At 34.4% G+C, this 57,671-nt stretch carries 50 protein-coding genes and 1 tRNA gene (2 of these 51 only partly in view); 27 read left to right on the top strand and 24 right to left on the bottom strand.

Features of this window, described 5'->3' with window-relative positions:
• Both trxB and G7A72_RS12780 read right to left on the bottom strand, forming a co-directional pair.
• Positions 1-921: the 5' portion of a thioredoxin-disulfide reductase gene (gene trxB / locus G7A72_RS12785; RefSeq protein ID WP_113666394.1), read on the bottom strand. It extends 27 nt beyond the left edge of the window; 921 of the gene's 948 nt are visible here — the first part of the coding sequence; its start codon is at positions 919-921; its stop codon lies off the left edge, out of view.
• Between the two features lie 130 nt (positions 922-1,051).
• Positions 1,052-1,126, bottom strand: a tRNA-Pro gene (locus tag G7A72_RS12780).
• 394 nt (positions 1,127-1,520) lie between these two features.
• On the opposite strand from G7A72_RS12780, the gene G7A72_RS12775 reads away from it, so the two are divergent.
• The 6 genes from G7A72_RS12775 (at position 1,521) to G7A72_RS12750 (ending at position 7,063) form a co-directional block, all read left to right on the top strand.
• A complete protein-coding gene (locus G7A72_RS12775; RefSeq protein WP_165152739.1) occupies positions 1,521-2,285 on the top strand; it encodes a ParA family protein in 765 nt (254 codons plus the stop codon).
• A 7-nt stretch (positions 2,286-2,292) separates the two neighbouring features.
• Positions 2,293-3,192 carry a ParB/RepB/Spo0J family partition protein gene (locus tag G7A72_RS12770; protein WP_113666396.1) on the top strand — a complete coding sequence of 300 codons (900 nt, stop codon included), beginning with the start codon at positions 2,293-2,295 and terminating at the stop codon, positions 3,190-3,192.
• The gene (locus tag G7A72_RS12765) at positions 3,192-3,752 is read left to right on the top strand and encodes a DUF5683 domain-containing protein (protein ID WP_165152738.1); all 561 of its coding nucleotides are present in this window, start codon (positions 3,192-3,194) and stop codon (positions 3,750-3,752) included. Before G7A72_RS12770 ends, G7A72_RS12765 begins: the two co-directional genes overlap by 1 nt.
• A gap of 255 nt (positions 3,753-4,007) precedes the next feature.
• A complete protein-coding gene (gene dapB, locus G7A72_RS12760) occupies positions 4,008-4,736 on the top strand; it encodes a 4-hydroxy-tetrahydrodipicolinate reductase (RefSeq protein ID WP_165152737.1) in 729 nt (242 codons plus the stop codon).
• A 68-nt stretch (positions 4,737-4,804) separates the two neighbouring features.
• A complete protein-coding gene (gene lepB, locus G7A72_RS12755) occupies positions 4,805-6,358 on the top strand; it encodes a signal peptidase I (protein WP_165152736.1) in 1,554 nt (517 codons plus the stop codon).
• Positions 6,359-6,436: 78 nt separating this feature from the next.
• Positions 6,437-7,063, top strand: a complete 627-nt coding sequence (locus G7A72_RS12750) for a WbqC family protein (RefSeq protein ID WP_165152735.1) — start codon at positions 6,437-6,439, stop codon at positions 7,061-7,063.
• 16 nt (positions 7,064-7,079) lie between these two features.
• On the opposite strand, the gene G7A72_RS12745 is transcribed toward G7A72_RS12750, so the two are convergent.
• From G7A72_RS12745 to G7A72_RS12720, 6 genes are all read right to left on the bottom strand, one after another.
• The gene (locus G7A72_RS12745) at positions 7,080-8,126 is read right to left on the bottom strand and encodes an endonuclease/exonuclease/phosphatase family protein (protein ID WP_113666402.1); all 1,047 of its coding nucleotides are present in this window, start codon (positions 8,124-8,126) and stop codon (positions 7,080-7,082) included.
• Between the two features lie 46 nt (positions 8,127-8,172).
• On the bottom strand, positions 8,173-9,042 hold the full coding sequence (locus G7A72_RS12740) for a rhomboid family intramembrane serine protease (protein ID WP_165152734.1): 870 nt from the start codon (positions 9,040-9,042) through the stop codon (positions 8,173-8,175).
• Between the two features lie 60 nt (positions 9,043-9,102).
• Positions 9,103-9,849 carry a rhomboid family intramembrane serine protease gene (locus G7A72_RS12735; RefSeq protein WP_113666404.1) on the bottom strand — a complete coding sequence of 249 codons (747 nt, stop codon included), beginning with the start codon at positions 9,847-9,849 and terminating at the stop codon, positions 9,103-9,105.
• The gene (mutL, locus tag G7A72_RS12730; protein ID WP_165152733.1) at positions 9,846-11,687 is read right to left on the bottom strand and encodes a DNA mismatch repair endonuclease MutL; all 1,842 of its coding nucleotides are present in this window, start codon (positions 11,685-11,687) and stop codon (positions 9,846-9,848) included. Before mutL ends, G7A72_RS12735 begins: the two co-directional genes overlap by 4 nt.
• Positions 11,688-11,874: 187 nt before the next feature.
• Entirely contained in the window at positions 11,875-12,450 is a 576-nt protein-coding gene (gene ribH, locus G7A72_RS12725; RefSeq protein ID WP_113635146.1) for a 6,7-dimethyl-8-ribityllumazine synthase, read from the bottom strand.
• A gap of 106 nt (positions 12,451-12,556) precedes the next feature.
• Positions 12,557-13,333: a tetratricopeptide repeat protein gene (locus G7A72_RS12720; protein ID WP_113666407.1), complete on the bottom strand. Its 777-nt coding sequence runs from the start codon at positions 13,331-13,333 to the stop codon at positions 12,557-12,559.
• 232 nt (positions 13,334-13,565) lie between these two features.
• Here G7A72_RS12720 and G7A72_RS12715 point away from each other — a divergent pair, with 232 nt between their 5' ends.
• The 8 genes from G7A72_RS12715 (at position 13,566) to G7A72_RS12680 (ending at position 20,740) form a co-directional block, all read left to right on the top strand.
• A complete protein-coding gene (locus G7A72_RS12715) occupies positions 13,566-14,645 on the top strand; it encodes a DNA replication/repair protein RecF (protein WP_113666409.1) in 1,080 nt (359 codons plus the stop codon).
• A 78-nt stretch (positions 14,646-14,723) separates the two neighbouring features.
• Positions 14,724-15,422 (top strand): thioredoxin domain-containing protein, encoded by a 699-nt coding sequence (locus G7A72_RS12710; protein WP_165152732.1) that lies wholly within the window; start codon positions 14,724-14,726, stop codon positions 15,420-15,422.
• A gap of 6 nt (positions 15,423-15,428) precedes the next feature.
• The gene (locus G7A72_RS12705; protein WP_113666411.1) at positions 15,429-16,100 is read left to right on the top strand and encodes a DUF2461 domain-containing protein; all 672 of its coding nucleotides are present in this window, start codon (positions 15,429-15,431) and stop codon (positions 16,098-16,100) included.
• Positions 16,101-16,105: 5 nt separating this feature from the next.
• Positions 16,106-17,173: a glycosyltransferase gene (locus G7A72_RS12700; protein ID WP_165152731.1), complete on the top strand. Its 1,068-nt coding sequence runs from the start codon at positions 16,106-16,108 to the stop codon at positions 17,171-17,173.
• Positions 17,174-17,282: 109 nt separating this feature from the next.
• Positions 17,283-18,296 (top strand): UDP-N-acetylmuramate dehydrogenase, encoded by a 1,014-nt coding sequence (gene murB / locus G7A72_RS12695; protein ID WP_165152730.1) that lies wholly within the window; start codon positions 17,283-17,285, stop codon positions 18,294-18,296.
• Between the two features lie 94 nt (positions 18,297-18,390).
• On the top strand, positions 18,391-19,005 hold the full coding sequence (locus G7A72_RS12690) for an FMN-binding negative transcriptional regulator (RefSeq protein ID WP_165152729.1): 615 nt from the start codon (positions 18,391-18,393) through the stop codon (positions 19,003-19,005).
• Positions 19,006-19,091: 86 nt separating this feature from the next.
• A complete protein-coding gene (locus G7A72_RS12685; RefSeq protein ID WP_165152728.1) occupies positions 19,092-20,198 on the top strand; it encodes a glycosyltransferase in 1,107 nt (368 codons plus the stop codon).
• Positions 20,189-20,740 (top strand): RNA polymerase sigma factor, encoded by a 552-nt coding sequence (locus G7A72_RS12680; protein WP_165152727.1) that lies wholly within the window; start codon positions 20,189-20,191, stop codon positions 20,738-20,740. The genes G7A72_RS12685 and G7A72_RS12680 overlap by 10 nt, the downstream gene beginning before the upstream one ends.
• Positions 20,741-20,849: 109 nt before the next feature.
• Here the strand turns inward: G7A72_RS12680 and G7A72_RS12675 are convergent, their stop codons facing one another.
• A complete protein-coding gene (locus tag G7A72_RS12675) occupies positions 20,850-21,602 on the bottom strand; it encodes a glycerophosphodiester phosphodiesterase family protein (protein WP_165152726.1) in 753 nt (250 codons plus the stop codon).
• A gap of 265 nt (positions 21,603-21,867) precedes the next feature.
• On the opposite strand from G7A72_RS12675, the gene G7A72_RS12670 reads away from it, so the two are divergent.
• Both G7A72_RS12670 and G7A72_RS12665 read left to right on the top strand, forming a co-directional pair.
• Positions 21,868-25,044: a TonB-dependent receptor gene (locus G7A72_RS12670; protein WP_165152725.1), complete on the top strand. Its 3,177-nt coding sequence runs from the start codon at positions 21,868-21,870 to the stop codon at positions 25,042-25,044.
• A gap of 256 nt (positions 25,045-25,300) precedes the next feature.
• On the top strand, positions 25,301-26,131 hold the full coding sequence (locus tag G7A72_RS12665; protein WP_113666418.1) for an energy transducer TonB: 831 nt from the start codon (positions 25,301-25,303) through the stop codon (positions 26,129-26,131).
• Positions 26,132-26,227: 96 nt separating this feature from the next.
• Here the strand turns inward: G7A72_RS12665 and G7A72_RS12660 are convergent, their stop codons facing one another.
• The gene (locus G7A72_RS12660) at positions 26,228-27,436 is read right to left on the bottom strand and encodes a DUF937 domain-containing protein (RefSeq protein WP_165152724.1); all 1,209 of its coding nucleotides are present in this window, start codon (positions 27,434-27,436) and stop codon (positions 26,228-26,230) included.
• Positions 27,437-27,717: 281 nt separating this feature from the next.
• On the opposite strand from G7A72_RS12660, the gene lipA reads away from it, so the two are divergent.
• From lipA to G7A72_RS12645, 3 genes are all read left to right on the top strand, one after another.
• A complete protein-coding gene (gene lipA, locus G7A72_RS12655) occupies positions 27,718-28,587 on the top strand; it encodes a lipoyl synthase (RefSeq protein ID WP_165152723.1) in 870 nt (289 codons plus the stop codon).
• Positions 28,588-28,654: 67 nt separating this feature from the next.
• Positions 28,655-29,662 carry a type I glyceraldehyde-3-phosphate dehydrogenase gene (gene gap, locus G7A72_RS12650; RefSeq protein ID WP_113666419.1) on the top strand — a complete coding sequence of 336 codons (1,008 nt, stop codon included), beginning with the start codon at positions 28,655-28,657 and terminating at the stop codon, positions 29,660-29,662.
• A 14-nt stretch (positions 29,663-29,676) separates the two neighbouring features.
• The gene (locus G7A72_RS12645) at positions 29,677-31,842 is read left to right on the top strand and encodes an ATP-binding protein (RefSeq protein WP_165152722.1); all 2,166 of its coding nucleotides are present in this window, start codon (positions 29,677-29,679) and stop codon (positions 31,840-31,842) included.
• 2 nt (positions 31,843-31,844) lie between these two features.
• Here the strand turns inward: G7A72_RS12645 and G7A72_RS12640 are convergent, their stop codons facing one another.
• Together G7A72_RS12640 and lpxK are read right to left on the bottom strand one after the other, a co-directional pair.
• Entirely contained in the window at positions 31,845-32,657 is an 813-nt protein-coding gene (locus G7A72_RS12640; protein ID WP_165152721.1) for a purine-nucleoside phosphorylase, read from the bottom strand.
• Positions 32,629-33,678, bottom strand: a complete 1,050-nt coding sequence (gene lpxK / locus G7A72_RS12635) for a tetraacyldisaccharide 4'-kinase (protein ID WP_165152720.1) — start codon at positions 33,676-33,678, stop codon at positions 32,629-32,631. The genes G7A72_RS12640 and lpxK overlap by 29 nt, the downstream gene beginning before the upstream one ends.
• A 111-nt stretch (positions 33,679-33,789) precedes the next feature.
• Between lpxK and G7A72_RS12630 the strand changes: the two genes are divergently transcribed.
• From G7A72_RS12630 to rluF, 4 genes are all read left to right on the top strand, one after another.
• Entirely contained in the window at positions 33,790-34,884 is a 1,095-nt protein-coding gene (locus G7A72_RS12630) for a Nif3-like dinuclear metal center hexameric protein (protein ID WP_165152719.1), read from the top strand.
• A 3-nt stretch (positions 34,885-34,887) separates the two neighbouring features.
• On the top strand, positions 34,888-35,667 hold the full coding sequence (locus tag G7A72_RS12625; protein WP_091171710.1) for a zinc ribbon domain-containing protein: 780 nt from the start codon (positions 34,888-34,890) through the stop codon (positions 35,665-35,667).
• A 38-nt stretch (positions 35,668-35,705) separates the two neighbouring features.
• Positions 35,706-36,554: an alpha/beta fold hydrolase gene (locus G7A72_RS12620; RefSeq protein ID WP_165152718.1), complete on the top strand. Its 849-nt coding sequence runs from the start codon at positions 35,706-35,708 to the stop codon at positions 36,552-36,554.
• A 131-nt stretch (positions 36,555-36,685) separates the two neighbouring features.
• Positions 36,686-37,498 (top strand): 23S rRNA pseudouridine(2604) synthase RluF, encoded by an 813-nt coding sequence (gene rluF, locus G7A72_RS12615; protein WP_091171715.1) that lies wholly within the window; start codon positions 36,686-36,688, stop codon positions 37,496-37,498.
• Positions 37,499-37,539: 41 nt separating this feature from the next.
• Here the strand turns inward: rluF and G7A72_RS12610 are convergent, their stop codons facing one another.
• The 8 genes from G7A72_RS12610 to argS form a co-directional block, all read right to left on the bottom strand.
• Positions 37,540-38,925 carry a DUF4153 domain-containing protein gene (locus G7A72_RS12610; RefSeq protein WP_165152717.1) on the bottom strand — a complete coding sequence of 462 codons (1,386 nt, stop codon included), beginning with the start codon at positions 38,923-38,925 and terminating at the stop codon, positions 37,540-37,542.
• Positions 38,926-38,979: 54 nt separating this feature from the next.
• A complete protein-coding gene (locus G7A72_RS12605; protein WP_113666426.1) occupies positions 38,980-39,273 on the bottom strand; it encodes a transcriptional regulator in 294 nt (97 codons plus the stop codon).
• Positions 39,274-39,275: 2 nt separating this feature from the next.
• Entirely contained in the window at positions 39,276-39,890 is a 615-nt protein-coding gene (locus tag G7A72_RS12600) for a hypothetical protein (protein WP_121366135.1), read from the bottom strand.
• A 100-nt stretch (positions 39,891-39,990) separates the two neighbouring features.
• On the bottom strand, positions 39,991-40,917 hold the full coding sequence (locus G7A72_RS12595; protein ID WP_113666428.1) for a magnesium transporter CorA family protein: 927 nt from the start codon (positions 40,915-40,917) through the stop codon (positions 39,991-39,993).
• Between the two features lie 225 nt (positions 40,918-41,142).
• The gene (locus G7A72_RS12590) at positions 41,143-42,024 is read right to left on the bottom strand and encodes a bifunctional 5,10-methylenetetrahydrofolate dehydrogenase/5,10-methenyltetrahydrofolate cyclohydrolase (protein ID WP_165152716.1); all 882 of its coding nucleotides are present in this window, start codon (positions 42,022-42,024) and stop codon (positions 41,143-41,145) included.
• 77 nt (positions 42,025-42,101) lie between these two features.
• A complete protein-coding gene (gene ffh / locus G7A72_RS12585; RefSeq protein ID WP_113666430.1) occupies positions 42,102-43,451 on the bottom strand; it encodes a signal recognition particle protein in 1,350 nt (449 codons plus the stop codon).
• Positions 43,452-43,577: 126 nt separating this feature from the next.
• Positions 43,578-44,048 (bottom strand): hypothetical protein, encoded by a 471-nt coding sequence (locus tag G7A72_RS12580; protein WP_165152715.1) that lies wholly within the window; start codon positions 44,046-44,048, stop codon positions 43,578-43,580.
• Between the two features lie 67 nt (positions 44,049-44,115).
• The gene (argS, locus tag G7A72_RS12575) at positions 44,116-45,894 is read right to left on the bottom strand and encodes an arginine--tRNA ligase (RefSeq protein ID WP_165153761.1); all 1,779 of its coding nucleotides are present in this window, start codon (positions 45,892-45,894) and stop codon (positions 44,116-44,118) included.
• A gap of 292 nt (positions 45,895-46,186) precedes the next feature.
• On the opposite strand from argS, the gene G7A72_RS12570 reads away from it, so the two are divergent.
• Entirely contained in the window at positions 46,187-48,598 is a 2,412-nt protein-coding gene (locus G7A72_RS12570) for a TonB-dependent receptor domain-containing protein (protein ID WP_165152714.1), read from the top strand.
• A gap of 121 nt (positions 48,599-48,719) precedes the next feature.
• Here G7A72_RS12570 and G7A72_RS12565 read toward each other — a convergent pair whose 3' ends face one another.
• Positions 48,720-49,727, bottom strand: a complete 1,008-nt coding sequence (locus tag G7A72_RS12565; protein WP_165152713.1) for a 3-oxoacyl-ACP synthase III family protein — start codon at positions 49,725-49,727, stop codon at positions 48,720-48,722.
• Between the two features lie 294 nt (positions 49,728-50,021).
• Here G7A72_RS12565 and G7A72_RS12560 point away from each other — a divergent pair, with 294 nt between their 5' ends.
• Positions 50,022-52,433 (top strand): prolyl oligopeptidase family serine peptidase, encoded by a 2,412-nt coding sequence (locus G7A72_RS12560; RefSeq protein WP_165152712.1) that lies wholly within the window; start codon positions 50,022-50,024, stop codon positions 52,431-52,433.
• Positions 52,434-52,492: 59 nt separating this feature from the next.
• On the opposite strand, the gene G7A72_RS12555 is transcribed toward G7A72_RS12560, so the two are convergent.
• The 3 genes from G7A72_RS12555 to G7A72_RS12545 all read right to left on the bottom strand — a co-directional run bounded on the left by G7A72_RS12555 (position 52,493) and on the right by G7A72_RS12545 (position 54,735).
• Positions 52,493-53,440 (bottom strand): ABC transporter ATP-binding protein, encoded by a 948-nt coding sequence (locus G7A72_RS12555; RefSeq protein WP_165153760.1) that lies wholly within the window; start codon positions 53,438-53,440, stop codon positions 52,493-52,495.
• A 104-nt stretch (positions 53,441-53,544) separates the two neighbouring features.
• On the bottom strand, positions 53,545-54,240 hold the full coding sequence (locus G7A72_RS12550; RefSeq protein WP_113666437.1) for an OmpA family protein: 696 nt from the start codon (positions 54,238-54,240) through the stop codon (positions 53,545-53,547).
• 18 nt (positions 54,241-54,258) lie between these two features.
• Positions 54,259-54,735 carry a lipocalin family protein gene (locus tag G7A72_RS12545; protein WP_113666438.1) on the bottom strand — a complete coding sequence of 159 codons (477 nt, stop codon included), beginning with the start codon at positions 54,733-54,735 and terminating at the stop codon, positions 54,259-54,261.
• 180 nt (positions 54,736-54,915) lie between these two features.
• Here G7A72_RS12545 and htpG point away from each other — a divergent pair, with 180 nt between their 5' ends.
• Both htpG and G7A72_RS12535 read left to right on the top strand, forming a co-directional pair.
• Positions 54,916-56,817, top strand: a complete 1,902-nt coding sequence (gene htpG, locus G7A72_RS12540; protein WP_165152711.1) for a molecular chaperone HtpG — start codon at positions 54,916-54,918, stop codon at positions 56,815-56,817.
• Positions 56,818-57,204: 387 nt separating this feature from the next.
• On the top strand, positions 57,205-57,671 hold the 5' portion of the coding sequence (locus G7A72_RS12535) for a hypothetical protein (protein WP_165152710.1). 28 nt of this gene lie beyond the right edge of the window; only the first 467 of its 495 coding nucleotides appear in the window; it begins with the start codon at positions 57,205-57,207; its stop codon lies off the right edge, out of view.

Raw genomic sequence — 57,671 nt, 5'->3', positions numbered from 1 at the left:
AGCATCAAGAGCCGCCATACATCCTGTTCCAGCTGCAGTAATCGCTTGACGATAGACATGATCCGCAGCATCACCCGCTACAAAAACGCCTTCAACATTTGTTTTTGAAGTTCCTGGAGTATTGATAATATATCCGGTTTCATCTAATGTGATAAAATCCTTGAAAATATCAGTATTTGGTTTGTGACCAATCGCTACGAAGAAACCCGTTGCAGGAATATCAAAAACCTCGTTAGTTGTTTTATTTAAAGCCTTAACACCAGTAACTACTTGCTCATCTCCTAGTACTTCAACAGTATCGTGATTCATTAATATAGTAATGTTCTCCGTTTTACGAACGCGCTCTTCCATGATTTTAGAAGCTCTGAATTTTTCACTGCGCACTAACATCGTTACTTTTTTACAAAGTTTAGACAAATAGTGTGCCTCTTCACAAGCTGAATCACCAGCTCCCACTATTACTACTTCTTGATTTCTATAGAAAAAACCGTCACAGACAGCACATGCCGAAACTCCGCCACCCATTTTCAAATAGTGTTGTTCAGATGGCATCCCTAAATATTTAGCCGATGCTCCTGTAGAAATAATCACTGTTTCGCAATGCAATTCTATCGTATCATTGATCCAAACTTTATGAATATCGCCTGAGAAATCCACTCTTGTAGCCCAACCATCCCGCACATCAGTACCAAAACGTTGCGCTTGTGCTTGTAACCCAACCATCATTTCTGGACCTGTAATTCCTTCAGGGTTTCCAGGCCAGTTTTCTACTTCATTTGTTGTTGTTAGCTGTCCACCAGGCTGCATTCCTTGGTACAAAACAGGATTCATGTTTGCTCTGGCAGCATAAATTGCGGCAGTATAACCTGCTGGACCAGAACCTATAATAAGACATTTAATTTTTTCGATTGTAGCTGACATATTGGTGTTTCTTTTGAATTTAACAGTGCAAAAATAGGATATTATTGCTGTAATACTGAACAAGAAGTATCAGTTTTAATTATTCTGGAATAAAAAAATCCCTTCTGTGAGAACAGAAAGGATCAATTTGTCGGGGTGGCAGGATTCGAACCTGCGGCCTCCTGCTCCCAAAGCAGGCGCGATAACCGAGCTACGCTACACCCCGAAAGCGAGTGCAAATATAGAACTATTTTCGGCTTATGCAAAACTATTTCAGAAATAAGAAATAAATTTATTTGTGTAATAAAATGATTGCATAAAAATCATTTCCTATGACCTGGATAAAAGTGAAAAGCTACGCAGAATTCCTCCTATTTCTCTGTAATAATCTGAGCTAAAATAACTAGTTTCTTCTGCATGGCCTTAAAAGATAAACTATAGCTAATGAGCAAACTAGCGGGATCATAACACACAGCTAAAATTGCTTCATAAAATCTAAAACGCTCTAAAATAAGAATCTGTCAAAAGGCAAGGAATCAAGCTTTAACGAATGTTAACAAAATAGATTTTCAAAAACCATAAATAATTGTATTTTTACGGTTCAAAATTTAGAAAAATAAATGGGCAAAATCATCGCGATTGCTAATCAAAAAGGAGGAGTTGGAAAGACTACAACATCAGTTAATCTTGCTGCTTCATTAGGAGTTTTAGAAAAGAAAGTATTACTTATAGATGCTGATCCACAAGCAAATGCGTCATCAGGCTTAGGAATTGACGTTGAATCTGTCGAAATAGGAACCTATCAAATCCTTGAACATAGTCATACGCCACGAGAGGCCATCATAAAATGTTCTGCACCAAATGTTGATGTTATTCCATCGCATATTGATCTTGTTGCCATTGAAATCGAATTAGTCGACAAAGAAAACAGGGAATATATGCTTAAAAAAGCATTGGAAAGTATCAAAGATGATTACGATTACATCATTATTGATTGTGCACCATCTTTGGGTTTACTTACGCTAAATGCCTTAACTGCTTCCGATTCAGTGATTATTCCTATTCAATGCGAATATTTTGCACTAGAAGGTTTAGGAAAATTATTGAATACCATAAAAAGCATCCAAAAAATTCATAATCCGGATTTAGACATTGAAGGATTATTATTAACCATGTTTGACTCCCGTTTGCGTTTGTCAAATCAAGTGGTTGAAGAAGTTCAGAAACATTTTAACGACATGGTTTTTGATACTATTATTCAGAGAAATGTTAAATTAAGTGAAGCACCTAGTTTTGGCGAAAGCATTATAAACTATGACGCAACAAGTAAAGGCGCTATCAATTATCTGCATCTTGCTCAAGAAATTATAAAGAAAAATAGCTAAACTAGTTATGGCACAAGCAATAAAAAAACAAGCCTTAGGAAGAGGATTATCGGCATTACTAAAAGATCCGGAAAACGACATCAAATCAGTCAATGATAAAAATGCAGATAAAGTTGTAGGAAATATTATTGAGTTAGAAATTGAGGCTATTGAAATAAATCCGTTTCAGCCAAGAAGTAATTTCAATGAGGAATCATTAAGAGAATTAGCTACTTCTATCAAAGAATTAGGTGTGATTCAACCTATTACCGTTCGTAAACTGGACTTCAATAAGTACCAATTGATTTCAGGGGAACGTCGTCTTCGTGCGTCGACTCTTGTAGGATTGACAACTGTTCCTGCTTACATTCGTATCGCAAATGACAATGAGTCACTGGTTATGGCCTTGGTTGAAAACATCCAGCGGCATGATTTAGATCCTATTGAAATTGCGCTTTCATACCAACGATTGATTGACGAAATACAGCTAACACAAGAACAAATGAGCGATCGCGTGGGTAAGAAACGCTCTACGATTGCTAATTATTTAAGACTTTTGAAACTAGATCCGATAATCCAAACTGGAATTCGCGATGGTTTCATCAGCATGGGTCATGGTCGTGCAATTATCAACATCGAAGATCAAGACATTCAAACTGATATTTACCAAAAAATTGTCAGCCAAAATCTGTCGGTTCGTGATACCGAAGCTTTGGTAAAAAAATATCAGGAAAGTTTAAAACCTAAACCTGCCGGGAATCCAAAAACAGCCTCATTTGAAATCGCTGAAGCTCAAAAAAGTACTTTTACAAATTATTTTGGTACCAAAGTAGAAGTAAAAGTAGCAGGAAACGGTAAAGGAAAAATCACAATTCCATTTCATTCTGAAGAAGACTTCAACAGAATTATTAAGCTAATAAACGAATAGTGAATAAAATCATTATCATCGCTCTATTCCTTTTTCTTGTAGGAAACACTGCTGTTTTTGCGCAAACGGAAACAGAAGCGGTGTTGGTTGCCAAAGACACTTTAAAATCAAATGACATTGATCCGTTGACTCCTGCAAAAGCGGCTTTTTTTTCAGCTGTTTTACCGGGTTTGGGCCAGGCCTACAATAAAAAATACTGGAAAATACCACTTGTATACGGAGCTTTGGGAACGAGTATTTATTTTTATGTTGACAATAATAAAAAATACCATCAATACAGAGACGCTTACAAAAGCAGACTAGAAGGTTATGTTACAGACGATTTAGCTTTTCTGGACAACAATCGATTAATTGCCGGACAGAAATTTTACCAACGTAACCGCGATTTATCTGCTTTAGTTACGCTGGCTTTTTATGCGCTAAATATTATTGATGCTAATGTTGATGCCGCTTTAATCCAATTTAATGTTGATGAAAACTTGTCGGTAAGACCCGTTCTTTATCCTAATGATGTAACATTAAAGACAAATGTAGGACTAACTTTTAATTACAGTTTTTAGAACCCCATAATTAGTTTAAAAACGGAATTAAATAACAAGAACAACTCGTCATGTCATTACTTAATAAAATCGGGAAGAAATATTTTTTTATAGGAACTACACTTTTATTAATAATCACTTTAATAAATTATTCTGAAAATAAGACATTCGATCCCATCCGAATGAATCCCTTCTTTTCCGGATTTATTGCCGGAGTTTTATTAGCACTATTAGCTGCAGGACTATTAAATTATTCAAAATTTAAAAAATAAACAAATGAAAATTGCACTTTTAGGATACGGAAAAATGGGCCAGGTAATTGAAAGAATTGCACTGGAAAGAGGCCATGAAATCGTTTTGAAAAAAGATGAAAACAACACTTTTGATGGCCTTTCAAATGCTGATGTGGCAATTGATTTTAGTGTGCCAACAGCAGCTGTCAGTAATATTTCAAATTGTTTCGAAGCGAACGTTCCCGTAATTTCCGGAACAACAGGATGGCTGGAGAATTATGATGAAGTAGCAGCACTTTGCCATGAAAAAAAGGGAGCATTTATCTCGAGTTCTAACTTTAGTTTAGGTGTTAATATATTTTTTGAAGTAAATGAATATTTGGCTAAAATCATGTCAAAATTCGATAGCTATAAAGTTTCAATGGAAGAAATCCATCACACACAGAAATTGGATGCACCAAGCGGTACAGCAATTTCTCTGGCAAAAGGTGTAATTGAAAATAGCTTATATACGAATTGGACTTTAGAAAAACCTGAAGCTGACGAGCAGAGCGATAGCGAACTGGCAAAGCAAATTCATATCGAAGCAAAGCGAATTGGTAATGTGCCGGGAACGCACACCGTAACGTATAATTCCTCCGTAGACGCAATAGAAATTAAACATACCGCACACAATCGCGAAGGATTTGCACTTGGTGCTGTAATAGCAGCAGAATGGATTGTGGGAAAACAAGGTATTTTCACCATGAAAGATGTTTTAGAATTAAAATAAAATTATTCGCCTGTTTAAGAAAATTGCTAACGAAACAACCTTAAACTTTAAACTTTAAATAAAAAACTATGTCAGTATATCAATGGTTTGTATTTTTTCTGCTTGTACAAATAGTTCACTTTTTAGGAACCTGGAAATTATATGAAGCTGCCGGAAGAAAAAAATGGGAAGCTGCAGTACCCGTTTACAATGCAATTGTTTTAATGAAAATCATAGGCCGTCCTAGTTGGTGGACTATCTTGCTATTTATGCCAATTATCAATTTGATTATTTTTCCGGTTGTTTGGGTAGAAACGCTGAGAAGCTTTGGAAAAAGATCCGGATTAGATACTTTTTTGGTATTATTAACCTTGGGATTGTACCTGTATTATATCAATTACACACAAAAATTAAATTACATTTCGGATAGAAGTTTAAGTCCGCAAAACAAAGCTGCTGACACCGTTAGTTCTTTACTTTTTGCTATTGTTGTAGCTACAATCGTGCACACTTATTTTATTCAACCATACACGATTCCAACTTCATCATTGGAAAAATCATTATTAGTAGGTGACTTTTTATTTGTAAGCAAAATGAATTATGGCGCAAGAGTTCCCATGACAACTGTAGCTTTGCCAATGGTTCACGATTCTATTCCTTTGACAAAAAGTAAATCATACCTGACTTGGCCTCAATTGCCTTACATGAGAATGCCTGGAATTCAAAATATTGACCGCACAGATATCGTAGTTTTTAACTGGCCGGTCGATACTGTTTATAGATTTTTTGACACTTCAAAAAGACGTGCTTACAAACCCGTAGACAAGAAATCAAACTATGTAAAAAGATGTGTGGGAATTCCGGGTGATAATTTATCAATAAAAGACGGTATCGTATACATTGATGGTAAAATATTGCAATTACCTGAACGAGCGAAACCACAATTCTCTTATAAAGTGGCTTTGGATGGAAAAACACCAATCGATTTTGAATCTTTATTTAAAGATTTAGACGTGACGGATCCTGCTGGTTTTATGGATCAGACAAAAAGAGATACACTTTTCATGAGCGCCTTAACAGAAGTCGGAGCGGAACGATTAAAAAACACACCCGGAATTACGGCTGTCATCAGACAAATTTCCCGAGAAAATGACAATGGTGTTTTCCCACATATCAACAAATGGAATCGTGATAATTACGGTCCCGTTTACATTCCGGAAAATGGAAAAACAGTTGCATTAACTACCGAAACCTTGCCTTTTTATAAAGCCATTATTACCGATTATGAGAATAATGATTTAAAAGTAAACGGTTCCGAAATTAGAATAAACGGCGAAATTGCTACTACTTATACATTCAAGCAAAATTATTACTTTATGATGGGTGACAACCGTCACAACTCAGAAGACAGTCGCTATTGGGGATTTGTTCCTGAAAATCATATCGTAGGAAAACCTATTTTTATCTGGTTGAGTATCGATCCAAACGGCAAAGGAATAAACAAAATTCGTTGGGACAGAGTTTTCACAACCGTTAGTGGTGAAGGTCAACCACAATCTTATTTCAAATTATTCCTTCTGGGATTAGTACTTTTCTTTGTAGGAGAATATTTTTGGAAAAAAAGAAAAGCGAGTAAAGTTTAAATAAAAAAAGTTTAAAGTTTAAGGTTTAAAGTCAGACGACTGCCTTGAACTTTAAACTTTAAAATAACAAATTATCATATGGAAATTCTCCTCCATCCCACCTATTTCCCATCAATCAGCCATTTTGTGGCTATGGCTCAATCAGAAAATATTACATTTGAAATAGAAGATAATTTCCAGAAACAGACAAACCGCAATCGCACTTATATTTACAGTCCAAACGGCATTCAGTTATTAAATATACCAGTAAAGCATTCGAAAGAAAGCCATCAAAAAACGAAAGATATTAGAATAGAAACTGATTTTGACTGGCAAAAACAACATTTCAAATCACTAGAAGCAGCTTATAGAAATTCGCCTTTTTTCGAATTTTTTGAAGATGATATTCGACCGCTTTTTGAAAAAAAACATGATTTTTTGTTGGATCTAAATTTTGAAGCGTTGGCTATTCTGTCCAAATGTCTTCGAATGAAAATTGATTATAAAACTACAACTGAGTATTTTCATGATGTAGACACAGCTATAATTACAGATGTCAGAGCGTTGGTAAACGGAAAAAAAGACCTTTCGTTATTTGAAAACTATACACAGGTTTTTGATGACAAATATGGATTTATCAACAACCTTAGTGTATTGGATTTACTTTTTAATGAGGGGAAATATGCTGCTGAATATTTAAAAACCCAAAAACTAATTATCAAATAGTTTTTTAAAGTGGTTATTACTCTAACGATAATCTTGCCATTATAGGGAAATGATCCGAGTTTACAAAACTTGGAAAATGCTCAAAACTCTTAACCTTCATTTTTTCATCAGCAAAAATGTAATCAATTCGCGCTGGATAATACCTGAACTTATAGGTTTCTCCAAAACCAGTTCCCGCTTCTTCAAAACTATCTTTCATCTTACCTTTTATACTTCTGTAGACATAAGAAAAAGCACTGTTATTCATGTCTCCGCAAATAATAGTTGGGTAAATACATTTCATTTTGTGCTCTTTGAACAATTCTGCTTGTTGCTGTTGCTGCTTGAACGCCTTACTTATTCTGATGAAAAGCATTTGTGATTTTTGCTGATTTATAGCATCTATATTCTCATCAATCTCGTTCACATCAGGAGAAATTTTGATAGACTGCAAATGCATATTGTAAACTCTGATGATATCTTTCCCTTTTTTGATATCTGCAAATACGACGTTATTGCTGGAATTAGGAAAAATTATATTTCCCTGATCGATAATTGGAAATTTAGAAAAAATGGCCTGACCGGTTTTAATTTGGTTTCCATCGGTAAAAATATACCGGTGCGGATACACTTTCAAATCAATATCGGCAGAAGGAGAATACTCTTGCATGCACAAAATATCGGGGTTTTTGTCATTGATGAAGGCTAAAATATCCGAAGGAACATCATCTCTGTCGATCCACTTAAATACATTCAACAACCGAACATTATAACTCATGACAGTAAAATCTTTTTCTTCTTTAGAAAATTTAGGAGAAGAAAACTTGTAAAACTTATTTATAAAAGTGATTCCTATCAATAAAACCAAACCCGATACAATCAATTGTTTTTTGAACTGAAATGCCCAATAAATAAAAAACAGCGCATTGAAAACAAAAAAAAGAGGCATAAAAAGCGTCAAAACAGACAAAAGCGGAAATGATTTTGGTGCCAAAAAAGGCAAAACATAGGCAATGAAAGTGACAAGAGTTAAAATAATATTCAAAAAAAACATCCCTTTATTAAACCATGACAAATTTTTCATTTTCTCAATTTTTTTTATTACAAATAGTTGACAGCCGATTTGAAAATTATTTTCCCACTTTAAACAAAAATTCCTTTTCTTCTTTTGTCAAACTATCATAGCCAGACTGACTAATTTTATCTAAAATTTCATCAATTTGTTGTTGTGATTTATCTTTTGTAACTATTTTCGAAACAGTTTTCTCTACTGGCTTGCTGTAATTTTTGTGCACTTTTTTGAACGGTGTCGAAGTATTTTTCTTGAACAAATTGGCAAAAAAAGTAATTACACGAGAAACACCAACACTTAAATCCGTTCCATTTTGTAGCAATTTAATAAAAATAAAACCAAAAAAAGCACCTGAAAGATGAGAAATGTGTCCGCCCATGTTTTCAGAACGCAGCTGCATTAAATCAATAATAATAATTACGGCAGTAACATGCCACAACTTGACATTTCCGATAATCAATAAACGAAGGTCCATCAAAGGATAATAAGTTGTAGTAGCGACTAAAATCGCCATAATTGCCGCAGAAGCCCCTACAATTGGCGCATTAATATTTAAAATATAAAAAACCAAAATATAACATATTCCAGCAAAAATAGCACTCAACATATACAGCCCTACTAATTGCTTCGATGTGAAAAAAGTCATAAATAATCTGCCTGAAAAGTTTAAAACAATCATATTAAAAACGATGTGCATGATGCCGCTGTGAAAAAAAGCATACGAAAGCAACGACCATGGTTTCCAGAGTAACAGCGCCGCATCAGAGGATAAACTCACATAATGAAGATAATCAATATTGACACCCAACAAAGATAAAAGCGCAAAAAATAACCACGGAAAAACAAACAAAGCAGCATTCCAAAAGATTAGCTGAGTCACTATTCCTCCCATCTTATATTGTAATTTCAGGTCGTCAATAATATTCATAATGTAATTGGGATTTAAAAACTGATAGTGAATTCGTACTATTTAAATGAAATTACAATTTTAATTCCAACGGTTTTTATTAAACTGATTTTTCTTCCAGTACCACATAATAATAAAACCAAACAAAGCACCACCAACGTGAGCAAAATGAGCAATTCCGCCACCTCCAAAAATTGATTTTCCGGAAATACCTAAATACAAATCGACTAGCACTAAACCAGGAACAAAATATTTTGCTTTTATAGGCACAGGAATAAACATCAAAGCCAGTTCAGCATTAGGAAACATAAATGCAAAGGCTACGATTGTTCCATAAATAGCACCCGATGCACCAACAGCTGTTCCCATATAAGCACTAGTGAAATTTTGAAAATCAGAAACGGATAAGATTTCCTGCCATCTTGTATTTATTTTCCCTTCATTCAATAGCTGTAAAACCTCTTGTTTAGGAAAGCCATTTGCAATAAGTGTGTTCAAACTTTCTTGAAAGTAGTAATAATTTACACCTGTGTGCAACAATGCAGCGCCTAACCCACAGGAAATATAGAAAAACAAAAACTTTTTGCTTCCCCAAATTTGTTCTAAAGCAGATCCAAAAGAATATAACGCAAACATATTGAAGAATATATGCATAAAACCTCCATGCATGAACATATGCGTCACCGGTTGCCACAACTGGAAACTAGGATTTTCAGGAAAATATAACGCCAATATTTTGTAGGCTGCATCGCCAATTATTAAAGTTCCTACAAAAAACAATACGTTAATAATAATTAATTGTTTTACAGTTTCAGTTACGTTTCTCATATTGCAAATTTTTTATCTAAATCTTCCACACGCATGGTGATGAAAGTGGGTTTATGAAATGGAGAAACATTGGGGTCTTTACAGGCAAAAAGCCCGTTGACCAAGTTTTCCTGTTCTTTTTCTGTGAGGTGTGTTCCAGTTTTCACGGCTAAACTTTTGGCCATTGATTTGGCAATCGTATCGTTCTGACTGAAACTGCTTTCCGGAATTCCGTCCTGCAAATCGCTTAATAATTGTTCTAAAACCAATGAAACTTCGCTCTCCGTTACGTTAACCGGTATTCCGGAAATAACAATATGATCCGTATTATTTTCTTCAAAAATAAACCCTGTGTTTCGTAATGACAATTGCAGTTCAGCAATGAGTTCCATTTCGCTTGACGAATAAAACAAGTTCAAAGGAAATAACAACTGTTGACTTGATGCTTGATGAACGGTCATATTAACCAAAAACTGTTCGTACAAAACGCGTTGATGCGCCCGTTGCTGATCAACAATTACCATTCCTGATTTTATGGAAGAAACAATGTATTTTTTATGAATTTGATACGTTTTATGAACAGAATGCTCTACTTCTTCATCATTAAACAAAGACGAAGTTACTTCTTCATTCTCAAATGTCATCTGTCCTATTTCATCCGTATCTTGTTTTAAACCAACATAAAGACTTTCCCAATTAGCAGTTGGTTCCGGTTTTCTGTAACTGGAAAATTGCTTGCTAGGTTTTTCTTCGGAAAACGGATTGAAGTTTCCATCAACCTGAATTGTAGGCGTTTCACCGGTTAAATCTTTGTAATGATAAGGCGTATCTAAATTAGAATCGCGATCAAAATCCAAAACTGGCGCTACATTAAACTGACCCAAACTATGTTTTATAGAAGCTCTCAAAATAGCATACAATGCATGCTCGTCATCGAACTTAATTTCCGTTTTAGTGGGATGAATGTTGATATCAATGGTATTTGGCGGCACCGTTAAATATAAAAAATAACTGGGCTGAGCACCGTCTTTCAAGATTCCGTCATAGGCGGCCATAACAGCATGATGCAAATAACCACTTTTTATAAATCGATCATTGACAAAGAAAAACTGTTCGCCACGATTTTTTTTGGCAAATTCAGGTTTGCTTACAAATCCTTGAATTGTCACTATCTCTGTTTCCTCTTGAACTGGCACCAATTTTTCATTGGTTTTACCCGAAAAAATATTTACAATTCGCTGGCGTAAAGTTGATGGAGGCAAATTGAACATTTCACTGCCGTTGTGGTAAAATGTAAAATGAATATTGGAGTGAGCCAAAGCCACACGCTGAAACTCATCAATCACATGACGGTATTCGACGGTATCCGACTTCAAGAAATTGCGTCGCGCTGGAATATTAAAGAATAGATTCTTGACTGCAAATGAAGTTCCTTTTGGCAAAACAGCTACCTCTTGCGAGACAAATTTACTGCCTTCAACGATGATATGCGTCCCCAACTCTTCTTGGTCTTGCTTGGTTTTCATTTCTACATGCGCAATCGCTGCTATAGAAGCTAATGCTTCACCACGAAACCCTTTTGTGTGCAACGAAAATAGATCTTCAGCTTGACGGATTTTAGAAGTAGCATGACGTTCAAAACACAAACGTGCATCCGTAACGCTCATTCCTAAACCATTGTCAATTACTTGTACCAAGGCTTTTCCTGCATCTTTAATAATTAATTTGATATCTGTTGCCCTAGCATCTACTGCGTTCTCAAGCAACTCTTTGACAACCGAAGCCGGTCTTTGAACAACTTCTCCAGCAGCAATTTGATTGGCAACATGATCAGGAAGTAATTGAATTATACTCGACATTAAAAAATTCAAATTTAAAATTAGCCCTTCGTCTGTGCTTAGGGTGACAATAGTTTATTATAAAACCAAGAACTACAAATTTAATAAATTTCAGCTCGGAATGGAAGCTTATTTAATCATAAAAAAAAACAAAAAACCTATACTATTTTTGAGATAATATAGGTTTAATAACTTGTATTTTGATTGTTTATTCCTTCAATTCTAAAGGCGTACCTTCTTCCAATTGTATTGCACCTGCAGACAATAAATGTTGATTATCTATTTGATGTGACAATGATGATTGTTGACGTATATAAGCCATTTTAATCGCCGCAATAGCAGCTTCGGTTCCTTTGTTTCCATGAATCCCTCCACTTCTATCAATGGATTGCTGCATCGTGTTATCCGTAAGAACACAAAATATAACCGGAACATCCGTTTGAACATTCAAATCTTTTATTCCTTGTGTTACTCCCTCGCAAACAAAATCAAAATGTTTCGTTTGACCTTGAATGACGCAACCGATAACGATTACGGCATCAACATTTTGAGTTTGCAACATCTTTTTAGCACCATAAACAAGCTCAAAACTTCCAGGAACATTCCAACGAATAATTTGCCCAGCAGGAACTTCGTTTTCTAACAGTGTTTTGAACGCACCATCAAAAAGACCTTCGGTGATGGTTTCGTTCCACTCTGCAACTACAATTCCAAAACGAAATTTCTTCGCATTGGGAACCGTGTTTTTGTCGTATTCGGATAAATTTTTATTTTCGGTAGCCATTTGATTTTAAAATTTTGATTTTAGAATTTTGATTTCAGATATTAAAGATAGCATTTTGAAAACAAAATTCTACAATCTTAAATCACCAATCTTATATCATTTTTTACTATTGTGCCAATCCTATCAAAACATCAACTGAAGCACCTTCTGGAGTAGCTTCATAATTTTCTTTAATATCTGTAAAATATTTCAATGCATCCGCTTTATTACCTAAAGCAAGAGCAGTTTTTCCTGCTTTCAATAAGAAACGTGGCGTAGTGAAATCATTTTTATTAGCAGTAGCAGCTTTTACATAATTCTCTAAAGCCTCTTTTGGTTGATTTTTTTGGGAGTAAGCATCACCTATTGCTCCTTTTGCCAAAGCACTTAGAACAATATCATCTGATTTGAACTTGTTTAAATAATCAATCGCTTCTGTATATTTTCCGGTGTTCAAATATGCAATTCCAGCATAATAATTTGCTAAATTTCCGGCATCAGTACCAGAATATTCATCAGCTATTTTCAAGAATCCAAATTTCCCTTCTGAACCATTCAAAGATAACTTATATAATGAGTCACTTGCAACTCCATCAGTAGCTTTTTGAAAATTTTGTTGTGCAACGAACATTTCATTAGCAGCTTCATCTTCTTTTGGCGCAGCAATAAATCGCTGATACGCTAAATAACCAATTGTAACTAAAGCAGCAACGGCAACTAATCCAATAATAACTTTTTGATTTTTAGCAACAAAATCCTCCGTTATTGTAGCCGTTTCGTCTAATTTTGAAAAAACCTCAGCTGTTGTGCTGTCTTTTTCATCAATGATTACTGCTTCAACTCCTTCTTCTTTTACTTCTTTTTCTTTTGGTGCTTTATATCCTCTTTTATTGTAAGTAGCCATTTAAATTTAATTTAGTGAGTCGCAAAAATAAAATTTTTATTCAAACCCACACAAAAAATATGCTTTTATATTTAAAAAAAATATCCTACCAGATTCTTTGTTTCGAAAGACAAAATAATTCTGATAGAAAAAACAGAAAAGAGGGTTTTATCGATATTTTTCAATAATTTGCACCCACTTTGAAAAACCTGTTTAAAAACAGCAAAGTTCTCAATACCAGCAAGCCTTACCCATGTATTTAAAAAAAATTTCACTTTTCAATTATAAGAATTTCTCCGAAGCCAATTTCGATTTTGACACTAAAATAAATTGTTTTGTAGGCAAAAACGGAATTGGTAAAACAAATGTGCTAGATGCTATTTATCATTTGTCGTACGGAAAAAGCTATTTCAATCCATTAGCAGTTCAAAATATCAAACATGGCGAAGAATTTTTTGTGATTGACGCTGAATTTGAAAAAAACGAAAGAACGGAACAAATTGTCTGCAGTCTTAAAAAAGGCCAGAAAAAAATATTGAAACGCAATGGCAAAGCGTACGATAAATTCTCAGATCACATTGGATTTATTCCTTTGGTGATTATTTCTCCTGCCGATAGAGATTTGATTGTGGAAGGAAGCGAAACCAGACGAAAATTCATGGACAGTGTAATCTCGCAACTGGACTCCCATTATTTGCAGCAACTCATTCAATACCAGAAAGTGATGAGCCAACGCAATGCTTTACTGAAATATTTTGCGTTAAATCATGTTTTCGAAACTGACACGCTGTCTATATATAATGAGCAACTGACCGGTTTTGGACAATATATTTTCGAAAAAAGGAAAGAATTTATAGAACAATTCATTCCTATTTTCAATACCCATCATCAAGCTATAACAGGTTCGCAAGAAACAGTTCAACTCGTATATCAAAGTCATTTATTTGAAAAAGATTTATTGACCCTTTTGCAGGAAAACATCAATAAAGATCGTGCTTTGCACTATACTAGCGTGGGAATTCACAAAGACGATTTGGCCTTTGAAATTGATGAACATCCAATAAAGAAATTTGGCTCGCAAGGCCAACAAAAATCGTATTTGATAGCTTTGAAACTAGCGCAGTTTGAGTTTCTAAAAAAACAAAGCGGTGTCAAACCAATTCTGTTATTTGATGATATTTTTGACAAATTAGACGAAAGTCGTGTGGCAAAAATAATCGAAATGGTCAACAGCGATACTTTTGGACAGCTTTTCATTTCAGATACCCATCCGGAACGCACCGAAGTGATTGTAAAATCGACGCATCAGAGCTATAAAATTTTTAACTTATAACTTTTATTTAGTACTTTATAAGGTCTGAAAATTGAAAAATTACCTAATTTAGCGTATTCAAATTTAAATAAAAAAACAATGAAATTTCATCCAATATTCCTCATAATCATATCATTTGTGATCTTTTCCTGTAACGGACAAACTTCAAAAAAAAGCCAAACAATCGATGCAAAAGCTTTTAGCGAAAAAATTGCTGCTACTCCAAATCCACAAATCCTCGATGTCCGAACACCGGAAGAATTTTCCGCCAATCATCTTGACAAGGCTGTAAATGTAAATTGGTTAGGAAACAATTTTGTTGCCGGTGCCGAAAAAATGGATAAAACAAAACCAGTTTTCGTGTATTGCAAAAGCGGCGGACGAAGCCAGAGTGCCGTTGAAAAACTGGAAGAACTTGGTTTTACAAATATTTATCAATTGCAAGGCGGAATATTAAAATGGGATGCTGCAGGATTGTCTAAACCGGATAACAAAATCACAGGAATGACCATGCAGGAATACAACAAATTAGTCAACTCTGACAAAAAAGTATTGATTGACTTTTATGCGGAATGGTGTGCGCCCTGCAAAAAAATGAAACCGTATCTTTTGCAAATGGAGAAAGAATTAGCAGATAAAGTAACTATTATTCGTCTTGATGCTGACAAAAATAAAACCTTGATGACCGAAATGAAAATTAGTGAGCTCCCTACTTTATTGCTTTATGAAAATGCAGCAGTACAATGGAAACATTCCGGTTTTATAAGCGAAGAGGAATTAAGAAAACAAATACAATAACTCAAGATGCTTTCAAAAGACACATTGCAATTTCTGGATGATTTAAAAGCTAATAATAATAGGGATTGGTTTCTGGAAAACAAAAAAAGATACGAAGCATTCAAGAAAGATTACCAACAATTAGTTGCTGATTTACTGGACGCCATGAAACCGCTGGATCCATCGCTGGAAATGCTGGAAGTCAAAAATTGTACGTTCAGAATCAATCGTGACATTCGGTTTTCTAAGGATAAAACGCCTTACAAATCACACTTAGGAATCTGGCTTTCGTCTGGTGCCAAAGGGCTTAATCGATCTGGCTATTACATTCACCTTGAAAAAGGAGCCAGTTTTATAGCCGGCGGACTGTATTGTCCAGAGTCTGAAGATTTAAAAAAAATGCGTAAAGAAATAGCGTTTTTTTATGAGGATTTAGAAGCTATTCTTGCTGAAAAAGATTTCAAAAGTGAATTTGAAGATTTTGATCGCAATGAAAAAGACACTTTAAAAAATCCACCCCGAGGTTACGATAAAGAACATCCGGCGATAGAATTATTAAAATTAAAAAGCTTTGAAGCCTCTCAAAAAATTGATTTCAGCGCAGCATCCAAAAAAGATTTTGTTGCCGTTATGAGCCAAAAACTAATTGCGCTAAAACCGTTGAACGATTACATCAATCGCGCTTTAACGTCGGAGTAATTGTAATGAAAAAAAGGAAAATACTTTTTCTTGGCGAATCCTACAGAGCCGATGCCATCACTTGGATGAACGGACTCAAGGAATTTGGTGATTTTGAAATCATTACTTGGGAATTAAAAACGCCTAGTACTGGTTTTAAAAACAGAATTTTAAGGGTTTTAGAATTTGAATTAGCCATTTTTAAAATCAGGAAACTAATAAAAGTTCAAAAACCGGACATGGTTATTGCGGAAAGAACCACCAGTTATGGTTTTCTTGCTGCATTATCCGGCGTAAAACCAATAGCAATAGCACAACAAGGCAGAACCGATTTATGGCCTGAGAAATCTATTTCCCTTCCGCTAAAAAAAATTATTCAAAAGTATGCTTTTCAAAAAGCCGATTTAATCCACGCTTGGGGTCCCGTCATGTCTATTTCTATGATGGAGGCAAAAGTTGACATGAGCAAGGTTTTAGTACTACCAAAGGGAATTGATTTAGTACACTTTGGAAATCAAAACACGGCCAATCCAGAAAAAATTTGCGCCATCGTAACGCGTTCTTTACTACCGGAATACCGACATGATATTATTCTAAAATCATTTGCCATTTTAAACCAAAAAGGTATCGATTTCGTTCTTACAATTGTAGGTGACGGAACACAACTTGCTACATTAAAAGAATTAGCAAAAAAATTAAACATCGAAAACAAAGTCAATTTTACCGGACGAATTCAAAACACCGTTTTACCAAAACTGTTGCAAGAATCTAACATTTACATCAGTATGCCAATAACAGAAGGCGTTTCGGCATCTTTATTTGAAGCGATGGCTACAAACTGTTATCCAATAGTAAGTGATATTGCAGGAAATAAAAGCTGGATCAAGCATCGCAAAAACGGTCAATTAATTTCTGTTGACGACTATAAAAAGCTTACCGAAGAATTAATCTGGGCGTTTGAAAATAAAGAATATAGAGAAAAAGCAGTTTCTGAAAACAGAAAATTTGTAGTAAAAAATGCAGATTACAGTACTAATATGAAAATTATTGCCAATAAATACCACGAGTTAATCGATGGATTAAATGTAAAATAAGCTGTTTCTGAATTAAGAGATTCTTTCTGATTGTCAAAAATCACCAACAACTACATTTTAATTCTTACTTTTGGTGCAGGATTCAACAACACAAAACGCACTTTCTTTTATGGAAATATTACCTGACTTCTCTTTAAAAAAATACAATACATTTGGGATTGAAGCCAAAGCAAAACAGTTTATCGCCGTACATTCTGTGCAGGATTTGAAAACTATTTTACAAGAAAATAAAACGCAGCAAAAATTTATTTTAGGTGGAGGCAGCAACATGCTTTTGACAAAAAACATTGATGCGCTTGTCATTCATATCGATTTGAAAGGCAAAAAAATCCTTGAAGAAAATGAAAATTTTGTGTTGGTCGAAAGTCAGGCAGGCGAAAGCTGGCATGAATTTGTGCTTTGGACCATCAATCAAAATTTTGGTGGTTTAGAAAACATGTCGCTCATTCCGGGAAATGTGGGAACCACGCCGGTCCAAAACATAGGAGCCTACGGAACCGAAATCAAAGATACTTTTGTTTCCTGCGAAGCAATGACGATAGAAAGTCAGGAAATGAAAACCTTTACAAAGGAAGAATGTCATTTTGGATACCGAGAAAGCATTTTTAAAAACGAAGCAAAAAACCAATATATCATTACTTCGGTTGTCTTTAAATTGACAAAAACAAATCATAAAATCAATACTTCTTACGGAGATATTTCATCTGAATTAGCCAAAAATAACATCATAAATCCAACTTTAAAGGACGTCAGTAATGCCGTAATTAACATTCGACAAAGTAAATTACCCGACCCAAAAGAACTAGGAAACAGTGGAAGTTTTTTTAAAAATCCAATTCTATTGAAATCAGATTTCGAAAAAATTCATCAGCAATTTCCTGAAATGAAATATTTCGATATTTCAGAAACCGAAGTAAAAGTCCCTGCAGGCTGGTTGATTGAACAAGCCGGTTTCAAAGGAAAACGTTTTGGTGATGCCGGAATTCATAAAAATCAAGCTTTAGTTTTAGTGAATTATGGCAATGCTACAGGTCAAGAAATTTTGAATGTTTCTAAGGATATTCAGGAGACTATTTTTAAAATGTTTGGAATTCATATTGAAGCGGAAGTAAATGTTATTTAATAAAAAAAAGAGTGTTTGACTCCTTAGATTAGCGGATAACAAATTGATTAATTTTATGTTTACTCTAATATTAAAAGACCTAACTTATTAAAGTATGTACACACCAGAAATCTATAAAAACGAGAATCAAGAAGAAATCAAAAAATTTCTGCAAGAGAACAGCTTTGGTATTCTAATTAATCAAACCAACGGAAAATTGTGCGCTACACATATTCCGTTAGAGCTGGAAACCAATGAAGAAGGCAACGAAATTTTGTACGGGCACATTTCTAAAGAAAATCCACAATGGAATGGTTTTATAGACAACGACCAAGTTTTAGCAGTATTTACAGGACCACATTCCTATATTTCTTCTTCTTGGTACGATCATGAAAATGTACCTACTTGGAACTATATTGCCGTTCATGTGTATGGGAAAATCAAGATTATTGAAGGAGAAGCTGTCATCGAATCCTTAAAAAAACTAGTTGATAAGTACGAACAAAATTCTAAAAACCCGGTTCGTATAGCAGATTTATCGAAGAAAACCATGATGCAAACTCGTGGTATCGTTGCGTTTGAAATTGAAATTACTGAAATCCAAGCCACGAGAAAATTGTCTCAAAACAGAGATGAAAAAAACCATCAAAACATCATTTCTGAGTTAGAAAAAACAGAAGATTTCCAAGCCATTGCTGTTGCAAATGAAATGAAGAACTGTCCTCGATAAATTATTGCGAAATTCACAGATAGTATTTAACAATTCACAATTCTATTCATACCTTTGCACTCGATTTAAAAACTCATTAAACTCAGATGCTTATACTAATTCTTTACTTTTTTATTTTTATTGTTTCGGTTCAAATTTTGTATTATCTGGGTGTTTTTGGAAAATTTGCTTTTGCTAAAGTGCAAAAATTCACACCAAAAAGAATCCCGATTTCGGTGATTGTTTGTGCCAAAAACGAAGAGGAAAATATTGTTAATTTTATTCCTCTGCTTGCAGAACAAAACTATCCTGATTTTGAAATTGTTCTGATAGATGATGCATCAAGTGACGCTACTTTGGATATTTTTGAAGGTTTTGAAAAACAATATTCTAATGTTCGTTTGGTAAAAGTAGAGAACAACGAAGCTTTTTGGGGAAACAAAAAATATGCTCTGACATTAGGAATAAAAGCCGCGAAAAAAGAGTATTTATTATTTACTGATGCAGATTGCTACCCAACTTCGAAAGAGTGGATTACCGCAATGAGTTCTCAATTTACGATGCAGAAAACAATAGTTTTGGGTTATGGTAAATATGAAAAAATCCCAAATTCGTTTCTGAATAAAATAATTCGTTTTGAAACTTTATTGACTGCAATTCAATATTTTTCATGGGCAAAAATTGGACATCCTTACATGGGTGTCGGAAGGAATTTAGCCTATAAAAAGGAAGAGTTTTTTAGTGTAAATGGATTCATCGAACACATGCAAATTCGATCTGGTGATGATGATTTATTTGTAAACCAAGCAGCAAAAGCTAAAAATACAACCATTGCTTATAGTCCAGAAAGTTTTACGGTTTCTAAACCCAAAACATCTTTCAAAGACTGGTGGATTCAAAAAAGAAGACATGTTGCTACGGCAAATTATTACAAACCTTTTGACAAATTGCAGTTAGGAGCATTCTACTGCTCGCAATTGTTATTTGTTTTATTACCTATTGTACTGCTTTCTTTTCAATTCCAATGGATTTTAGTGCTATGCTTAATAGTGCTTAGATATATTATAACTTGGATTATAGTAGGATTTTCAGCAGGTAAATTAAAAGAAAAAGATGTTGTATATTGGTATCCTATACTTGAATTGGTCTTGCTCTTTACACAAATCAATATCTTTATAACAAATACATTCTCAAAACCGGTACATTGGAAATAAACAAACAAATAGAAAAAGCGAAACAAGGCGATCAGGTTGCCTTTACTTTTCTATTGAATCATTACTGGAATGAAGTGTACGGTTTTATGCTGAAACGTACCGAAAACGAAACCAATGCTGAGGATATTACCATTGAAACGTTCTCGAAAGCATTTGATAAAATCGCCACTTATAACTCGGAATTTCAATTTAATACTTGGCTTATTGCTATTGCAAAAAACGTACACATCGATTTATTACGAAAAAAGAAATCAAGTCTTTTTGTCGAAATTACCGATGAACAAGACCAACAAGCCTACAATATTGCCGACACCACTCCATCCGCGGAAGACGAATTGATTACGGAACAAAATTTATCTCAGTTACTGCAATTCATCAAAGAATTGAAACCCCATTATCAAGAAGTGATTCAGCTGCGTTATTTTCAGGAAATGAGTTACCAAGAAATTGCCACTAAAATTAACGAACCCTTGAGCAATGTCAAGATTAAATTGCTTCGCGCCAAAAAACTTCTGGCAGAAATCATTCAGAATAAAAGGTAATATTATTTTAAAAAATCAGCATCGATTCTTAATTATCTAAAAGCAAAAAAGTGATCTAAATTAATTTTAGACCACTTCGTTAAATCAAAGCAATTATATTTCTAAAAAATCATCTAACAATTCTTTCCGGATAATCCGTAATAATACCGCTTACTTTAAGTTGTTGTAAATTTTTAATATCTGCAGGTTCATTGACGGTCCAAGGATATATTTTAAAATTATTCGCTTTCATTATCGCAACATTTTCTGCCGTTAAGGTTTTAAAATAGGGATTTATTGCCTGTGCTTTGAGTTCTTTTCCTGTTTTAATAACAGTCTCAATAGGATCTTTATAGGTAAGCAACCCAATAGCTATTTCAGAACTCAAAGACCTCATTTTTTGCAATTCCCCTATTCGAAAACTGGATATAAAAAAATCTTTATTTCTCCACCCTTTTTTCTTGTATTCTTCTATAATTCTATACGTATCCGTTGCGGTGTTAGTTCCTTTCAACTCAATATTAAGAACTGCTTTTTTATCTATTGTCTCAATCACTTCTTGTAAAGTTGGGATTTGATGTTTCCCGGCAACCAAAACTTTTCTCAATTCTTCGAAAGTATATTCTTCGATTTTTCCTTTTGCGTTCGTTATGCGATCCAAATCATCATCATGAAAAACTACCAATTCACCCGTTTTAATTTTAAAAACATCGATTTCTAACATATCAGCTTTTAATTCCATTCCCTTTTTTATGGATGCCAATGTGTTTTCGGTTTCGTGTCCCATCGCACCTCTGTGCCCACAAACCACAAATTTATTCGAACCGCAATTCGATAATAATAAGGCTGCTGTTGAAGCCAATAATAGTGTAGTGAATTTCATAATGTTTATTTAAGTTTTGTAGTAAAAATAGATGAACCGCCAGAATCAAACATTAAGAAAGGATTAAATTAAGACTATTTTACCTAAAGAAATTCGATCCTTCTTGGTCATATTTGGTTAACAATATCTTAAAAAAAGTCGTTTTAATACTCGGTTTTTAAGGTTTCATTAACACAAAAGTATTCTACAGTTATTGTTAAAATAACAGCCTTTTTTCGATTAGTCAATTCCTTTGTGAGCACTAAAAAACAAAAAAATAGTATTCATGAAACAACTCCAATTATTTTTATTAACGATGGTACTGACTGTTTTTGTTGGCACTACAAATTTTGCCCAAACAACTCAAGCCTCTATTTCAGGTATTGTTTTAGGCAATAATTCAGAGCCTCTTAAAGATGCAACAGTTCAAATCCGAAATGAATCAACAGGATTTAAAACCAATTCATTATCTAATTTCAAAGGTGTTTTTACCTTCAAAGAACTTCCTTTAGGCGGACCGTATACCATCAGCGTTAAAGCCTTAGGTTTTGGAGAACAACAGCGTTCCGGTTACACATTAAATCAAGGGGATTTAATAAATATCGAAATTCTGATGCAGGACGACATTCAAAACTTAGAAGTAGTTGAAGTTGTAGGACGAGGTTTGAAAAACAAAACCGGAAATTTAGGGGCAGCTACAGCTGTAACAGCACAACTAATCAACGCGTTACCGGTCAACGGAAGAAATTTTACCAGCTTAATGGATTTGTCTCCTTTAACCAGAGGCGGAAATATTTCAGGACAACTAGCTTCCTCTACAAATTACACATTGGATGGAATGAACGCCAAAAACCCAACTTCAGCGGGGTCTACAACCAGTCGAAGCGGTGCACCGTACTCGATTTCCATTGAAGCCGTGAGAGAATTCAAGGTTGTTACCAACCAATATGACGTAAGTTACGGTCGAAGCGGCGGCGGGACAGTAAGTGCGGTGACTAAATCAGGAACAAATGAATTTACAGGAAGCATGTTTGCTTATAATCGTGCAGACTGGCTGTCAAGTCCGTACGACATTAGAGGAAACAGACGCCAAAATGATTTTTCTACGTCCCAATATGGTTTCACTCTTGGCGGACCAATCATTAAAGATAAATTACATTTTTTTATAGCTTGGGACCACCAACAAGATTCGCGTCCCTTGATCATTGCTGATGTTCAATCCCCAGAGGACGAATTGCGTTTCAATGTTACAAGAGCGACATTAGATAATTTTGTGACCATAGCCCGCAATAAATATGGTGTTTCAGACTCGCCACAATACGGAACATTTGATAAAAAAAGGAATTCGGATGCTGCTTTCGCTCGTATAGACTGGCAAATTAACAGTAATAATTTATTGACTGTCCGTAATAATTTTACTTACGACAACAATAAACTAGGACTACAAGATAATACGACCATCAATTTATATGAATCATTTGGTGATGATTTAAATATTGACAACAGTATTTTAGCTTCTTTGCGAACAAAAGTCAATGCAAAAGTTACAAATGAACTGAAAGTACAACATTTATACACTTTTCAGGACAGTAATCCGGGTGATCAATTGCCTTCTTACAATATCCCACGTGCTATTGTAGAAAATGTGGCTTCAACTATTAATGGAGCAGTGAGAACCACAAACATCCAAATTGGTGGACATCGATTTGCGCAGGAAAAATTCACCAATAATGTTTTTCAAATTGTTGATAACATCTACTATAACACGGACAAAGTGAAATACACTTTTGGTTTTGATTTAATGCAAACCAATGCAAAATCATTATATGGCAGCGAGGTAAACGGTCGTTTTCATTTTAACAGTGTTGCAAATTTCAACAATCAAACACCCTATCGTTACTACAGAGAAGTACCTTTAGTAGCTGATCCTACTGTGATTTCAAACATTTTAAACGCTGGAATTTATGGTCAGTTGCAAACTAAAATTGGCGTGGGATTAGACCTGACTGTAGGTTTGCGATTTGATTATGCCAAGTATCCAACAGCCACCTTTAATCAATTAGTTTTTGATGAATTGGCTATTCGTACGGATAATAAACTTCAGTCAGCAATTCTTCAACCAAGAGTGCAATTGTCTTGGGATGTAAATGAGAACCACAAAGATTATATTCGCTTTGGAGCTGGAATTTTTGCTTCTGATTTAAATAATTATGCGGTCATCAACAACTTATATTTTGATGGAAATCACACCGCGACTGTTGATGTGAGATCTCCAAATGTTCCGTTGCCAAATTTCATTGATTATCGAAATAACTATGCTAGTATTCCAACTTTGGATGCGTTCCAATTACCTACTATCAATTTCACTGGAACAGATGCTAAAGTTCCGGTTGTCTATAAAGCAAATGCATCTTACTCGCATTTTTTCACTGATAAATTGAAAGCAGGGATTGCGGGTTATGCTACTTTAGGACGCAATAACTATGTTTATGTAGACCGCAATATGGTTGCGAATCCATTTTTTACTTTGGCAAATGAAGGCAATCGTGGCGTTTACGTTCCAGCAAGTTCAATGCCTGCAAATGGTGCTGGAGACTGGATGCAAGGGCGTATCAGCAATAAATTAGGCCGTGTTTTAGAATTAAACAGCGAAGGTAAAGTCAATCAATTTGCAATGGTGGTAGATGCTACGTATCGCTATTTTAAAGATGGTGAAATATCTGCCAGCTATACCTTGAATGATACCAAAGACAATACTTCATTTAACGGAAACGTAGCTAATACAGCAACTTTAGTTTTACCGGTAGAAGATGATCCAAGAGACTTGAGCAAAATGAGTTATTCTGATAATCATTTCCGTCATAAAGTGGTGTTTTATGGAACGTTGCCAACTTTTTATGGTTTCAGTGTTGGTGTTCGTTATTCTGGTATTGGCGGTACACGCTACAGTTTATTGTCAGGAGGAAATACAAATGCCGATTTTGTCACTTCATCCAATGATTTAGCGTATATATTTGACATTAATAATCCTGCAGTTCCCCAAAATATAAAAACAGGATTACAAACCATACTTGATAATCCGGCTGCCAGCCAAAGTTTGAAAGACTATATCACTAAATACTCTGGTAAAATTGCCGAGAGAAACGGCGGAATAAATGACTTTTATGGTCTTGTTGATGTCAGAATCAGCAAAAAGATTGCGCTAGACAAAAAACAATTCGTGGAATTTACAGCAGATGTATTTAATGTTGCCAATTTATTAAACAAAGAATGGGGTGTAAATAAATCGTTGGGAAGTCAGTCTTTATATGCTTTAGGAACACCCGCATCAGGAACAACAGCTGCAGTTCCTGGATTTGACAGCACCAGACAACAATTTAATTACAGAGTAAATAATGCAGGACTTCCTTCGCTTTCAGGAAATCCATTTCAAATACAAATTGGATTTAAATATGCTTTCTAAATCCAATTTATAAAACATTTACACATTTGCAAAGCGCATTCATTAACTTGGATGCGCTTTTTTTATTGATAATATCACCTAAAATCAACATAGCTAATAATTATTTACTCTTTTAGTTAAATAAATAAACATAAAATCAATTTAATGAAAAATAAATACTAAGTTTATATACTACAATTCCTATTTTATACGTTGTGAAATAAAAACATCTTTTGCTTATGATTTAATTACTACTTAACCTTTAAATCCATAAATTATGTCAAAATTAAGCATTTACGAAACCGGTTGGATCAACCTAGTTTTTCAAGACAGAAACAAAGAATATGGAGCGTATCAGTTGCGACAAGAAGCCACTAAAACTTCTTTAAGAGCACTGTTTATGGGAATACTTCTATTAGCCTCGCTTTTTAGTCTACCAACATTAATTAGTCATTTTAGTCCGAACAATGATGTTACAGCCATAATACCTGATTTTTCTAAAACAGTAGTTCAATTATCGGATATTGTACCAAACCAGATTTTGGAAACCCAAAAACAAGTTTTGCCCGAAATCAAAAAACAAAATCCAGAAACAGCTGTTGAAAGTGCCCAACTTGTTAACCCTATAATTACACAAGCGTCACAAGCTGATCAAGACATTGCTAAAAACACCGATAATACCAGTGTGACAAACACAATTACAGAGGGAACAGGAACCGTAGGAATTAATCCAACCTCTACATCGGGAGTTGGAACGGAGACTGCAATACCAATTGTGGATTCAGGAAATACTATTGTCAATAGCTTATCATTAGATAAACTACCTGAATTTCCTGGCGGAATTAATAAATTCTATAGTTATGTTGGTAACAATTTTGAAAAACAAGAAATTGATGGCAGCGGTTCGATTCGAGTGTATGTTTCTTTCGTAATTGAAAGGGACGGCAGCATGACTGACATTCAGGTAAAAAAAGATCCTGGTTATGGTTTGGGGAAAGAAGCTGTTCGCGTATTGAAATCCTTGAAAACAAAATGGTCGCCGGGAATGATTGCCGGAAAACCAGTGCGAACTGCATATAACCTTCCCATTAATGTACAGATGAATTAATCTCAAAACAAAAGCAGAATCGTTTGATTCTGCTTTTGTTTTATTCCATTAGATTAGATATAATTCGTTCCAAAATTATACGGAACAAGATGTACTTCATTTTTTGGTAACCCGCACCGCAATTCTTCTATTCTTAGCTTTTCCTTCTTCGGTATCATTTGAAGCAACCGGAAATTGTTGTCCATATCCTTCTGATTCCAAACGCTCTTTGGCAATACCCATTTTTATCATCTCATCTTTAACTGATTTTGCTCGATCGCCAGAAAGCTTCAAATTGAAAGTTGGATCTCCAACATTATCGGTATAACCTCCTATTTTGAGTTCAACCGCTGGATAGGCTTTTAGAATTTCGGCCATATTTTTCAGTTGTTCTTGTGATTCCGGTCGCAAAGTTGCTTTTCCGGTATCAAACAACAAACGGTCAAAATTGAACCAAGTTGTTTTGTCCACGACTTTCGTTTTGTCCGTCAACCATGTATTCAATCTGTTTTCGATTCCAAATTCAGGTACATTTAATTCAATTCCGTTTGGCAATTTAAACCTAAAAAAATTCCCTAGAGCATTTTGAGTTTCATTTACTGCTGCATCCATTTTCTTGGCTACCGTGTCTACCGTTTCTGTAGGGACAACTGGTGTTACTTCTTTCCTATTACAACCTTTACTGAAAAAAAATAATGCAAAAAGCCCTGCTCCCACTAGCAATAATGGAATTAACCATTTTGCGGAGGAAGTTTCTGCTTTTCTAACGTCATGGATTTTCCCTCTGCTATCTTTGTGAATTGTGCTTCCAACACCGAAATTCAAGCCTGACGGAGCTGCGGAAAGAATGTTCTCTTTTTGCGAAGACAATAAACTCTTTAAACTGTTTAATGTCATTCCTGATTTTGCAAAATAACTCAACACTAAAGGAGCTGCCATTCCTAGTAAAGAAGCTGCGGAAGACTCTTTTATGGATGAAGTCCGTGCAATAACTTCTGAGGTATCTGACTGCTTATTCTTGAACAACAAAGCCATTAATTTAGAACCCGTATTTAAGGCAGTCGTATTTTCATACCCTACCAATAAAGAAGGAAGATTTGACAAAACATCGCCAGAATGTACACTTGTATCATTTATTAAATTCATAACGCTTTGCATTGTACTAGAATCATTTGATTTATAGACTAATCCAATCAACAATGTTGGTATAGCAGCTGAAACACCTTTATAAACACCACTTTCTGATTCGTTTAACATTGTACTGGCTTTCGAAATAACATCTGGGGTAACATATCCTTTCATAATATCTACTAAATTTGTTTCCATGATCATATAATTTAAGATTCCTATCAAATTTAACAAAATTTTTAATTAAATACCTCATTTTCAATTAATTAGTTTATACATACATTCGTAAAAATAAATTATTTGTATTCATGGAAATATGCATACAACTTTATCTCTCAACATAAACCTCTTGAAAAGCGGTCTTTTTTTATACAAATCACTTTTTTGGTTTAACCAAATCATAAAATAATCAAACAAAACTAATACAGTCGAAATCTTCGAGCAACTTTCATTATCTTTGCACTTCGAAAAATTGATATATGGAAACTGTTTTAGAAAATACTTTACCTGTAGGAAAACCGAAATGGCTGAAGGTAAAACTCCCAATAGGCCAAAAATACACTGAGCTGCGCGGCTTAGTTGATAAATATAGTTTGAACACGATTTGTACGTCTGGAAGCTGCCCAAATATGGGTGAATGCTGGGGCGAAGGAACGGCTACATTCATGATTTTAGGAAATGTATGTACGCGTTCTTGCGGTTTTTGTGGTGTAAAAACCGGACGACCAGAAACGGTAGATTGGGATGAGCCTGAAAAAGTGGCACGTTCTATCAAAATCATGAACATCAAACATGCCGTAATTACAAGCGTTGACAGAGATGACTTGAAAGATGGTGGTTCTATTATTTGGATCGAAACCGTGAAAGCCATTCGTAGAATGAACCCAAATACGACTCTTGAAACGTTGATTCCAGATTTTCAAGGAATTGAAAGAAACATCGACCGTATCGTAGAAGCCAATCCGGAAGTGGTTTCGCATAATGTTGAAACTGTTCGCAGGCTGACCCGCGAAGTACGAATTCAGGCAAAATACGACCGAAGTCTGGAAGTATTGCGCTACCTGAAAGAAAAAGGAATCAATAGAACAAAGTCGGGAATTATGCTTGGTCTTGGAGAAAAAGAAGAGGAAGTGTACCAAACGATGCGTGATTTGCGTGAAGCCAATGTTGATATTGTTACGATAGGTCAATACTTACAACCAAGTAAAAAACATTTACCGGTAAAAGAATTCATAACACCGGAACAATTTGCGAAATACGAGCAATTTGGTTTGGAATTAGGTTTCCGCCACGTAGAAAGTGGGCCATTAGTTCGTTCCTCTTACAAAGCACAAAAACACATTCTTTAAAAAAATATTTCAGGTTTAAAGTTTCAAGTTAAGCAACTTTAAACCTGAAACTTTAAACAAAAAAATATTGAAAACAAGAATTGCCATAAATGGTTTTGGAAGAATCGGTAGGAATTTATTCCGATTACTTTTAAACCATCCCTCCATACAAGTGGTTGCCATAAATGATATTGCTGATAAAAAAACAATGGCACATTTAGTAAAATACGATAGTATTCACGGTGTTTTGCCATTTGCAGTCAGCGATGATGAGAAAGGAATTCTGGTAGATGAAAAACATTTTTTATTTTTTCATGAAAAAAATATTTCAAATCTGGATTGGAAAAGTCTGGACATTGATTACGTTGTGGAATCTACCGGGAAATACAAGACTTTTGAAGAATTGAATTCTCATATTATTGCTGGCGCCAAAAAAGTGATTCTTTCTGCACCAGCAGAAGTCGACACTATAAAAACGGTAGTACTTGGCGTAAATGATTTTATATTGGATGGCTCGGAAACTATTATTTCGAATGCTAGTTGCACGACCAATAATGCAGCTCCAATGATTAAAGTAATCAATGAACTTTGTGGTATAGAACAAGCCTATATTACGACTATTCACTCCTACACCACAGACCAAAGTTTGCATGATCAACCGCATAAAGATTTGCGTAGAGCTCGCGGGGCAAGTCAATCTATTGTTCCTACAACCACTGGTGCAGCAAAAGCATTGACAAAAATATTTCCACAGTTCGAAGGTAAAATTGGTGGTTGTGGTATACGAGTGCCCGTTCCCGATGGTTCTTTGACTGATATTACTTTCAATGTAAAACGTGCGGTGACTATTGATGAGATTAACGCAGCTTTCAAAATTGCCGCACAAACAAATTTAAAAGGGATTTTGGATTATACCGAAGACCCTATTGTTTCCGTTGATGTGATTGGCAATAAAAATTCATGTATATTTGATGCACAACTCACTTCAGTTATCGATAAAATGGTAAAAGTGGTAGGTTGGTATGATAATGAGATAGGATATTCCTCAAGAATAATTGATTTAATTCTTTTGACCAATATGAAAAACAACCAATAAAAAATCAGTTACAAATGAAATATTTTTTCGTTTTTGTACTTTTTTTTACCGCACTCTTGTATTCTCAACCAAATGAGAAAACAGACAGCACTTCGTATTATAGCAGTTTGAGCAACTCTAATATCCAAAATAACAATTATAAAGACGCATTATTATATACCCAAAAAGCGATACTTTTCGCAGAAAAAAATAAAAATATTCAAGATCAGGCAGTTCAGCACTTTAATCTTGGAAAACTGTACCACGATTTAAAAAAATATGATGATGCCATTAAATCATTGCAAAAAAGTTCTGATTTATATACAGACTTAAACCCGAGTCACAATGAAGCGGGCACATACTACTACATGGGTTTATGTTACATGGCAAAACAAAATTTTGATAGAGCAGCAATGTACCTCCATGAGGCCAAAACCATTCAAACTCTATTAAAATTTCCAGATACAGCTGAATTACTTACCCTGCAAAGAGGAATAATTTATAAATCTAAAAATAAATTAGATTTAGCATTATCGGTTTTTAAGACAATAATTGCAAAGCCTGACAATCCTAATTTATCAAATACTAAAGCGGAAGCTTTATATCAAACAGGAAGCATTGAAGCCCTAAAAAATAGGAATAATTTAGCTTTAAACTATCTTAATAAAGCATTAGACCTAAACAGTAAAGCCGATAATCTGGAACAAAAATCTAATATTTTACTTGCCTTAAGCAACGTTTACGAAAAAATGCTGGATAAGAATAATGCCTATTCCTATTTAAAACAACATCTCAATTTAAAAGAACGAATTGCAATTTTAAATAACGAGAGACTAGGTATTGATGATTACACCAAATTCAAAGAATCCGAACGCTTAAAGGAAATTATACAAACCGATAATCAACTCAAAGAGCAAGAAAAAGCAAACAAGTTTTCAAAACTGATTAGTATACTTGCTATTGCGTTGATTTCTATTTTATCCCTATTAAGTTTATCTTTATACAAAAATAATATCATCCGAAATCAGTCTAATTTGTTACTGAGAGAAAAAAATAAAGAATTAGAAATTGCAAAAGATAAAGCCGAAAAAGCATCCAGAGCAAGATCCGAATTCCTTTCGACAGTTAGCCACGAACTCCGAACGCCACTAAATGCCATAAACGGAATTACTCATTTACTACTGGAAGAAAATCCTAAGAAAACGCAAATGGATTATTTGTCTTCGTTAAAATTTTCTGGAGATTATTTGACGAAATTTATCAATGAAATTTTAGAAATAAATAAAATTGAGTCTCATAATATTGAAATAGAATATACCAGTTTTAACGTAAAACAGCTTTTGACTGACATTCAAAATTCACTAAAAGAACTGGCTTTTGTCAACAACAATAACTTTATACTTGAAATTGACCCTGCGATTCCTGATTACTTAATTGGAGATCCAACTAAACTATCACAGATCATATTAAATTTGATCAATAATGCGCTAAAGTTTACTAAAAATGGCAATGTCAGTATCATTGCAAAACTCGAAAATTTAGACCATCCAACGGCGACATTATATTTTGAAGTAACAGATACCGGAATCGGAATACCAGAAGACAAATTAATAAGCGTTTTTGACAGTTTTTCTCAAGGATCCATTGAAGTCAATAGAAAATACGGCGGTACGGGTCTGGGATTAACGATTGTAAAAAAATTAACTCAAATTCTTGGCGGACAAATAGAACTTTCAAGTATCGTGGGCCAAGGCTCCACCTTCTCATTTGCATTAGCGTTTAAAATTAGCGAACAACTCCTAACGGCAGAACCAACGCCAAAAATTGACTACGATTCTAAGTTATTGAACAAAAAAATACTGTTGGTGGAGGATAACAAAATCAATCAAATGATTACCAAAAAAATGCTTCTGAATAAACAAATAATTTGTGAGGTTATTGATAATGGTGAAGATGCTATTGATTTAGTACGCAAAAATAAATTTGATTTGGTTCTTATGGACGTGCATTTACCCGGCATCAACGGAACTATTGCTACAAAAACGATTCGGAAATTTGATACTAGCACTCCGATAATTGCGCTTACCGCAATATCACTGCATGAAAATCGTGAGATGCTATTATCATTTGGCATGAACGATGTAATTACTAAACCGTTCATACCAGAAGAATTTTACACTACCATTGCTGAATATATTTAGATTTAATAATTCAGAATCAATTCCTTTATTAGGCTTCTCACTTTTGGTTCCGCCTCTTTAGCTGCTTCCAAAACTTCGTCATGAGAGATTGTTCCAATACTTTCTTCGTTACCCATATCGGTAATTACCGAAATTCCAAAAGTTTCCATATCCATGTGACGCGCTACAATTACTTCGGGAACTGTTGACATTCCCACACAATCAGCGCCCAGGATTTTTACCATTTTGTATTCAGCTAAAGTTTCAAAAGTTGGACCTTGCAAGCCCAAATAAATTCCTTCATGAACCTCGATATTCAATTCTTTAGCTAATTCAGTTGCTTTCGCAATCATTTTTCTCGAATACGGTTCGCTCATATTTACAAAACGAGGTCCAAAGCGTTCGTCATTTTTTCCACGTAAAGGATGTTCAGGCGTCATATTTATATGATCCGTAATCATAACAATAGAACCTACTTTATAACTTGGATTTACACCACCTGATGCATTTGAAACTACCAGTTTTTCAACACCTAAAAACTTCATCACTCGTACCGCGAAAGTAACTTCGGTCATTGAATAGCCTTCATAAAAATGAAAACGTCCTTGCATAGCAACAACTTTCTTGTCTCCTATTGTTCCAAAAACCAATGCGCCTTTGTGTCCTTGCACTGTTGATACCGGGAAATTTGGGATTTCACGATAAGGCAACGTATATTCTACTTTCATTTCGTCCGTAAAACTCCCTAATCCTGAACCTAAGATTACACCGTATTCTGGAGTAAAATCAATTCTTTCCTTAATATAACTAACTGTTTCTTGAACTTGTTCCCACATAATCTAAAATTGTTTTATTAAAATTTTCACTCCGTTCCGACGCATCGGAATCGGAACCCGAAACGAAAGAACTTTGTATTGGTAAATAAAAAAGTTGTTCGCTTGGCAAACTTCCTTTTAACCGTACATAATCTTTTTCGGTAGTGATAATAATGTTGTTTTGAGCTAAATTTTTAATTTCTAAAATGTCTTTATCGGTAAAATTATGATGGTCTGGAAAAGACAAACAGACTTCATTTGAGTTTTGCAAATAGGAAAAAAACGGTTCCGGTTTTGCAATTCCTGCTACCAATACTTTAGCAGCATGTTGAATTTCATCAACCTTTATCTTTCGGTTTTCTCCATAAATACAATCATCGTATGCTATAAAAGTAAAGTATAATTCTTGGCTTTTCAAAAGTTTTAGTCTCTTTTTAATGTCATCCTGTTCCTCAAATGAAAGATTAAAAGGACATTTGGTAACAATAATCACGTTCGCTCTATCTGCTCCGCTCCTGCTTTCGCGTAAATTTCCGGTTGGCAACATCCAATCATCCGAATACAAATCGCCGTAGGATGTCAATAAAATATAAAAACCCACTTTTACTTTTCGATGTTGAAAAGCATCATCAAGCAAGATAATTTCTGGTTTTTCTGTTTGCGAAAGCAATTGTTCTATCCCGTTCTTTCTATCGGCATCAACTGCCACTTGTATCGATGGAAATTTTTGAAAAAATTGAAATGGTTCATCACCAATAGTTGCGGCATTTGAATTGGCTTCCGCCAAAATAAAACCTTTAGACTGTCTTTTATACCCTCTACTTAATGTGGCAATTTTATATTTATCCGAAAGCAACCGAATCAAATATTCGATTTGTGGTGTTTTTCCGGTTCCACCAACGCTAAGATTCCCGACAGCAATAATAGGCAAAGCAAAAGAGTACGATTTTAAAATACCTTTATCGAAAAGAAAATTACGAATACTTGTTATCAAACCATATAATATGGCAAACGGAAACAGTAATTTTCGAAGTAAATTCATTTTACGAAAGTAGAATAAATTATCTTTGATTTAAAATTTTGTTTCTTTTGTTTCATGTTTAAAGTTGATCAACATTAAACTTTAAACCTAAGACTTTAAACTAAAAAAAACATGAAAATCAAAGAAATAATTTCCGTACTCGAAGAAATGGCTCCACTCGCCTATGCTGAAGATTTTGACAATGTCGGATTGTTGGTTGGAAACCAAGACGAAGAAGCAACCGGAATATTGGTTTGTCATGATGCTTTAGAAAATATAATTGACGAAGCGATTGCGAAAAATTGCAATCTAGTGGTTTGTTTTCATCCCATTTTATTTTCTGGTTTGAAAAAAATTACGGGAAAAAACTACGTGGAACGAGCCGTCATTAAAGCCATAAAAAATGATATCGCCATTTACGCCGTTCACACCGCTTTGGACAACCATCAGGAAGGCGTGAATAAAATATTCAGTGATGCATTGGGATTGATAAATACAAAAATCCTTATTCCGAAGCAAAAATTCATTCGGAAATTAGTGACTTTTACCATTCCTGAAAATGCAGAAGAAGTGCGAAATGCACTGTTTGATGCTGGCGCGGGAACCATTGGCAATTATGAAAACTGCAGTTTTAATTCGAAAGGAATTGGAACGTACATGGGAAATGAACACAGCAATCCGCAAATTGGAGAGCGATTTGAGTTTGTGCAAGGCGATGAAATCAAAATCGAAGTAACTTTCGAAAAACATTTGGAAAACAAAATCCTGAAAGCCTTATTCAAAAGCCACGCATACGAAGAAGTGGCTTATGAAATTTATGAGTTGCAAAACCAACATCAAAATATTGGTTTAGGAATGATTGGCGAATTGAAAATTCCCATGAATGAAAAAGAGTTTTTGCTTTTTGCAAAAGAAAAAATGCAATGTGGCGGAATTCGACATTCGAACTTTATAGGAAAGGAAATTAAAAAAGTAGCTGTTCTTGGCGGAGCTGGAAGTTTTGCAATAAAAAATGCGATCCAGGCGGGAGCTGATGCTTATTTGACGGCCGATTTGAAATACCATCAGTTTTATGAAGCCGAAAACAAGTTGCTTTTGGCCGATATTGGACATTTTGAAAGCGAACGCTATACAAAAAATTATATTGTAGAGTATCTTCGGAAAAAAATCCTTAATTTTGCAGTTATTTTATCAGAAGAAAATTCAAATCCAGTTAAGTACTTATAGAATATGGCGAATACGAAAGAATTAAGTGTTGAGGACAAGTTAAGAGCAATTTACGATTTACAACTTATTGACTCTAGAATTGACGAAATCAGAAACGTAAGAGGAGAACTTCCTCTAGAAGTAGAAGATTTAGAAGATGAAGTGGCTGGTTTAAGCACACGTTCAGAAAAATTGAAAGGGGAACTTGAAGTTATCGAGGATCTAATCAAATCAAAAAAGAATGCAATTGATGAGCACAAAGAAGCTATCAAAAAATATACTAAGCAACAAGAAACTGTTCGTAATAACAGAGAATTTAATTCGTTGACTAAAGAGATTGAATTTCAAGAATTAGAAATTCAATTGTCAGAAAAACAAATTAAAGAAATGAAAGCTTCTATCGAACACAAGAAAGAAGTAATTTCAAGTTCTAAAGAAAGATTAGAAGCAAAATCAAATCACTTAAAGCACAAAAAATCAGAGTTAGACGCTATCATGGCTGAAACTGCTAAAGAAGAAGCATTCTTATCTGAGAAATCAGCAGAATTCCAAGCTTTAATTGAAGAAAGATTATTGAAAGCTTATACAAGAATCAGAAGTAGCGTTCGTAATGGTTTAGCTGTAGTTTCTATCGAAAGAGGAGCTTCTGCAGGATCATTCTTCACTATTCCACCACAGACACAAGTAGAAATTGCTTCTAGAAAGAAAATCATAACTGATGAACACTCCGGAAGAATATTAGTCGACAGTTCATTGGCTGACGAAGAAAAAGAGAAAATGGAACAATTGTTTTCTAAATTCTAATTACATTTAAGTCCCGATACACATCGGGACTTTTTTTTATGAAAAAAACAGCATTTTTTATATTCACTAAATCTATTGGTTTATACATTAACCTTTTGAGTTTTGTATTTCCAAAAAAAGCATCGCAACTGGCGTATGCTTTTTTTAGTGAACCCCGAGAAGGGAAATTATTTAAAGACAAACTTCCGGAAATTCTGCAAGAAGCACAGTCCGAAATGTTCCAACTTCAAAAAGATTCCTTTCATACGTATACTTGGAAAGGAAATGATACTGTAATACTTTTGGTTCACGGTTGGGAAAGCAATGCCTCACGCTGGGAAAATTTACTGCCATATCTAAAAAAATCAGGAAGTACCATCATTGCCATTGACGGTCCGGCTCACGGGTTATCCAGTGGAAAAGAATTCAATATCCCCCAATACGCTGAATTCATTCATATTACCGTTGAAAAATTTAAACCACAATATCTTATCGGTCATTCTATAGGTGGAAAAACGTGTTTGTATTATCAATCCGTTTATCAAAATGATGTTTTAAAAAAAATGGTGATATTGGGAGCACCAAGTGATTTCAAAATTATCTTAAATAATTATATTACATTATTAAGCTTGAACAGTAAAATTTCAAAGTCATTGGAGGCGCATTATCTTAATAATTTCAAATTGAGTTTGGAACAGTTTTCCGGTAAAATATTTGCTTCAAAATTAAATATAAAAGGATTAATCGCCCATGACATTGACGACACCGTAGTTTTATTCGAAGAAGGAAAAAAAATTGCAGGAGCTTGGAAAAATGTGGTTTTCATTGAGACTAAAGGCTTAGGTCATAGCATGCACGACGATGAGTTGTATAATAAAGTTTCTCGTTTTTTATTTGAAGAAAAATAGACTTCTTAGATGATATGAACTTCTTTATTAAATCTAAGAAGACTAAATACAATCCATCAAACTTACCTTTCTAACAATCCAAAAATTTAAGAAGTCTAAAATCTAACAAACAAATTCATTACTTTTGCAGTATGGAAGAAAATTTAAAACGCCTCAATAAATTCATAGGAGAAACTGGTTATTGTTCCCGCCGCGAAGCAGATAAAATCATTGAAGAAGGTCGTGTGACCATCAATGGAGTCGTTCCGGAATTGGGCACAAAAGTTTCACCGAATGACGAAGTGCGTATTGACGGTAAACTAATCCGTGAGCAAAATGAGAAACCTGTTTATCTTGCTTTCTATAAACCCGTAGGAATCGAATGTACGACTAACCTTGATGTTCGCAATAATATTGTTGATTACATCAATTATCCGAAACGAATTTTTCCTATCGGACGATTGGACAAAGCCAGTGAAGGATTGATTTTTATGACCAATGACGGCGATATCGTCAATAAAATATTAAGAGCCCGAAACAATCACGAAAAAGAATATACGGTAACCGTAAACAAACCTATAACTGATCGTTTTATCGAAAGAATGGGCAATGGAGTACCAATTTTAGACACTGTGACTCGAAAATGTAAGGTAGAACAAATTAGCAAATTCACTTTCAAAATTATCTTGACACAAGGTTTAAACCGTCAAATTCGTAGAATGACCGAATATTTAGGCTATGATGTTACAGCGCTTAAACGCATCCGAATTATCAATATTTCACTTGATGTCCCTGTAGGTCGTTACCGTGATTTGACTGATGCAGAAATTAAAGAATTAAACGAATTGATTGAACCTTCCAGCAAAACAGAAGAAGCCAGTTTACCCAAAACAGAAGCTCCAAAAAGAAGAACCGAATTCATCAAAAGAGATGATCCCAGATTTAAAGGACGAGGCGATTATTAAAAATATTAAAATCCCATTCATTTCTGAATGGGATTTTGCTTTTATTTACTCGGTAAAAATTCATAATACAAAGCTTTTGACAAAAAGGTCCTTGATTGCATTCGACTGATGTCCTTCTCTCTTGAAATTTCAATGTACTGTCCATCTAATTTATTTTGTAAAAAATAATCTCTACGCACTTCGTCATTAAAGTTTAATCGGGATAAAAAGGTAGGTTCTACTCCTTTATTTACAGCAATATTATAATTGGTAATCAGATTTCCCCAGTTGACAAAACTACATAGTAAAATTGTTCCGTAGAAATACCAAATCATTTGATTGAAAAGAAAAGCATTCGTTTTTTGCTTGGTAATTTTTACAAAAGAAATAACCAATCCAATAATTGATAAAATCAAGAAAGCATAAACACCTAACCTTTTATAAGTCAATCCAAAAAAAGAAACATATTCTGAGTTTTTAATAATTGTACTAATGATTAAAACTCCGTTTAAGAAAATCCAAATCTTGGCTAACTTTTTGAGGTTTTTAGCTTTTTTATCAAAATTAAATCCTCCTTTAAAATAAAATAAAATAACGCCAACTGCCATTATGATTGAAAAAATAACGGCATTCACTCTTTCGTGTGTATCAGAACTTAAGTTAGATTTTTTTACAACCTCAAAAAACTGTTCGTAATTATAAGTCGCAATGAAAACCAAAAGAAGCACATTCAAAAGAAACAACGTAATCTCTCCACTTCTTCTTTCAAAATCAATATCCAGAAATGAAAATGAATTTTGATTTTGTGTTTTGGCGTCTTCCTTAAAATCATTGTCCAGTAAATCATTCTTTTCATAAAAAACCTCAGGAATCCAATAATTCCAGAAAGTGAACGAAATAAAAAATCCTAAAGCGGTCAGTACAAATACTTGCCACGCATCGATATCTAAATAATAATCCGTAAACAAAGAGGAAAAATGATCGCTCCCAAAAGAATATACAATTAAAAACAATCCAAGAAAAACAACTGGAATAACAAAATAAGCAATCACTTTTTTAGCAAAACCGCTATTGACTTTTCGCTTAGGAAGGTATTGACTGAATATCAATATGCGACCTAACGAAGCGATTCCGTTGATCAAAACCAAAGGAAGAGCCTGTAACAATTTAAGTTTTGGTTCCTGGGTTTTGAATTGTAAAAAGATAAACGACAAAACCATGGCAAAAAAAGATGGAAAATCTCCGTACCAAGCAAATGCAAAGCATGACAGAACCGATGTAACCACTAAAATCAGATGTGCCCTACTGGTAATTTTCTCTTGAAAGAAATAACATATTAAAGCGGTTTGCATCATCCCGAAAATGGCCCAATTGAGACCCAAATCTTCCTTGTAAAAAAGCAGAGTAAAAACCAAACTGCTGACTAAAATAAAATATGGTTTTTTCATTATTAATGATTTAAAAGTACTTTGCATTTCAAAGTATAGAGTTAAAAAAAAGGGTTATTTAGATTTGATTAATTTTTCAAGACTATTCAAGTGTGAAATAAAAGCAGTTCTGCCAATATTGGTAACTCGATACGACGTTTTTGGTTTTTTACCAACAAATTCTTTTTTTACTTCTATGTATCCAGATTTTTCTAACGCCGAAGAATGACTTGCTAAATTTCCATCAGTGATATTCAATAAAGATTTCATTTCAGTAAAATCAATCCAGTCGTTTACCATCAGAACAGACATAATGCCTAATCTAACCCGACTTTCGAAATCTTTATTTAATTTGTCAATGATTCCCATTTCTATTTGTATTTTTTGAACACAATTATTCCGTAAAGAATATGCAAAATTCCAAATCCAATTGCCCAAAAAACAAGACCAAAACCAAGATAAAAGAGCGAAATACATCCTAGAACAATCTCACAAGCGCCTAAATATCTAATGTCAGAAAAAGTATATTTCCCCGCATTAATAAGTGCTAACCCATAAAACAATAGAGTAACAGGAGCAATAAGAGCAAATAATTGATGGTATAAAAGTGCTACACAAAATACGCCTCCAACCAGTAAAGGAATTGCTAGATTCAATACCATTTTTTTAGTAGTATTCGTCCAAACCGGTAAATCAAACTTTTTACTTTTTCTCAAAGTAAAGAATATACCCGACCCCAAAGCTAAGACTAAAATTCCGCAAGCAACGAAAACTAATTCGATTATTAAATCATAGCTATACATCTTTTGCTTTCCATCAAAATATTCAATACCACTATTTTTAAATAATTGATACGCATAAACTGACCCGGCTAATGCGAAAAAGCCCGCAAATATTCCTGAAAGGCCACTTAACGAAATGAATCTGGAAGAGCGCTCCATCATGGAACGAATATGCGATAAATCTTCTTGAATTTTTTGACTCATAAATAAAGTACTTTGAAATACAAAGTTATTTATTATTTTTACATTTCAAAACAGAAAGGGAATTATTTTAATAAATATTATTTATCAAAAGTTTAAAGTATCAAAACCATCTCTTTCTTTTAAACAAAAACACACCAAAAGCAGATAACAAAACTGATACGGAAATGACAATCCATATTCCATAACGATTATCTTCTAAATCATTAGGAACGTTCATTCCATATAAACTGGCAATCAATGTTGGAATCATCAGAATAATCGAAATCGAAGTCATCTGCTTCATAATCGTATTCATATTATTTGAAATCACAGAAGCATACGCATCCATAGTTCCTGTTAAGATGTCACTGTAAATATTAGTGGTTTCCTGCGCCTGACGCAGTTCAATCTCAACATCTTCCAGCAAATCCAAGTCAAAATGCTCTTTTTGGGATTTAATGTTCTTGATTCGGTGCAACAAAATATCGTTTCCTTTCAAGGAAGTCATAAAGAATACTAAACATTTTTCTATTTGAAGTAACGCCTGCAACTCTTCATTTTTAATTGACTTTTCTAAATTGTCTTCGGCTAATTTTATTTTTTGATTGACTTGCTTTAAGTATTTCAAAAACCAAACACTGGATGACAATAATAACTTCAACACTAAATCGAAGTTGTCTTTAATGTTGATATTCTTGCGTTTCGTATAAGTAACGAAATCCGTAAGCATTTCCGTTTTATGAAAACTGATGGTGATGCAAACTTCTCCTTTAAAAACAACTCCGACAGGAATCGTATGAAAAGGCAACTTCACATCGTTACTCTTAACAGGAATTCGCATGATGATCAAAGTCCAACCATTTTCAATTTCTATCCTTGGTCTTTCGTCAATATCTTCAATGTCGTTATAAAATGCTTCGGGAATTTGTAATTCTTCGAGTAAATATTTTTTTTCTGCTTCAGTAGGACATTCAATATTGATCCAGCAGTTTGGAGTCCAATCAGCAGTGGCAATTAATCCGTTATTGTTTTTGTAAAAAGCTCTCATTTCAAAATTCTATAGGTTTATGTATAGCCTCTTGAAAAAGTCAAGTGCTATATTAGTTCAACATTTCCGAATAATAATCGTCCATTTTAAAGGTCTTTTTTAAGTGGTGCAAAAGTATTCTTTTAAATTCCATTTTAGCATCAATTACCAGAATTTTATGCATTTACTAAGATAAAAAAAGCCTCAAACATATGTTTAAGGCTTTCAATCAAAACTATTTTGTCTTTATTTATTTCTTTTCATTTCCCTTGCCAAAAGCGTGTTTTTCAACAACATTGCGATGGTCATAGGTCCTACTCCACCGGGAACCGGAGTAATAAATGATGATTTTTTACTTACATTCTCAAAATCTACATCACCGGTGATCACATATCCTTTTTCGTTATTTTCATCAGGAACACGAGTAATACCTACGTCAATAACAACAACTCCCTCTTTTACCATATTTGCTTTCAGGTAATTTGGAACACCCAAAGCCGTAATAATGATATCGGCTTGAATGGTAATTTCCTCAATGTTTTTAGTGTAACTGTGCGTCAAAGTAACTGTTGAATTTCCAGGAAAACCTTTTCTACCCATCAAAATACTCATTGGTCTTCCCACAATATGACTACGCCCAATAACTACGGTATGTTTACCTTTGGTTTCTACTCCATATCTTTCTAACAATTCCAGAATTCCAAAAGGTGTCGCAGGAATAAAAGTAGTCATGTCTAAAGCCATTTTTCCAAAATTCTCAGGATGAAATCCATCGACATCTTTGCTTGGATCTACCGCCATTAACACTTTTTGCTCATCAATTTGTTCTGGAAGCGGCAATTGAACGATAAATCCATCAATGGCATCATTCTCATTCAGTTCCTTAATTTTCTTTAGCAATTCAACTTCAGTAGTTGTACTTGGCATTTTTACTAAAGTAGATTCAAAACCTACTCTTTCACACGCCTTAACTTTACTCCCTACATAAGTTAAACTTGCACCATCATTTCCAACAATCAGGGCTGCTAAATGAGGAACTTTCTCCCCATTGTCTTTCATTTTTTGTACTTCTACAGCGATTTCACTTTTAATATCCTCCGCTGTTTTTTTTCCGTCTAGTAGTTGCATTGTTATTGGGTTTAATATATTAAAGCCGAAAGTCTTAAAATCATTACAACTTTAAGACTTTCGGCTTTTTACTCATTTTATTTCATTCCTGGCATTCCGCCTTTCATACCGCCCATCATTTTCATTAGGTTTTTCCCTCCTGGACCCTGCATCATTTTCATCATCTTGCTCATTTGGTCGAACTGCTTCATCAATTGATTTACCTGTTCGATTTTGGTTCCAGAACCTTTTGCAATTCTTGCTTTTCTTTTTACGTCAATCAAAGCCGGCTTGCTTCTTTCAATTGGCGTCATCGAATGAATAATGGCTTCAATATGTTTGAAAGCATCGTCTTCAATCTCCACATCTTTCATGGCTTTTGAAGCACCTGGTATCATTCCAACCAAATCTTTCATATTACCCATTTTCTTTACTTGCTGAATTTGAGAAAGGAAATCATCAAAACCGAATTCGTTTTTGGCAATTTTCTTTTGGATTTTTCGTGCTTCTTCTTCGTCAAATTGCTCTTGCGCTCTTTCTACCAAAGACACAACGTCTCCCATCCCCAATATTCTTTCGGCCATACGAATTGGATAGAACACGTCAATGGCGTCCATCTTTTCTCCTGTACCTACAAATTTAATTGGTTTATTAACAACCGATTTAATCGAAATTGCTGCTCCACCACGTGTATCACCATCTAATTTGGTTAAAATAACCCCATCAAAATTTAATCTTTCATTGAAGGTTTTTGCTGTGTTTACAGCGTCTTGACCGGTCATTGCATCCACAACAAATAAGGTTTCTTGCGGCTGAATGGCTTTATGAACGCGTTCTATTTCGTTCATCATTTCCTCGTCAACAGCTAAACGACCTGCTGTATCGACGATTACTACATTGAATCCATTTGCTTTCGCATGTTTGATTGCGTTTTGAGCAATTTCTACCGGATTTTTATTTTCAGGTTCTGAATACACCTCAACTCCAATCGAATCTCCAACTACATATAATTGTTGAATCGCAGCAGGACGGTAAATATCACAGGCTACCAAAAGTGGTTTCTTGTTCTTTTTTGTAAGAAGATAATTCGCTAGTTTTCCAGAAAAAGTTGTTTTTCCAGATCCTTGTAAACCAGCCATCAAAATAACTGTTGGATTTCCCGAAAGATTGATTCCGGCAACATCGCCACCCATTAATTCAGTCAGTTCATCTTTGACTAACTTCACCAATAATTGTCCCGGCTGAAGCGTTGTCAATACATCCTGACCAATTGCTTTTTCTTTTACTTTAGTAGTAAAATCTTTAGCAATTTTAAAATTGACATCGGCGTCAAGTAAAGCTCTACGAACTTCTTTCAAAGTTTCGGCTACGTTTACTTCAGTAATTTTTCCGTGTCCTTTTAATATATGAAAGGCTTTGTCTAGTTTATCGCTTAAATTATCGAACATAGTATTTATTTATTTTGAAATGCAAATTTAAGCATTTGATTTTGAAGTTGTATTCATAATATTATAAAAAAAACAGCCTTTTTAGACTGTTTTGAAGTTGTATTTGCTGATTTAACTTAAAATAAACTAATTCTTTTCAAATGTCAAATAATTCATTTCAGCATTACCATTCTTTAAAGCTCTTAATCGTATTTGTGTAGCAGTGATTTCAACAACATCCCATTCCTCAGATAATGCGACAAAAGCTAAAGGATTTGAAAACGAAATAGCAAAATCGATATCATTATTTGGATTATCATCCGCGATATCTGATTTTGTGATTGTCCATTTTCCGCTGTAATCTACATTGGAATTATCTGCCATTAAAATATTATTTGGCCCAAAAGTAAAATTATAGCCTAAAAAAGAACTCGATTTATTTGTTTTAGTATCCAAAAAATAAGTGACTTTCCAAGTTCCTTGATTTAAAGTCGCTAGTATACTTTCTGGACTTTTAGCTACAGTGTTTGATACTATTGCGTCATCATCGCAACATGCACCTGCAATGTTTAGCAAAAAAACACAAAGCACAAACGGGAAAAGCACTATTTTTTTCATAATACATTAGTAATTTCGTTTAAAATTACTAAAAATATTATATTTTTCGTATTAAAATCAACTTTATTTACATTCTTTCAGGAACACTAATTCCCAACAATTTAAATGACGCTGCAATTGTATCCGCCACTTTTTTAGACAATTGAACACGGAAGATTTTCTTTTCTAAATCTTCTTCACCCAGAATAGGAACTGCCTGATAAAACGAATTGTATTCACGAACTAAATCATACGTGAAATTTGCCAACAAAGCAGGACTGTGATGCTGCGCCGCATTTTGAATCACCTCAGGAAACAACTCTAATTGTTTTACCAGTTCTTTTTCTTTTTCGTGCAGCGTTGTCATTTTTGATTTATTCGAAAAGTCAAAATTTGCTTTACGAATAATCGATTGAATTCTGGCGTACGTATATTGAATAAACGGCCCTGTATTTCCTGCAAAATCTACCGATTCTTCCGGATTAAAGAGAATTCGCTTTTTAGGATCTACTTTCAAAATATAATATTTCAAAGCGCCTAAACCAATCGTGCTGTATAATTTTGCTTTTTCATCAGCAGAATAGGAGTCTAATTTCCCTAAATCTTCAGCTATTTTCTGTGCGGTATCGGTCATTTCCTGCATTAAATCATCAGCATCAACGACAGTTCCTTCTCGACTTTTCATTTTACCGGAAGGTAAATCCACCATTCCATAAGACAAATGGAATAAATTTTTAGACCATTCAAAACCTAATTTTTTCAAGATAAGAAACAACACTTTAAAGTGATAATCCTGCTCATTTCCTACAGTATAAACCATTCCGCCTACATCTGGATAATCTTTCACACGCTGAATCGCCGTTCCAATATCTTGCGTCATGTAAACCGCAGTACCGTCTGAACGCAATACAATTTTACGATCTAAACCTTCTTCCGTCAAATCTATCCAAACCGAACCGTCAGGATCTTTTTCGAAAACACCTCTGTCCAAACCAATCTGAACAACATCTTTCCCTAATAAATAGGTATTACTTTCGTAATAAAAACAATCAAAATCAACACCCAGATTTTTATAGGTTTTAGCAAAACCATCGTAAACCCATTGATTCATGGTTTTCCACAGCGTAATAACGGCTTCATCTCCAGCTTCCCATTTCAGCAACATTTCCTGTGCTTGCAGAATGATTGGCGCTTGTTTTTTAGCTTCTTCTTCTGTTTTGCCCGCGCTCATTAATTGCGCTATTTCTTCTTTGTACGCTTTATCAAAAGCAACGTAGTAATTTCCAACTAATTTATCTCCTTTTAAACCTGTGGATTCCGGCGTTTGTCCGTTCCCGAATTGTTGCCAAGCCAACATCGATTTACAAATATGAATTCCTCTATCATTAATGATTTGAGTTTTATACACTTTCTTACCCGAAGCTTTGATGATTTCGGCTACTGAATATCCTAAAAGATTATTACGTACGTGACCTAAATGCAAGGGTTTATTAGTATTTGGCGAAGAATATTCCACCATTACCGCTTTATCTTCTGGATTTGGAGTAACGAAACCAAATTTAACATCATCTTTTATATCTCCGAAGAAATCCAAATAATATTCATCTGAAATAACAATATTCAAAAATCCAGAAACCACATTAAACCGATTTACCTCAGCTACATTTTCAACTAAATAGTTCCCTATTTTATTTCCTAATTCTACTGGATTACTTTTCACCACTTTCAACAAGGGGAAAATAACCATTGTAATATCGCCTTCAAATTCCTTGCGTGTAGTTTGAAATTCAACTTTATCAATTGTAACGTCGAATAAAGCTTTTACAGCTTTTTCAATAGAGGGCGTAAGAATCTGTTGTAATGTCATTTCGTGTATTGGTTTTAAGGGGGCAAAGATAGTCATATTGCAGTAATTTGAAAATTGGAAAACAAGATAATTTGCACCTAAAAATGAAGCTTTTAACCTAGTGTAAGGTATAAATCAATATTTTTTTGAAAAAATGATGTAACAAAATCCTTGTTTAGAAGTCTATTAAGTAAATTTTACAATTTCGTATTTGTTAAAAAATGTTAAATATTATTAAAAAAGGTATTATGCTTAACATAGTATTATATAAAATAATACATTTGCTTCATCAATCAATTAAATCAAATCAATCATGAAACTTAAATTAATCTTAATCTGTTTTATCGGAACGTTGTTTTCGATGCAGGCACAAACTTCCGTCAAACCGACGATTCTGGAAAACACAGGAATTATTTCTGGAAAGATCACTGACAAAAAAACCAATGAACCTTTACCGTACGTGAATATTGTAGTAAAAGAAAACAACAAAGTTATTACTGGTGAAATCACATCTGATAAAGGAACTTTTCAAATAAAAAATTTAGCCTTAAAAGATTACATCGTTGAAATCCAGTTTATGGGATATAAGACCATTACTAAAGCGATTTCTCTCACAAACGAACAGAAAAACGCAAATCTGAACACGATTGCTATCGAAGAAGATGCCATTGAATTAAAGGGCGTAAATATAATTGCTGAACGCTCCACAATTGAACAAAAAATTGACAGAAAAGTAATCAATGTAGGGAAAGATCTGACCACCGCAGGCGCAACAGCATCCGAAATCATGAATAATATTCCTTCTGTAAATATAGATCAAGATGGGAAATTATCATTACGCGGTAACGAAAACGTACGTGTTCTGGTAGATGGACGTCCAAGTAATATTGATGCGTCTCAGTTGTTGAAACAAATCCCATCAACTTCCATTAAAAAAATTGAATTAATCACCAATCCAAGTGCCAAATACAATCCGGAAGGAATGTCTGGCATCATCAACATTGTTTTACATAAAAATGCCAATGACGGATTTAATGCCAGTATCAATACGGGTCTAACTTTTGCACAAACACCAAAGATTAGCAATTCCCTTAACATGAACTATAGAACCGGTAAAGTGAACTTTTTCTCCACTTATGGGAATAATTTTGGCAAAAGATTCAATGAAGGGCGAATTTCAAGACTTGACGACAACTCCAATCAAATGTTCGATATTGTAAATGACAACAAATCTCATTTGTTCAAAATTGGAATGGATTATTACATCAATGACAAAAACACTATTTCTGCCTACACGAATCAAAACATATTTGTTGGAGATGGTATAGTGGATGTGAACATTCTAAATCCTAATCCCTCACAAAATGTACTGCTAAATTCTAAATACTTTTCAGATAATACGGACGGTACTTACAATGTAGCTTTCAAACATCTAACAAAAAAAGAGGGTGAAACACTGGATTTAGAAATAAATCACAGCATCTATTCTGAAAATCAAGATGCTAGTTTTCTAACTACTTTCAACAATCCCAATATTCCAAGCAGTTCTTATACCGATAATTTGGGTGATAAAAGACAAAATTCAACCGTCAATTTGGACTATGTGAATCCGTTGAATGACAAGACTAATCTAGAGTTGGGTGCTGAAAGCAGAATTGTACGAACAGAAAACAATTACAGGACTAACAACAGTTCTTTATCAAATTCTGATTACAGCTATGATTTAGATATCTATTCTGCTTACGCTACATTTGGACAAAAATTTAAAAAAATAGGATATCAATTAGGCGCCCGTTTTGAAAGTTACAAGGTAAACGCAATGTTAAACGGTGCTATCGCTTACAAAGATGATTATTTCACGGTCTATCCTTCAGCTTCGATGACTTATTCTCCTACGGATAAAAATCAGTTCCAAATCAGTTTAAGCCGACGTGTAGACAGACCTAGTTTAGACCAAACCAAACCTATCAGAGAATTCAGCACACCTAGAATAACCTCCATTGGAAATCCTGAATTAGACCCACAATTCACCACATCTATTGAATTAAATTATACTAAAACAATTGCTAAAGGATCATTCAGTACTGGTCTTTTTGTAAGAAGTATTTATAATGAAATCAACAGAATTCTCTATCCAGATCCTCAAAATCAGGACCAACAAATTATGAGTTTTGACAACTTTGACAATAATACAGCTTATGGTTTTGAAGCTTCTTTAAATTACAAAATCAATAGTTGGTGGGACATCCAACCTGCAATAGATTTCTCGAGTATTAACCAAAAAGGATTAGTCTCAGAATTTAACTCGACCAGTAATTCATTTGATTTGGTTTCCAAAGAAGTAACTGCATCAGCTTTCAACGCCCGTTTCAATAGTAATTTCAAAGCCACTAAGAGCCTTCGTTTCCTTTTATTTGGATTTTATCGTTCTGGAGTTGATGGTGTACAATTTAACGGTAAAGAAATGTATAAAATTGATACCGGTGGACGTTATTCATTTTTAAAAGACAAAGCCACCTTAAGTGTTCGTTTCAATGATATTTTTAATACGATGAAAGCCGGTTTTGACGGACAAAATCCATATCCGCAAGTCGGTCAATTTACTTGGGAAAGCCAATCCGTTTATCTTGGTTTCAACTACATCTTTGGCGCAGGGAAAAACAAAAACTTACAACGCAAACAAAGAGATAACAATACCAAACAAGATGGTGGAGGATTGTTTTAAACAAAAAATAAAATGCCTGAATAAAAATTAGTTTTAATAGTTAGTTACCAAAGAAAAACCCGGAGTATGCCAACTCCGGGTTTTTTGATTTTAAAATATTTTTTAAATCTAGAGAATTATTTTACCATTTAATAATTGCACTTCCCCAAGTAAAACCACTTCCAAATGCTGCCAAAACAACAGTGTCACCCGATTTTATTTTGCCTTGTTCCCATGCTTCAGTCAAAGCAATTGGAATGGAAGCTGCAGTGGTATTACCGTATTTCTGAATGTTATTATAGACCTGATCATCTGTCAGGTTGAATTTCTTTTGGATAAACTGTGAAATTCTCAAATTAGCCTGATGCGGAATCAACATATCAATATCCGAAACCTGCAAATTATTTGCTTGTAATCCTTCATTAATTACTTCACTGAAACGAACTACAGCATTTTTAAATACAAATTGTCCGTTCATGTACGGGAAATAACTTTCATCATCCGGATCATTATCTGCTAAAATATCAGTTACCCAACGACCTCCCATTCCTGGAGCTTTTACAATTAGTTCTTCGGCATGTTGCCCTTCAGAATGTAAATGTGTGGATAAAATCCCTTTAATCAAATCTTCTTCTCTGCTCAAAACAGCTGCTCCTGCTCCATCACCAAAAATTACCGAAACACCGCGTCCACGGGTCGTCATGTCCAATCCAGTAGAATGAACCTCAGATCCAATAACCAATATGTTTTTATACATTCCAGTTTTTATGTACTGATCTGCTACTGACAAAGCGTAAATAAATCCAGAACATTGATTTCTTACATCTAATGCTCCAACAGTTCTTAAACCCAAATCACGTTGCACTAAAACTCCTGGTCCAGGGAAATAAAAATCAGGACTCAAAGTGGCAAAAACCACAAAATCGATATCTTCCTTAGCAACACCAGAACGCTCAATCGCAATCTTAGCCGCTTTTACGCCCATAGAAGTCGTTGTATCTTCTCCTTTTATAATGTGTCTTCGTTCTTGAATTCCTGTTCTTTCTTGAATCCACTCGTCATTGGTATCTATAATTTTGGACAAATCGTCATTGGTCACTATGTTTTCGGGAACGTAATAACCCAATCCTGCTATTTTTGAATGATACATATACTATTGTTATTTTATTAAAATACGAGTGCAAATTTAAAACATACTTGAAAATATGAGCTCACAAATTACTACTTTTTTAGCAATTTACAAGTTTTATGCCTTTTGTAAACCTTTACAGCCATCATCAGTCATAAAATTATGACAGAACACAAATGAAAATAAAACTACAAGAAAGCAAACTGAAACCAATGCAAAAGTTAAAAAGAGTTTATTGTTTCCAAATGTAACAACATTGAATTATTTTAGACCAATCATTGACACTGCTAACGCTAATTTAAAATCATTCAAATTATGAAGTTAAAAATTCCATTTTTTCTATTTCTTGGACTAAGCTTAACCACTTATGCACAAGAGAACTTAACCTATCAAAAACCATCTCAATCCATTTTGGAATTGGCTGATTATGAAAGAGCGCCTTCGGTATCGATGGATACTAAAAAAGAATACATGCTGTTGACATATAGAAACACCTATAAATCATTGGACGATTTAAACCAAGATGAACTGCGCTTGGGCGGATTACGAATTAATCCAATTACAAATATTTCAAGTACAGTTACGTACGTGAACAACTTGAAATTACGTAAAATAAACGATAAGAATGAAGTGCAGGTTGCAGGTTTGCCTACAAATCCTCGCATCAGTACTATCGCTTGGTCACCAAATGATAAAAAAATCTCATTTTCCCACACCACAGCTTCTGGTGTTGAACTTTGGGTTATCGATGTTGCTTCGGCGAAAGCCACCAGATTAACAGAAGCCACCGTGAATGCGAATATCGGAAGTCCGTTCAGCTGGATGAACGACAACGAAACCATTTTGGTAAAAATGTTACCAAAAAATAGAGCAGCGCTTTTGGATGCCAAAAAAGATTTGCCAACCGGTCCTATAATTTCGAATGCCGATGGTGTAAAATCTCAAAACAGAACCTATCCGGACATGTTGAAAAACAAGAATGATGAAATCAATTTTGAGAACATCATGACTTCTGAATTGTACAAAGTAAACTTGAATGGAACCGCAACTTTATTCAAAAAAGCCGATATGTACGCTGGAGAAAGCTTCTCTCCTGATGGAAATTATTTGATGCTGACGACGATTCAAAAACCATTTTCATATATAGTTCCGTTAAGTCGTTTCCCTTCAAAATCTGTAGTTTATGACAAAGATGGAAACGAAGTAAAAGTGGTAAATGAAGTGCCGCTTACTGAAATAATCCCTAAAGGTTTTATGGCCGTTCGAAAAGGAAAAAGAAACATGAGCTGGAGAGCGGACAAACCGGCAACATTAGCGTATGCTGAAGCTTTAGACGGCGGAGACCCTGCAAACAAAGTAGAATTCAGAGATGAAGTTTTTCTTTGGAACGCACCATTTGATGCAGCAGCTACTTCATTGGTAAAAACACCTCAACGTTACGACCGCATGATTTGGGGGAATGACAATGTTGCTATAATTTCAGATGAATGGTACGACACACGTAATACCAAAACATATATTATCAATCCATCAAATCCAAGTCAGGCTCCAAAAGTAATTTTCGATAGAAATTCACAAGATGTATATTCTGATCCGGGAAATTTTGAAACCAGAAAAAACCAATACAACAGGTATGTTTTGGCTATCGAAAATGACAATGCGTATCTACTTGGCGATGGTTTTACTAAAAACGGTCAATTCCCATTTATCAGTGAATTTAATTTAAAAACAGCACAAGCAAAACGTTTGTACACCTCAGCTTATACAGATAAAAAAGAAGATATTTTGGAGATTGAAGATTTCAAGAAAGGAACTGTTTTAGTACAAATCCAGTCTAAAAATGAATATCCGAATTATTACCTTAGAAACATCAAACAAAAAAATAAACTGACACCAATTACCGCATTCAAAAATCCTTTTGAAAGTATCAAAAACGTGAGTAAGGAAGTGATTAAATACAAACGTAAAGATGGTGTTGAATTATCTGGAACCTTGTATTTACCTGTTGGTTATGACAAGGTTAAAAAAGAGAAAATGCCATTATTGATTTGGGCCTATCCAGCTGAATACAAAGACAAAAATTCAGCGGGACAAAGTACACAAAATCCGAATGAATTCACGTTTCCTAGTTATGGCTCGTTCGTATATTGGGTAACCAAAGGCTATGTCGTTCTTGATGACGCTGCTTTTCCTATCATTGGCGAAGGAACAACGGAACCAAATGATAATTTTATAACGCAATTAGTTGACAATGCAGAAGCAGCGATTAATGCTGTGGATGCTCTAGGATACATCAACAGAAAAAAAGTAGCCGTTGGTGGTCACTCGTATGGTGCTTTTATGACTGCTAATTTGTTGACACATTCTAACCTTTTTGCTTGCGGAATCGCCCGAAGTGGTGCGTACAACAGAACGTTGACTCCTTTTGGATTTCAAAGTGAGCAACGCAATTACTGGGAAACTCCTGAAGTGTATAATACAATGTCCCCATTCATGAATGCGGATAAAATGAAAACACCAATGCTTTTAGTACACGGTGAAGCCGATAATAACCCGGGAACATTTACTTTGCAAACTGAACGCTATTTTCAAGCTTTGAAAGGTTTAGGCGCTCCTGCAAGAATGGTGATTCTTCCAAAAGAAGCACACGGTTATGTAGCCAAAGAGAATATTTTACATTTGCTTTGGGAACAAGATCAATTCTTAGAAAAATATTTGAAGAATTAATTCCAACTTGACCTAAAAGTAAAACCCCGAAATCAATATGATTTTGGGGTTTTCTATTTTTAAGATAACATCAAGAACACTTCCTGATTGAGCTCTAATTCCGAATCGTGTTCAAAGAAAATTGCTCTTCGTTCAAAAGCTGCTTTTACTAAATAATGACTTCCTTTGAAATAGCACTGCTTCACAACTGCTTTCATCAGGGCGTTGTCTACCACTTTGAGTTGATGCGGATACAATAAAAGCGATGCGTCTTCATCATCCTCAAGGGGTATTAACTGCGATAATTTCAATTCGTTTACTTCCCCAAAAAGAGATGCAATGTATTTATTAGCCGGGTTTTCATACAAGGATTTAGAATCTCCTTTTGCCACTACTTTTCCATTTTGAATTACAATTGTTTCATCAGAAAAAGACAACGCATCAGTACTGTCATGCGTAGCAATAATACAGGTAACGCCTTTGTCTTTTAAGTAGCGAAATAAATTGCGACGCAACGAATTCTTTCGGAAAGAATCAATTTGACTGAACGGTTCGTCCAGCAAAATAATTTCGGGTTCCAAAGCCAAAACTCTTGCCAAAGCCACTCTTTGTTGCTGTCCACCACTTAGGAATTTCGCTTTCACTTTTGCGTAAGTAGTCATTTCGACCATATCCAATAACTCTTGAACGCGGGCTTTCTTTTGTTCCGGATACATATTAGACAAAAACTTGCCTACATTTTCTTCCACAGTTATGTACGGCATCAAATCGAAATCTTGCGCTAAATATTTAATGTAATCTTCTCCTGGAACCAAATTGTATTTGGGGCCCAAAATAGGATTTTCATTATAGGTTATCGCTCCGCTATCCAAGTTATATAATCCGTATATCAATTTAAGCAACGTACTTTTTCCGCAACCGCTTTCGCCAATGATAGCAGTGTTTTGACCTTTGGCAATTGTGAAACTAACATTTTCAATGACGGGTTCATCAATGTAAGTAAAGGATATGTCTTTTATCTCTAGCATCATCTGTATTTAAGATTGCAAATTTACAATGTTTAATTCAAATTTAGATACAAAAAAAGGCTGCTTCTTAACGAAACAGCCTTTGTTTTTATAGTATTTTTTGCTTAGTTTTTCACTTCAGCTTCTGCATCTTTAATCATTTTTTCATTTGCAGTAATAGCAAATTCAACACGACGGTTTTGACTTCTACCATCAACTGTTTCATTAGAGGCAATTGGATCAGCAATTCCTAAACCAGTAACTTGAAATCTACTTGAAGAAACGCCTTTGCTAGCTAAATAATTTCTAACTGAGGCTGCTCTTTCTCCTGAAAGTTTTAAGTTATAATCCGCTGGACCAGTACTATCTGTATACCCGTAAATAGTAATATCAGTATCCGGATATTCTGCAAAAACTGGAACTAATTTATCTAAATTAGCTTTTGCACCGGCAGTCAAAGAAGATTTGTTAGTATCAAAACGCACTGCATTTTCATTCAAAACTAATTTAATTCCTTCTCCTACACGAACTACTTCAGCTCCCGGAAGAACAGCATCAATTTCTCTTGCTTGTTTGTCCATTTTGTTACCTATAACTCCACCGGCAACTCCACCAACTACTCCACCTAGGACTGCTCCCATGGCGCCTTTTCCACCTTTTCCAAGGTTGTTTCCAAGAACTCCACCAAGTACTGCTCCGGCAACTGCACCAATACCAGCACCTTTTTGTGTGTTGTTTGTGTTTTTTATTGCCTCACAACTTGTGAACATAGAACCTATAACCATTATTGTTGCTATTGCAACTATCGAAATCTTTTTCATATCTGTATCTTTTACTTATTAATTAACTTTTTGAAACTGATACACAACATCAGTCATTTTTCCTGCTACATCAATTTTATCAATCAATTGAAAAGAAGATTCTGTTTGATTGGCTACGTATAAAATATAACCTTCTTTCACTTTTCTAGCTTTTTCTCCAGCATTAAGAACTTTAAGAACAAACTGCCCATCATTATTGATAAACCATGTAATTGGTGAGCTGAATGCCGTACAATTTGCTTTTGTCAAAGCCATAGTTCCTTTATTATTATTAGAAACAAATTTCCAATTACTTCCTACAAAACATTCTGAATCTGCAATTTGAAAAGAATTTACTTTTACATATTGTGAACCTGGATACGTTACTGAACTTATTACCCAATTTCCTTTCATGGCAACCTGAGATTTTCTATCCGTATTTGTACTTGTCGCTGACGTTGACTTACATGCAAACATCAAAACCGCTAATGTGCATAATAAAATAACTTTTTTCATTTTCTTAAAATTTAATGAATTAATACTTACACAAATATACGAAGCATTTAAATACAGTTGTTTCAGAATTAAATTATTTTATATCATAATTAACGCTTGCGACAATTTGTCACTTTCATTATAATTGGTATTACATTTGAAAGAATTATAACCATCAAAATAAACTAAAAAATTCATAATATGACAACAGGTAAAATTAATGTTTCGGTAGAAAACATCTTTCCCTTAATCAAGAAATTCTTATACAGCGATCACGAAATTTTCTTACGTGAATTGATTTCGAACGGAACAGATGCAACACTTAAATTAAAGCATTTAACCAGTATTGGCGAAGCCAAAGTAGAATACGGAAACCCGATTATCGAGGTAAAAATCGACAAGGAAGGTAAAAAACTACACATCATTGACCAAGGTCTGGGAATGACTTCTGATGAAGTAGAAAAATACATCAACCAAGTAGCATTTTCTGGAGCTGAGGAATTTTTGGACAAATACAAAGATTCTGCTAAAGATTCCGGAATTATTGGACATTTTGGTCTTGGTTTTTATTCGGCTTTTATGGTTGCCGAAAAAGTGGAAATTATCACTAAATCGTTCAAAGATGAACCTGCTGCTCACTGGACTTGCGATGGAAGCCCGGAATTTACTTTAGAACCAGCTGACAAAACTTCTCGTGGTACAGAAATCATTTTGCATATCGCCGAAGATTCTTTGGAATTCTTGGAAGAATACAAAATCAAAGAACTGTTGAATAAATACAATAAGTTCATGCCTATTCCAATTAAATTTGGAACAAAAACAGAAAAAATAGAGCAAAAAAAGGGTGAAGAAGTTGCTGAAGAAGATAAAGACAAAACTTTCACAGAAGTTGAAGTAGACAACATCATCAACAACCCAAATCCGGCTTGGACCAAACAACCAACGGAATTATCAGCGGAGGATTACAAGAATTTCTACCATGAGTTGTACCCAATGCAATTTGAAGAACCGTTATTCCACATTCATTTAAATGTAGATTATCCGTTCAACTTAACCGGTATTTTGTACTTCCCAAAATTAGGTTCTGACTTACAAATCCAGAAAGACAAAATCCAATTGTACCAAAATCAAGTGTACGTAACGGATAATGTAGAAGGAATTGTTCCTGAGTTTTTAATGATGCTAAAAGGTGTTGTTGATTCACCGGATATTCCATTGAACGTGTCTCGTTCTGGATTGCAAGCTGATGCTGCTGTGAAGAAAATCTCGAATTACATCACGCGTAAAGTTGCGGATAAATTAAAATCGTTATTCACTGAAAACCGTGAAGATTTTGAACAAAAATGGAACGACATCAAAATCGTTTTAGAGTACGGAATGCTATCTGAAGATAAATTCTACGAAAAAGCAGGTGCGTTTGTTTTGTACCCAACAGTTGACGGTAAATATTTTACTTTAGAAGAATTAAAAGAAAATCTTGCTGCTAATCAAACGGATAAAGACGGAAAATTAGTGGTTTTGTACGCTGGAAACAAAGAGGCGCAACACTCGTATATCGAAATTGCAAAAGATAAAGGATATGTAGTTTTATTGCTGGATTCTCCAATTATCTCGCATTTAATCCAAAAAATTGAAGGCGATAACAGCAACATGACTTTTGTACGTGTCGATTCTGATCATATTGATAATTTAATCAAGAAAGAGGAAACGACTATTTCTAAATTATCTGAAGAAGAACAAACCAACTTGAAAACAGTTCTGGAAGCTATCGTTCCTAAACAAACTTATTCGGTTCAACTGGAAGCTTTAGACAGTAATGCTTCGCCATTCATCATCACGCAACCTGAATTTATGCGTAGAATGAAAGAGATGAGTCAGTCAGGTGGTGGTGGAATGTTCGGAATGGGAAATATGCCGGAAATGTACAATTTGGTGGTAAATACTAACTCTGAATTGGCAACAAGCATCCTAAACAACAAAGACAAAGACGCTCAGGAAAGTTTGGTAAAACAAGCACTTGACTTAGCGAAGTTATCTCAAAACCTATTAAAGGGAGAAGCATTAACGGCTTTCGTAAAAAGAAGTTTTGAAATGATTAAATAAATATTAGAATTTTAGATCGTTAGATTATTAGAGTAAACCTGCAAGCGAATGTTTGCAGGTTTTTTTTGTGAGCAGAACGATTGTTTTTCAGAACATCTTCGTCCCGTAATGCGCTACAATCTTTGCTTTTGGCTTGCGCCATAGCAAAGAATTTTTACTTCTATCGGGGCTATTAAGAGCAATTTACGGTTGTAACTTCGTTTAGCAGAAGGAGTAAATAAGTACTATTTTGTAAAGAATTATTTATATATTTGAATTAAATAAGTATAGCTGTAATCATACCTATCTACCCAAAAGGGAGTGGCTTTGTATGATTCTATCATACATATATACAAGTTATACGGTATTGAACTAAAACTAAATAAGTTTCAAAATAAAAAATTAAAAATGAATCCCACGGAAACTAAAATGATTAATGCCGAAGTTGTTTTAATAAAAAGCAAGGTTAAAAACGCGAAAATTTTTATAGTTGCTTTTTTTGCATTTGTTTCTATTTGGTTTTGGTTTTGGAATAGTCAAGAATCCCCTTATTCAATTTTAAACAACTCAATCAACATTGGTTTGATATCATTTTTATTATTGCTCATTTATTCAATATCAAAAAAAATTATTACTACGAAGACTGATATTAAAAATCAAATTAAAATTATTGATGAATTAACAGTGACTAATAAATATGTAGATTATGGACAGAAGCGCGGAGTAAGATATTTTATTACACTTGATTCAAAAGTTATAAAAAAATACGAAGTCACAGAAAATGTATTTAATGATTTAAATATAAATGATTCTGTTTATATCGAATACTCAAAGTATGCCAATTGGATACTAAAAATTGAACAGAACGGTATTGA

Origin of the sequence: Flavobacterium sp. Sr18 (genome assembly GCF_011064265.1) — a bacterium.
GTDB lineage: Bacteria > Bacteroidota > Bacteroidia > Flavobacteriales > Flavobacteriaceae > Flavobacterium > Flavobacterium petrolei.
The sequence above is the reverse complement of the archived record's forward strand: the minus strand, read 5'-3'. Positions and strand labels throughout refer to the sequence as shown.

Bases quoted from the DNA above. Each gene is read 5' to 3' on its own strand.
- lepB (WP_165152736.1), top strand. From the start codon at position 4,805: ATGTCAGTATATCAATGGTTTGTATTTTTTCTGCTTGTACAAATAGTT.
- G7A72_RS12630 (WP_165152719.1), top strand. From the start codon at position 33,790: ATGAAAATCAAAGAAATAATTTCCGTACTCGAAGAAATGGCTCCACTC.
- G7A72_RS12735 (WP_113666404.1), bottom strand. From the start codon at position 9,849: ATGAGAAACGTAACTGAAACTGTAAAACAATTAATTATTATTAACGTA.
- G7A72_RS12770 (WP_113666396.1), top strand. From the start codon at position 2,293: ATGGCACAAGCAATAAAAAAACAAGCCTTAGGAAGAGGATTATCGGCA.
- G7A72_RS12625 (WP_091171710.1), top strand. From the start codon at position 34,888: ATGGCGAATACGAAAGAATTAAGTGTTGAGGACAAGTTAAGAGCAATT.
- G7A72_RS12570 (WP_165152714.1), top strand. From the start codon at position 46,187: ATGAAACTTAAATTAATCTTAATCTGTTTTATCGGAACGTTGTTTTCG.
- ribH (WP_113635146.1), bottom strand. From the start codon at position 12,450: ATGGCTACCGAAAATAAAAATTTATCCGAATACGACAAAAACACGGTT.
- G7A72_RS12775 (WP_165152739.1), top strand. From the start codon at position 1,521: ATGGGCAAAATCATCGCGATTGCTAATCAAAAAGGAGGAGTTGGAAAG.
- G7A72_RS12690 (WP_165152729.1), top strand. From the start codon at position 18,391: ATGTACACACCAGAAATCTATAAAAACGAGAATCAAGAAGAAATCAAA.
- G7A72_RS12670 (WP_165152725.1), top strand. From the start codon at position 21,868: ATGAAACAACTCCAATTATTTTTATTAACGATGGTACTGACTGTTTTT.
- G7A72_RS12590 (WP_165152716.1), bottom strand. From the start codon at position 42,024: ATGCAACTACTAGACGGAAAAAAAACAGCGGAGGATATTAAAAGTGAA.
- G7A72_RS12745 (WP_113666402.1), bottom strand. From the start codon at position 8,126: ATGAAAAATTTGTCATGGTTTAATAAAGGGATGTTTTTTTTGAATATT.
- G7A72_RS12555 (WP_165153760.1), bottom strand. From the start codon at position 53,440: ATGCTAGAGATAAAAGACATATCCTTTACTTACATTGATGAACCCGTC.
- G7A72_RS12740 (WP_165152734.1), bottom strand. From the start codon at position 9,042: ATGAATATTATTGACGACCTGAAATTACAATATAAGATGGGAGGAATA.
- mutL (WP_165152733.1), bottom strand. From the start codon at position 11,687: ATGTCGAGTATAATTCAATTACTTCCTGATCATGTTGCCAATCAAATT.
- G7A72_RS12720 (WP_113666407.1), bottom strand. From the start codon at position 13,333: ATGGCTACTTACAATAAAAGAGGATATAAAGCACCAAAAGAAAAAGAA.
- G7A72_RS12660 (WP_165152724.1), bottom strand. From the start codon at position 27,436: ATGGAAACAAATTTAGTAGATATTATGAAAGGATATGTTACCCCAGAT.
- lpxK (WP_165152720.1), bottom strand. From the start codon at position 33,678: ATGAATTTACTTCGAAAATTACTGTTTCCGTTTGCCATATTATATGGT.
- G7A72_RS12550 (WP_113666437.1), bottom strand. From the start codon at position 54,240: ATGAAAAAGATTTCGATAGTTGCAATAGCAACAATAATGGTTATAGGT.
- G7A72_RS12620 (WP_165152718.1), top strand. From the start codon at position 35,706: ATGAAAAAAACAGCATTTTTTATATTCACTAAATCTATTGGTTTATAC.
- G7A72_RS12675 (WP_165152726.1), bottom strand. From the start codon at position 21,602: ATGAAATTCACTACACTATTATTGGCTTCAACAGCAGCCTTATTATTA.
- G7A72_RS12600 (WP_121366135.1), bottom strand. From the start codon at position 39,890: ATGAGTCAAAAAATTCAAGAAGATTTATCGCATATTCGTTCCATGATG.
- G7A72_RS12640 (WP_165152721.1), bottom strand. From the start codon at position 32,657: ATGTGGGAACAAGTTCAAGAAACAGTTAGTTATATTAAGGAAAGAATT.
- murB (WP_165152730.1), top strand. From the start codon at position 17,283: ATGGAAATATTACCTGACTTCTCTTTAAAAAAATACAATACATTTGGG.
- htpG (WP_165152711.1), top strand. From the start codon at position 54,916: ATGACAACAGGTAAAATTAATGTTTCGGTAGAAAACATCTTTCCCTTA.
- G7A72_RS12715 (WP_113666409.1), top strand. From the start codon at position 13,566: ATGTATTTAAAAAAAATTTCACTTTTCAATTATAAGAATTTCTCCGAA.
- G7A72_RS12685 (WP_165152728.1), top strand. From the start codon at position 19,092: ATGCTTATACTAATTCTTTACTTTTTTATTTTTATTGTTTCGGTTCAA.
- G7A72_RS12665 (WP_113666418.1), top strand. From the start codon at position 25,301: ATGTCAAAATTAAGCATTTACGAAACCGGTTGGATCAACCTAGTTTTT.
- G7A72_RS12565 (WP_165152713.1), bottom strand. From the start codon at position 49,727: ATGTATCATTCAAAAATAGCAGGATTGGGTTATTACGTTCCCGAAAAC.
- G7A72_RS12645 (WP_165152722.1), top strand. From the start codon at position 29,677: ATGAAATATTTTTTCGTTTTTGTACTTTTTTTTACCGCACTCTTGTAT.
- dapB (WP_165152737.1), top strand. From the start codon at position 4,008: ATGAAAATTGCACTTTTAGGATACGGAAAAATGGGCCAGGTAATTGAA.
- argS (WP_165153761.1), bottom strand. From the start codon at position 45,894: ATGACATTACAACAGATTCTTACGCCCTCTATTGAAAAAGCTGTAAAA.
- G7A72_RS12580 (WP_165152715.1), bottom strand. From the start codon at position 44,048: ATGAAAAAAATAGTGCTTTTCCCGTTTGTGCTTTGTGTTTTTTTGCTA.
- lipA (WP_165152723.1), top strand. From the start codon at position 27,718: ATGGAAACTGTTTTAGAAAATACTTTACCTGTAGGAAAACCGAAATGG.
- G7A72_RS12605 (WP_113666426.1), bottom strand. From the start codon at position 39,273: ATGGGAATCATTGACAAATTAAATAAAGATTTCGAAAGTCGGGTTAGA.
- G7A72_RS12610 (WP_165152717.1), bottom strand. From the start codon at position 38,925: ATGAAAAAACCATATTTTATTTTAGTCAGCAGTTTGGTTTTTACTCTG.
- ffh (WP_113666430.1), bottom strand. From the start codon at position 43,451: ATGTTCGATAATTTAAGCGATAAACTAGACAAAGCCTTTCATATATTA.
- G7A72_RS12705 (WP_113666411.1), top strand. From the start codon at position 15,429: ATGCTTTCAAAAGACACATTGCAATTTCTGGATGATTTAAAAGCTAAT.
- G7A72_RS12545 (WP_113666438.1), bottom strand. From the start codon at position 54,735: ATGAAAAAAGTTATTTTATTATGCACATTAGCGGTTTTGATGTTTGCA.
- G7A72_RS12700 (WP_165152731.1), top strand. From the start codon at position 16,106: ATGAAAAAAAGGAAAATACTTTTTCTTGGCGAATCCTACAGAGCCGAT.
- rluF (WP_091171715.1), top strand. From the start codon at position 36,686: ATGGAAGAAAATTTAAAACGCCTCAATAAATTCATAGGAGAAACTGGT.
- G7A72_RS12560 (WP_165152712.1), top strand. From the start codon at position 50,022: ATGAAGTTAAAAATTCCATTTTTTCTATTTCTTGGACTAAGCTTAACC.
- G7A72_RS12595 (WP_113666428.1), bottom strand. From the start codon at position 40,917: ATGAGAGCTTTTTACAAAAACAATAACGGATTAATTGCCACTGCTGAT.
- G7A72_RS12710 (WP_165152732.1), top strand. From the start codon at position 14,724: ATGAAATTTCATCCAATATTCCTCATAATCATATCATTTGTGATCTTT.
- G7A72_RS12750 (WP_165152735.1), top strand. From the start codon at position 6,437: ATGGAAATTCTCCTCCATCCCACCTATTTCCCATCAATCAGCCATTTT.